At 65.5% G+C, this 50243-nt stretch carries 51 protein-coding genes and 3 tRNA genes; 35 read left to right on the plus strand and 19 right to left on the minus strand.

Annotation, left to right across the window (positions count from 1 at the left end):
- On the plus strand, positions 1–2201 hold a 2201-nt coding region (locus ACOQFS_RS01495), incomplete at its 5' end, for a RelA/SpoT family protein (RefSeq protein ID WP_421561220.1).
- A gap of 43 nt (positions 2202–2244) precedes the next feature.
- Here ACOQFS_RS01495 and greB read toward each other — a convergent pair.
- On the minus strand, positions 2245–2817 hold the full coding sequence (gene greB, locus ACOQFS_RS01500; protein WP_421561221.1) for a transcription elongation factor GreB: 573 nt from the start codon (positions 2815–2817) through the stop codon (positions 2245–2247).
- Between the two features lie 86 nt (positions 2818–2903).
- Positions 2904–2980 (minus strand) — tRNA-Arg (locus ACOQFS_RS01505).
- Positions 2981–3358: 378 nt separating this feature from the next.
- Between ACOQFS_RS01505 and ACOQFS_RS01510 the strand changes: the two genes are divergently transcribed.
- The 9 genes from ACOQFS_RS01510 to ACOQFS_RS01550 all read left to right on the plus strand — a co-directional run bounded on the left by ACOQFS_RS01510 (position 3359) and on the right by ACOQFS_RS01550 (position 9421).
- Complete coding sequence (locus ACOQFS_RS01510) at positions 3359–3916, plus strand: helix-turn-helix domain-containing protein (protein WP_421561222.1); 558 nt, start codon at positions 3359–3361, stop codon at positions 3914–3916.
- 86 nt (positions 3917–4002) lie between these two features.
- Positions 4003–4653, plus strand: a complete 651-nt coding sequence (locus tag ACOQFS_RS01515; protein WP_421561223.1) for a helix-turn-helix domain-containing protein — start codon at positions 4003–4005, stop codon at positions 4651–4653.
- Positions 4650–4796, plus strand: coding sequence for a hypothetical protein (locus ACOQFS_RS01520; protein ID WP_421561224.1), 147 nt, complete (start codon positions 4650–4652; stop codon positions 4794–4796). Before ACOQFS_RS01515 ends, ACOQFS_RS01520 begins: the two co-directional genes overlap by 4 nt.
- Positions 4797–5151: 355 nt before the next feature.
- Positions 5152–5397 (plus strand): hypothetical protein, encoded by a 246-nt coding sequence (locus ACOQFS_RS01525; protein ID WP_421561225.1) that lies wholly within the window; start codon positions 5152–5154, stop codon positions 5395–5397.
- Between the two features lie 259 nt (positions 5398–5656).
- Entirely contained in the window at positions 5657–5818 is a 162-nt protein-coding gene (locus ACOQFS_RS01530; protein WP_421561226.1) for a hypothetical protein, read from the plus strand.
- 204 nt (positions 5819–6022) lie between these two features.
- Positions 6023–7255 carry a phage/plasmid replication protein, II/X family gene (locus ACOQFS_RS01535; protein WP_421561227.1) on the plus strand — a complete coding sequence of 411 codons (1233 nt, stop codon included), beginning with the start codon at positions 6023–6025 and terminating at the stop codon, positions 7253–7255.
- Between the two features lie 25 nt (positions 7256–7280).
- Entirely contained in the window at positions 7281–7589 is a 309-nt protein-coding gene (locus ACOQFS_RS01540) for a hypothetical protein (RefSeq protein WP_056165032.1), read from the plus strand.
- 630 nt (positions 7590–8219) lie between these two features.
- Entirely contained in the window at positions 8220–8444 is a 225-nt protein-coding gene (locus ACOQFS_RS01545; RefSeq protein ID WP_421561228.1) for a DUF4224 domain-containing protein, read from the plus strand.
- Positions 8444–9421, plus strand: a complete 978-nt coding sequence (locus ACOQFS_RS01550) for a tyrosine-type recombinase/integrase (protein WP_421561229.1) — start codon at positions 8444–8446, stop codon at positions 9419–9421. Before ACOQFS_RS01545 ends, ACOQFS_RS01550 begins: the two co-directional genes overlap by 1 nt.
- Here the strand turns inward: ACOQFS_RS01550 and ACOQFS_RS01555 are convergent.
- From ACOQFS_RS01555 to hrcA, 3 genes are all read right to left on the minus strand, one after another.
- Positions 9418–10050 carry a DUF4145 domain-containing protein gene (locus ACOQFS_RS01555; protein ID WP_421561230.1) on the minus strand — a complete coding sequence of 211 codons (633 nt, stop codon included), beginning with the start codon at positions 10048–10050 and terminating at the stop codon, positions 9418–9420. The genes ACOQFS_RS01550 and ACOQFS_RS01555 overlap by 4 nt on opposite strands.
- A 112-nt stretch (positions 10051–10162) precedes the next feature.
- Positions 10163–10239, minus strand: a tRNA-Ile gene (locus ACOQFS_RS01560).
- A gap of 55 nt (positions 10240–10294) precedes the next feature.
- Complete coding sequence (gene hrcA, locus ACOQFS_RS01565; RefSeq protein ID WP_421561231.1) at positions 10295–11299, minus strand: heat-inducible transcriptional repressor HrcA; 1005 nt, start codon at positions 11297–11299, stop codon at positions 10295–10297.
- A gap of 28 nt (positions 11300–11327) precedes the next feature.
- Between hrcA and ACOQFS_RS01570 the strand changes: the two genes are divergently transcribed.
- The 3 genes from ACOQFS_RS01570 to rapZ are packed head-to-tail and all read left to right on the plus strand — an operon-like array spanning position 11328 to position 14757.
- Entirely contained in the window at positions 11328–12224 is an 897-nt protein-coding gene (locus tag ACOQFS_RS01570) for an NAD kinase (protein ID WP_421561232.1), read from the plus strand.
- A complete protein-coding gene (gene recN, locus ACOQFS_RS01575) occupies positions 12224–13894 on the plus strand; it encodes a DNA repair protein RecN (protein ID WP_421561233.1) in 1671 nt (556 codons plus the stop codon). The genes ACOQFS_RS01570 and recN overlap by 1 nt, the downstream gene beginning before the upstream one ends.
- Positions 13894–14757 (plus strand): RNase adapter RapZ, encoded by an 864-nt coding sequence (gene rapZ / locus ACOQFS_RS01580; RefSeq protein WP_421561234.1) that lies wholly within the window; start codon positions 13894–13896, stop codon positions 14755–14757. The genes recN and rapZ overlap by 1 nt, the downstream gene beginning before the upstream one ends.
- 183 nt (positions 14758–14940) lie before the next feature.
- Here rapZ and mutY read toward each other — a convergent pair whose 3' ends face one another.
- The 3 genes from mutY to mutM form a co-directional block, all read right to left on the minus strand.
- The gene (mutY, locus tag ACOQFS_RS01585) at positions 14941–16017 is read right to left on the minus strand and encodes an A/G-specific adenine glycosylase (protein ID WP_421561235.1); all 1077 of its coding nucleotides are present in this window, start codon (positions 16015–16017) and stop codon (positions 14941–14943) included.
- Positions 16014–17975, minus strand: coding sequence for a dynamin family protein (locus ACOQFS_RS01590; RefSeq protein WP_421561236.1), 1962 nt, complete (start codon positions 17973–17975; stop codon positions 16014–16016). Before ACOQFS_RS01590 ends, mutY begins: the two co-directional genes overlap by 4 nt.
- Positions 17976–18082: 107 nt before the next feature.
- A complete protein-coding gene (gene mutM, locus ACOQFS_RS01595) occupies positions 18083–18898 on the minus strand; it encodes a bifunctional DNA-formamidopyrimidine glycosylase/DNA-(apurinic or apyrimidinic site) lyase (RefSeq protein WP_421561237.1) in 816 nt (271 codons plus the stop codon).
- 29 nt (positions 18899–18927) lie between these two features.
- Here mutM and ACOQFS_RS01600 point away from each other — a divergent pair, with 29 nt between their 5' ends.
- The 7 genes from ACOQFS_RS01600 to pth all read left to right on the plus strand — a co-directional run bounded on the left by ACOQFS_RS01600 (position 18928) and on the right by pth (position 24865).
- A complete protein-coding gene (locus ACOQFS_RS01600) occupies positions 18928–20703 on the plus strand; it encodes a tetratricopeptide repeat protein (RefSeq protein WP_421561238.1) in 1776 nt (591 codons plus the stop codon).
- An 83-nt stretch (positions 20704–20786) separates the two neighbouring features.
- Complete coding sequence (locus ACOQFS_RS01605) at positions 20787–21245, plus strand: lipoprotein insertase outer membrane protein LolB (protein ID WP_421561239.1); 459 nt, start codon at positions 20787–20789, stop codon at positions 21243–21245.
- Between the two features lie 57 nt (positions 21246–21302).
- Positions 21303–22160, plus strand: coding sequence for a 4-(cytidine 5'-diphospho)-2-C-methyl-D-erythritol kinase (gene ispE, locus ACOQFS_RS01610; RefSeq protein WP_421561240.1), 858 nt, complete (start codon positions 21303–21305; stop codon positions 22158–22160).
- A gap of 30 nt (positions 22161–22190) precedes the next feature.
- A tRNA-Gln gene (locus tag ACOQFS_RS01615) sits at positions 22191–22267 on the plus strand.
- A gap of 47 nt (positions 22268–22314) precedes the next feature.
- The gene (locus tag ACOQFS_RS01620) at positions 22315–23274 is read left to right on the plus strand and encodes a ribose-phosphate pyrophosphokinase (protein WP_421561241.1); all 960 of its coding nucleotides are present in this window, start codon (positions 22315–22317) and stop codon (positions 23272–23274) included.
- A gap of 182 nt (positions 23275–23456) precedes the next feature.
- The gene (locus tag ACOQFS_RS01625; RefSeq protein ID WP_421561242.1) at positions 23457–24089 is read left to right on the plus strand and encodes a 50S ribosomal protein L25/general stress protein Ctc; all 633 of its coding nucleotides are present in this window, start codon (positions 23457–23459) and stop codon (positions 24087–24089) included.
- A 167-nt stretch (positions 24090–24256) separates the two neighbouring features.
- Positions 24257–24865 carry an aminoacyl-tRNA hydrolase gene (gene pth / locus ACOQFS_RS01630; RefSeq protein WP_421561243.1) on the plus strand — a complete coding sequence of 203 codons (609 nt, stop codon included), beginning with the start codon at positions 24257–24259 and terminating at the stop codon, positions 24863–24865.
- Between the two features lie 110 nt (positions 24866–24975).
- Here pth and ACOQFS_RS01635 read toward each other — a convergent pair whose 3' ends face one another.
- A complete protein-coding gene (locus ACOQFS_RS01635) occupies positions 24976–25233 on the minus strand; it encodes a YfhL family 4Fe-4S dicluster ferredoxin (RefSeq protein WP_421561244.1) in 258 nt (85 codons plus the stop codon).
- Between the two features lie 217 nt (positions 25234–25450).
- Here ACOQFS_RS01635 and ACOQFS_RS01640 point away from each other — a divergent pair, with 217 nt between their 5' ends.
- The 12 genes from ACOQFS_RS01640 to ACOQFS_RS01695 all read left to right on the plus strand — a co-directional run bounded on the left by ACOQFS_RS01640 (position 25451) and on the right by ACOQFS_RS01695 (position 38849).
- Positions 25451–26413 (plus strand): ABC transporter permease, encoded by a 963-nt coding sequence (locus tag ACOQFS_RS01640; RefSeq protein ID WP_421561245.1) that lies wholly within the window; start codon positions 25451–25453, stop codon positions 26411–26413.
- 5 nt (positions 26414–26418) lie between these two features.
- On the plus strand, positions 26419–27297 hold the full coding sequence (locus ACOQFS_RS01645) for an ABC transporter permease (protein WP_421561246.1): 879 nt from the start codon (positions 26419–26421) through the stop codon (positions 27295–27297).
- Between the two features lie 41 nt (positions 27298–27338).
- Positions 27339–28358: an ABC transporter ATP-binding protein gene (locus ACOQFS_RS01650; RefSeq protein WP_421561247.1), complete on the plus strand. Its 1020-nt coding sequence runs from the start codon at positions 27339–27341 to the stop codon at positions 28356–28358.
- A complete protein-coding gene (locus tag ACOQFS_RS01655) occupies positions 28355–29206 on the plus strand; it encodes an ATP-binding cassette domain-containing protein (protein ID WP_421561248.1) in 852 nt (283 codons plus the stop codon). Before ACOQFS_RS01650 ends, ACOQFS_RS01655 begins: the two co-directional genes overlap by 4 nt.
- 109 nt (positions 29207–29315) lie before the next feature.
- Positions 29316–30806 carry an ABC transporter substrate-binding protein gene (locus ACOQFS_RS01660; protein ID WP_421561249.1) on the plus strand — a complete coding sequence of 497 codons (1491 nt, stop codon included), beginning with the start codon at positions 29316–29318 and terminating at the stop codon, positions 30804–30806.
- Between the two features lie 272 nt (positions 30807–31078).
- Positions 31079–32482 carry an amidase gene (locus ACOQFS_RS01665; protein ID WP_421561250.1) on the plus strand — a complete coding sequence of 468 codons (1404 nt, stop codon included), beginning with the start codon at positions 31079–31081 and terminating at the stop codon, positions 32480–32482.
- A gap of 110 nt (positions 32483–32592) precedes the next feature.
- Positions 32593–33201 (plus strand): hypothetical protein, encoded by a 609-nt coding sequence (locus ACOQFS_RS01670; protein ID WP_421561251.1) that lies wholly within the window; start codon positions 32593–32595, stop codon positions 33199–33201.
- Between the two features lie 52 nt (positions 33202–33253).
- Positions 33254–34597 (plus strand): tetratricopeptide repeat protein, encoded by a 1344-nt coding sequence (locus ACOQFS_RS01675; RefSeq protein WP_421561252.1) that lies wholly within the window; start codon positions 33254–33256, stop codon positions 34595–34597.
- 125 nt (positions 34598–34722) lie between these two features.
- Positions 34723–35376 carry a biliverdin-producing heme oxygenase gene (locus tag ACOQFS_RS01680; RefSeq protein WP_421561253.1) on the plus strand — a complete coding sequence of 218 codons (654 nt, stop codon included), beginning with the start codon at positions 34723–34725 and terminating at the stop codon, positions 35374–35376.
- On the plus strand, positions 35373–37613 hold the full coding sequence (locus ACOQFS_RS01685) for an ATP-binding protein (RefSeq protein WP_421561254.1): 2241 nt from the start codon (positions 35373–35375) through the stop codon (positions 37611–37613). Before ACOQFS_RS01680 ends, ACOQFS_RS01685 begins: the two co-directional genes overlap by 4 nt.
- 94 nt (positions 37614–37707) lie before the next feature.
- The gene (locus tag ACOQFS_RS01690; protein ID WP_421561255.1) at positions 37708–38076 is read left to right on the plus strand and encodes a response regulator; all 369 of its coding nucleotides are present in this window, start codon (positions 37708–37710) and stop codon (positions 38074–38076) included.
- Between the two features lie 92 nt (positions 38077–38168).
- Positions 38169–38849, plus strand: coding sequence for a hypothetical protein (locus ACOQFS_RS01695; protein WP_421561256.1), 681 nt, complete (start codon positions 38169–38171; stop codon positions 38847–38849).
- A 99-nt stretch (positions 38850–38948) separates the two neighbouring features.
- On the opposite strand, the gene ACOQFS_RS01700 is transcribed toward ACOQFS_RS01695, so the two are convergent.
- Complete coding sequence (locus ACOQFS_RS01700) at positions 38949–39863, minus strand: AraC family transcriptional regulator (RefSeq protein ID WP_421561257.1); 915 nt, start codon at positions 39861–39863, stop codon at positions 38949–38951.
- 104 nt (positions 39864–39967) lie between these two features.
- Between ACOQFS_RS01700 and ACOQFS_RS01705 the strand changes: the two genes are divergently transcribed.
- Positions 39968–40516, plus strand: a complete 549-nt coding sequence (locus tag ACOQFS_RS01705) for a carboxymuconolactone decarboxylase family protein (RefSeq protein WP_421561258.1) — start codon at positions 39968–39970, stop codon at positions 40514–40516.
- A 97-nt stretch (positions 40517–40613) separates the two neighbouring features.
- Positions 40614–41315: an MOSC domain-containing protein gene (locus ACOQFS_RS01710; protein ID WP_421561259.1), complete on the plus strand. Its 702-nt coding sequence runs from the start codon at positions 40614–40616 to the stop codon at positions 41313–41315.
- Between the two features lie 32 nt (positions 41316–41347).
- Here the strand turns inward: ACOQFS_RS01710 and ACOQFS_RS01715 are convergent, their stop codons facing one another.
- The 8 genes from ACOQFS_RS01715 to ACOQFS_RS01750 form a co-directional block, all read right to left on the minus strand.
- Positions 41348–42019 carry a histidine phosphatase family protein gene (locus ACOQFS_RS01715; protein WP_421561260.1) on the minus strand — a complete coding sequence of 224 codons (672 nt, stop codon included), beginning with the start codon at positions 42017–42019 and terminating at the stop codon, positions 41348–41350.
- Positions 42020–42219: 200 nt separating this feature from the next.
- Positions 42220–42462, minus strand: a complete 243-nt coding sequence (locus ACOQFS_RS01720) for a hypothetical protein (protein WP_421561269.1) — start codon at positions 42460–42462, stop codon at positions 42220–42222.
- 46 nt (positions 42463–42508) lie between these two features.
- Positions 42509–43402 carry a DUF429 domain-containing protein gene (locus ACOQFS_RS01725; protein ID WP_421561261.1) on the minus strand — a complete coding sequence of 298 codons (894 nt, stop codon included), beginning with the start codon at positions 43400–43402 and terminating at the stop codon, positions 42509–42511.
- Positions 43399–44280 (minus strand): EamA family transporter, encoded by an 882-nt coding sequence (locus ACOQFS_RS01730; protein ID WP_421561262.1) that lies wholly within the window; start codon positions 44278–44280, stop codon positions 43399–43401. Before ACOQFS_RS01730 ends, ACOQFS_RS01725 begins: the two co-directional genes overlap by 4 nt.
- 80 nt (positions 44281–44360) lie before the next feature.
- Positions 44361–44783: a BLUF domain-containing protein gene (locus ACOQFS_RS01735; RefSeq protein ID WP_421561263.1), complete on the minus strand. Its 423-nt coding sequence runs from the start codon at positions 44781–44783 to the stop codon at positions 44361–44363.
- Between the two features lie 22 nt (positions 44784–44805).
- Positions 44806–45534: a GTP cyclohydrolase I gene (gene folE / locus ACOQFS_RS01740; protein WP_421561264.1), complete on the minus strand. Its 729-nt coding sequence runs from the start codon at positions 45532–45534 to the stop codon at positions 44806–44808.
- 133 nt (positions 45535–45667) lie between these two features.
- Positions 45668–46918, minus strand: coding sequence for a cardiolipin synthase ClsB (clsB, locus tag ACOQFS_RS01745; RefSeq protein ID WP_421561265.1), 1251 nt, complete (start codon positions 46916–46918; stop codon positions 45668–45670).
- A 4-nt stretch (positions 46919–46922) separates the two neighbouring features.
- Positions 46923–47660, minus strand: a complete 738-nt coding sequence (locus tag ACOQFS_RS01750; protein WP_421561266.1) for an endonuclease/exonuclease/phosphatase family protein — start codon at positions 47658–47660, stop codon at positions 46923–46925.
- A 170-nt stretch (positions 47661–47830) separates the two neighbouring features.
- On the opposite strand from ACOQFS_RS01750, the gene ACOQFS_RS01755 reads away from it, so the two are divergent.
- Positions 47831–49594 (plus strand): tetratricopeptide repeat protein, encoded by a 1764-nt coding sequence (locus tag ACOQFS_RS01755; RefSeq protein ID WP_421561267.1) that lies wholly within the window; start codon positions 47831–47833, stop codon positions 49592–49594.
- A gap of 22 nt (positions 49595–49616) precedes the next feature.
- On the opposite strand, the gene nudB is transcribed toward ACOQFS_RS01755, so the two are convergent.
- On the minus strand, positions 49617–50105 hold the full coding sequence (nudB, locus tag ACOQFS_RS01760) for a dihydroneopterin triphosphate diphosphatase (protein WP_421561268.1): 489 nt from the start codon (positions 50103–50105) through the stop codon (positions 49617–49619).
- Positions 50106–50243: the final 138 nt, after the last annotated feature.

Genomic DNA, 50243 nt, shown 5'->3' on the forward strand with positions numbered 1-50243 from the left:
CCGCCGCAGCGGCCAACGCTGCGGCGGCCAGTTTTGCCGCGCTGACCGACAGCCTGGACTATCTGGACGCTGCGAGCATCGAGCAGGTGCGCCAGGCCTACCGCTTCGCCGACGAGGCCCACCTGGGGCAACTTCGCAACAGCGGCGAGCCCTACATCACCCACCCGATCGCCGTGGCAGCCCAGTGCGCCACCTGGAAGCTCGACGCACAGGCCCTGATGGCCGCGTTGCTGCATGACGCGATGGAAGATTGCGGCGTTACCAAGGCCGACCTGATCGACCGTTTTGGCGCGCCCGTGGCCGAGCTGGTCGATGGCCTCACGAAGCTGGACAAGCTGCAGTTCAATACCCGGGAGGAAAACCAGGCCGAGTCTTTCCGCAAGATGCTGTTGGCGATGGCGCGGGACGTCCGCGTCATTCTCATCAAGCTGGCGGACCGCACGCACAACATGCGCACGCTGTCCGACATGCCGCGCAGCAAGTGGGGCCGCATCTCCTCCGAGACCCTCGAAATTTACGCGCCCATCGCGCACCGGCTGGGCCTGAACCAGACCTATCGCGAGCTGCAGGATCTTGCCTTCCGGCATCTGCACCCCTGGCGGTATGCGACCTTGTCCAAGGCCGTCAACAAGTCCCGTAATCGGCGGCGCGATATCGTTCAGCGTGTGCAGGCAGAGGTGGATGCCGCCTTCTCGAAGATCGGCATGCAAGTGCGACTCGCCGGCCGCGAGAAGACGCTCTACGCCATCTACCAGAAGATGGACCTCAAGCACCTGAGCTTCGCGCAGGTCACTGACATTTACGGCTTTCGGGTCATTGTGCCCACGGTGACGGACTGTTACACCGCCCTGGGCGTGCTGCACCAGATGTACAAGCCCGTGCCCGGCAAGTTCAAGGACCACATCGCGATTGCCAAGCTCAATGGATACCAGTCGCTGCACACCACACTGGTCGGTCCGTCGGGGGTGAACATCGAGTTCCAGATGCGCACGGACGAAATGCACGTGATAGCGGAAGCAGGCGTGGCAGCGCACTGGCTGTACAAGGCACAGGACGGCGATGGCACCTCGGCCGAGCGCCTGGGCACGAAGTGGCTGCAGTCGTTGCTCGACATCCAGAATGAGACACGCGACGCCGCTGAATTCTGGGACCACGTCAAGGTGGACCTGTTCCCCGACGCGGTCTACGTCTTCACCCCGAAGAGCCAGATCATGGCACTGCCACGCGGAGCCACTGTGGTGGACTTCGCCTATGCAATCCACAGCAATGTGGGCGACCGAACAACGGCAGCGAAGATCAACAACGAACAGGTGCCGCTTCGCACCGAGCTGAAGAATGGCGATGTGGTGGAGATCATCACCGCCCCCGTCTCAACACCCAATCCTGCGTGGCTGGGCTTTGTGCGCACGGGCCGTGCACGCTCGAAGATCAGGCATTATTTGAAGACCCTCGCCCATGCAGAGTCGGAGAGCCTGGGCGAAAAGCTTCTCACGCAGGCGATCCGCGCCGAAGGCCTCCAGCAATTGCCCCCGGTGGATGCGACGACCCAGCCCCTGTGGGACAAACTGCTGCGATTTACCGGCAACCGGACCCGCAGCGAGCTGATGACGGACCTTGGATTGGGCAAGCGCATTGCCAGTATCGTCGCAAAGCGTCTGATGGTTTTGATGTCCGAGCATGGCCATCGCCCTGATGCGCTGCTGATGACCCGAGAGCGCTATACCTCGCACGAAACCCTTTCGCAGGGCGCCGTGACACTGGACGGCAGTGAGAATGCATCCGTCCAATACGCAGCATGTTGCCGCCCCGTGCCAGGTGACAGCATCGTCGGCTACCTGGGGCGTGGCGAAGGTTTGGTGGTGCACAACGTGCACTGTGGCGTGGCCAAGCGTCTTCAGCACAAGGACAGCGAACGGTTCATTGCCGTGGACTGGGCCGACGAGCCGACACGCATGTTTGAAACCGGCGTCGTGGTCACCGTCTCCAACGGCAAAGGTGTGCTGGCGCGTGTGGCCGCCGAACTCGCCAATTCCGAAGCGGATATCACCCATGTCGACATGGATGACGAGGCGGCGCTGGACACCACCGACTTGCGATTCATCGTGGCGGTGCGCGACCAGGCGCACCTGGAATTGGCGCTGCGCAACTTGCGCCGCACCCAGGCCGTCATCCGCGCTGCCCGTATCACCCCCCAAGCCTGACGAAGACCCGCCGACCAGACGCCGGAAGAAACTTGAAAGGGAACTATCCCGCAAGCTTTTGCGCAGGAGGCGGATACTTAACGTCCACCACCTCCAGAGTGCGCAAGCCGCCCGGCGTGGGCAACTGCACCTCATCGCCCACGCGGGCGCGCAGCAATGCTCTGGCCACCGGCGATACCCAGCTGACCTGGGAATCGCGGCTGTCCGTCTCATCGATTCCCATGATGGTGACAGTACGCTCAGCGCCCTGATCGTCCAGGTAAGTCACTCGCGCCCCAAAAAAGATCTGATCGCTGCCCGCATGCAGGCTCGGGTCGACCACCTCGGCAATCTCCAGACGCTTGGTCAGGAAACGAATTCGCCGGTCAATCTCTCGCAGCCGCTTCTTGCCATAAAGATAGTCACCGTTCTCCGAACGATCACCATTGCTGGCAGCCCAATGCACCACATCCACAATCCTCGGGCGTTCGTTGTCGATCAAGTCCAGCAGCTCGTCGCGCAAGCGCGCATAACCGGCGGGCGTGATGTAGTTTTTGGCGCCTGCTGGCAGTGACGGCAAGCTGGGTGCGTCGTCATCGTCCGCACCTTCGGACTCTTTGGAAAACGCCTTGCTCATCGTTTGATCCCCAAAGCAAACTCCCTTGAGAATGGACCAGACAAAGGAAAAAGCCCTGATACCTTTCGATATCAGGGCTTACCTGTTGGTGCGGCTGGCAGGAATCGAACCCACGACCCCTTGGTTCGTAGCCAAGTACTCTATCCAGCTGAGCTACAGCCGCTAAGCCTCGAATTATAGCATGATTTTTTGGTCACCCTCAAAATCATTTGATTTGCTTGCCGCGACATACAAACCAAAATTCAACGCAAGCCAGAATTGTAATGCAGTTATCCACGCTTCCGACCGAACAGACGCCTGTTCAACAGAAAAAGAGGCTTCGTTGCCGGACTCCCCCCACACGGCGGCGGATGGTAGGGCGTGTTGGACTTGAACCAACGACCAAAGGATTATGAGTCTGACCCGCCCTTGAGCTTTGATGCGCACTTACGTGTACGTCGCTTCTACAAAAGACGTTCCATGTGCGGCCCGGCAAGCCGCGTGTATCCTCGATCCTCATGCAATTTGTAGACTACGCGACGAACCAAACCGAGGCATGCCAGTGAACGACGCCGACGACCTTATCAATCCGGACAAGAAAGCCTTGGGAGCTCGCCTCAAGAAGTTGCGTGAGGGCTTTTCTTGGACATTGGGAGAGCTGAGTGAAGCGACAAAGCACTTGGACCCGACCGGTGATGGCATCTCGAAAGTGTCAATCTCTCGCTATGAGAACGGCGACTCCTATCCCGGGTATCGAGAACTCAAGCTCATTGCACAGGTCTTTGCTGTGCCCGTCAGCTCGTTGTTCTATGGGGACATTCCGGACCCTTACGCAGGCTGGGAGATGTCTCTAGACGACTACCTGAGGAGCGTTATCAAAAGTGTGTTGATTGAGGAAGGCGTGATCGAAGGGGAGTCGCGGGCCTCTCGGGAGCAGAAGCAAGTGCTTGCCCTGCGGGCTATCCAGGCACGCCGCCGCCCCATCTCACTCGAAACGCTAGACGACGAAGACAAGGCAGAGCACGCACGCCTTAAAAAGGATGGATGGAAAAAGATCGAGCAGTTGGCGAAAGAAGTAGACGCTGCTTCGCAGCGCAAGGGCAACAATACTCAAAAGTGAGAAATATCTCGAAAAAGATTTGACATCTTCAAAACGCGGAACCACAATCAAATTCGAGAATTTTCTCGTTTTTGAAAGGTTTCGCTATGAGCATCCAAAAGAAGGGCGTCACGCCCGAACAGCTGCGCCAGGCAGCCAAAGACCTCAACCTGACGGTTGCGGCAATTGCAGAGGGGACCGGCCTGTCCAAGGCCTACATCAGCGAGTTCCGCAACGAAACTCGCAATCTCTCTGCCTCTCAGCAGACTCAACTGCGCACCTACCTCGAAGCTCAATACGAGGAACAGGGCCAGGACTTCCCCGAAGCACAGGACACCAGCGACCAAGAGCTGCTGCAGGGCCTGGGCGGCATGGTCAAGCGCATCACGCGCCCCGCCATCCTGCTGTCTGAGGATGTGCCCGCGGCCCAGGCGGAAAAACTCGCTGACCTGATTGAGGCCAACCGCCTCAAGGTGGGCGACATCCTGAACACCGAGTTCGCCACGGGCGGCTTCTTCGGTGGCGAATTCTCGGAAGCGACCGAGAACGCGATCCGCGAAATCTTCGCCCTGCTGGCCTTGAACTACGTGGCCATCCTGATGCTGCAGGGCCGCAACATTGCACGCAAGCTGCCAGAAGGTGCCCAGCACAAGACCATGGGGGACTGGCTGTCGGGCTACCTGGCGGCATCGCCACTGGCCGATCTGCTGCCCGAGGCTGACCCTGCCGATGCCGATGCCGAAGCGGAGGCAGCATGAACACCTTCACCACGCCTATCTCGATGGTGGCCGGCTCGGGCAAGGGCGCAGCCCTGGCCGCCGGTGTGATCGGACTGCTTTTGATGCTGGCGCTTGCGTCCAGGAGCGATCCGACAGCGCGCAATCAGACCACCGGACGGTGATTTTGATGCGGTCAGAACCGTCAAAACCCAGTTCTGATGCGGGTTTCGGGCCTGTTGCGTCTGCGGCGGGCGCGCAGACAGCAGCGGGCACCTACTGGCCTATGCGCAACGACTGCGACCGACACGCGCACGGCAGCCAGGCGGCCCCCTTCAATGCCAAACAGGGTGCCTTCGCATCCCCCCGCCCTGCCCAGACGTGGCGCCACAAGGCGCCGACCGGGGCACCCGCTTGCACGCCAGTGCATGCGGGGGGGGGAGGGAACCACGTCCGCCAGTGCGGTTGCGACCCGCACTACCAGCGCCACAGCTGGCGCCTGCCCGTTCTCCACCCTCCGCACGTCCATGGAGGCCTGACATGCCGCTGCTCACTGTTTCCCAAGATCAGCTCTACGAGTTGAATGATGCCGCCAATGAGGTTCTGGAGCGCATGTTGCGCGATGGCCAGGACGCCGCCGAAATCAAGCTGGGTGCGCTGCCCAACCTCTGGGCTGCATTGAAGGCCGTTCGCCTCGCTCTGCTGGGCACCCTGGACACGCCGGGCATGAATGAGCTGGAGCCCCGCGTCTTGGCGGCCATCGCCAACCCCAAGCGGAAGGCCTGAGGCATGCGCACTACCGCGATACCCCCTTCTCCCTTCATTGCGACGGCCACCCTGCCCAGCGGGGTCTGCAAGCGCTTCCGCGAACTGCAGTGCTTCGATGGCTATGTGGCCGTTTGGCGCGCTGCCGGTTTTCTCCTGACCTGGCAGGACCCCCGCACGGTTTTCATCACGCGCGGTGGGCTGGAGGCCGGGCCACAACGCCCCGCTGCAGACCCGGCCCAGGTCACCCCATCAACACACCACACAGAGGCTCTGAATCATGGTCAAGCTCGATTTGGGCATTGCCAAGCTCGATTGGTACGTGCTTTCCAACCCCTCGGCCAACACCGGCCCTTTCTCGTTCTCCATCGACTACGAGGGCATCTTCCTGTTCATCAAACCCGTTCAGCTCGCACTGCTGTGGCCCTGGGTGAAGGTATGAGCCAGACACCCGCACAGCCCGCCTTCGCATGGTGGGCCACCCCCACCACTCGCGCATTGCACCGCGCGCCCACACAGCCCGCCACGGGCGTGCATCGCCGTCCCTTTTCTGGCGCAAAGGCTGCGCCACCACGCCCTCTGGAGGCTCCCCGTGCAACGGCGCAAATTTTCCCCTTCACGGGCAGTAACACCCCGTATGAGTCTCATGAGTGAGACAGCAGCCAGCGAAGCTCAGCAGCTCATGGGACTCGATACGGTACGGATCAAAAGCCCTTACATGGCCCGCAACATCGTGGACAAAGTCAAAGCCCAGGGGCAGAGCTACTGCCAGGTGCTCAACGAAACCGGGGAGCTGCTGTGGGAGGTCACCCGCACCAACCTCAAGGGCTCCTACGACTCGCGGATCATGGTCAAACCCATGTACGAGGACTGCCAGAAGTCCAAAAGCGGCAAACCCGAATGGCACCCGAGCCCGCCTTACCTGATCGTGGAGTGCTCAGTCCCCAAGGCCATGCACGGCCAGAACGTCTATGGGGTGATCGAGGACATGCAGACGGCCTGCGAGAACGTGCGCACGCTGCTGCAGCAGCTCATGGGCATTGAACTGCCCCACACCGCCAACTGGACGGTGCAACGCGTGGACTGGGCCGAATCCTTCCAGTTGCCCTATCAGGCGGTGCAAGAGTTCTTCGAGGGCATTTACCACGTGGCCTTCCCGCGCCGAAAGATGCAGAAATACGGCAACGAATCCATTTTCGTGCCGGGCACCACCACAACGATCAAGCTGTACCACAAGGGCCCTGAGTTCCAGAAGAACGACCGCAAGCGCCTGGCCTGGGTGCTGCGCAACTTCTTCCACGAGAACAGGCCACGTGACGCCGCGCCCGAATGGGCCCAACAGCAGGCCTATCGCAAGGTGGCGGCCATCCAGCGCCTGGCAAACAACCGCCTACGCGCCGAGGTGGAAGTGCATGCGGAAAAGCTGGACTACGACTTCGGCCACAAACCCAAGGTGCGCGAGGTCACCACCGACTACCTGCAGGCCGTCTTCGACAAGGAAATTGCCCGCCTGCTGCGCGAGGGAAGCGAAGGCGTGAACGTGGTGCGCTCCAGCCTGGCAGTGCGTGATCGCCTGGAAGCCCGTTTCTCGCCCGAGCTGGCCGGCCTGCTGCATGGCTTCTGGCTGGGCCTTGCCACCCACGGCGAAGACGACATGAAGACACGCAGCACACGCGCCACCTTCTACCGGCGCCGCAAACAGCTTGTCGATGCTGGTGTGTCCTGGCTCGCCACCGACATGCAACTCATTGAGCGTCAGGGGCAAATGCTGCCCGCTGACTTCTCCCCCGTTCGTGCAAACGCCAGGCGCTGTACCAGTCTGGTGCGCGAAAGACCCGCCTTCGACTACCGAAGCGGACTACTCCAACTGGCCGCGTAAGGCCACCATCCCAAAGGAAATCATCATGAGCGAAACCGTTCTCGTACTGCGTGCCGACCGGTACGAATTCACCAGTGAAAAAACCGGCGAAATCATCAAGGGTGCCAACGTCTATTTCATCAGCGACACCCAGGTCGAAACACCGAACGCGGTAGGCGACAAGCCGATGAAGGTTGCAATCAGCGACGAGGTGTTCAACGACATCAAGCACTACGGCGCCCCGGCCATCTACGACATCACGACCAAGACCAGGCCGGGAAAGGATGGCACCGCCACCGTGACGCTGGTGAAGGCCAAGTTCCAGCAGCCATTCAAGCTACCCGAGTCGGAATGAAAAAAGCGCTCACGTGCAGCAACACATGAGCGCCCACCGAGCCACAAAACCCTATCCGTGATCGGCCCTGGCAGCTTACCCCATGTAGGCCGCCAGCGGCCAAGAAACGAGGCTTCACATGTTCTTCCACGCACCCAAAGACATCTACGGGCCCGAGCTGCTGCGCATGTTCATCGATGAGCTTGGCGGCCCCAAGAGGGTTCATAAGTACCTGGGCGTTTCAGAGCGCACGGTGTGGCACTGGCTATCCGCCGGCCGCGCCCCTCGTGCTGCAGTCTTGGCTCTCTTCTGGGAATCGCGGTGGGGGCGTTCCCAGATATTCACTGAACAGGTGAACGAAATCCGCCTGCTGTACCGGCAAGTCTGCATCCTGCAAGACCAGTACCAGAAGGCCAAAGACATCATCACGGGGTTGCGTGCCATGCATGCGGGCTCAGCCAATGAACCACTCTTTGAAGAGCTTCCAGACCTGGCCTACCGCCAGGCCCCATCGTTCGATGCTGACGCTCCGCTGCCGGGGACTCTCGAAGCCTCGGCACCGATTCAAGATGCGCTGTTTCATCTCGCGCTACCCAAGCCATGCAAGCCCTGGAACGCACGCGCGCTGCTGCCCGCCGTTGAATGGTCACCATGGAATCGCCCATCTTCCTCACCGCAGATGAACTCAGCACGCTCACGGGCTTCAAGACGCCCGCCCGCCAGGTCGAATGGCTGCGCACCAAGGGCTGGCGCTTTGAGGTCAACGGAAATCGTCGGGCCATCGTGGCTCGCAAATACGCCGAGAAGATGCTGGGTTGCGGTGTGCCCGAGGAACAGGGCTACCAGCCCAATTTCAGGGCGCTGCAGGGGGCGTGATGGGTCGGCGTAGGCAGTCCAATTTCGATGATCCCCCGCGCTTCCATCGCAAGGGCAACGTCTGGTATCACGTCAGCGGCACCCTGCCCCGCGTGTGGACCAAGCTCTCCAACGACCGCGCCGAAGCTCTGCGCCTGTGGGCACAGCGTGAAGGGGTGCGCGAGGATGAATCCACCCGGCTTTTCTCGGTGGTGGCCAGGCGGTACGTGCGCGAGGTGTTCCCCACCAAGAGCGTGCAGACCCGGCGCGACAACGACAAGGAACTCGCCAACCTGCTGCGCGTGTTCGGGCATATGCCCATCGAGGCCATCGCGCCGATGCACATCCGCCAGTACATGGACCTGCGCGGCCAAGTGGCAAAGGTGCGCGCCAACCGCGAAAAAGCCCTGTTCTCGCACATCTTCAACAAGGCCAGGGAGTGGGGTTTCACCACCGCACAGAACCCTTGCCAGGGCGTGAAGCGCTTCAAGGAAACGGGGCGCTCACGCTATGTCACCGACGAGGAATTCGACCGCGTGCGGGCCAACGCACATTGCACGGTGGTGGACGCCATGGACATTGCCTTGCTCACCGGCCAGCGGCCCGCCGATGTGCTCAAGATCAAGCGCACCGACATTCGGGACGGCGCCTTGTGGATCGTGCAGAACAAGACCGGGGCACGCCTGGGCATCGAGATCACGGGCGAGCTGGCGGCGGTCATCGACAGGATCAACCAACGCCCCAGGAAGGCCATCAGCACGTTTCTGATTCAGGACGAGAACGGCCAGCCGCTCAGCCAGGGGGCGCTGCGCTCACGCTTCGACAAGGCCCGCGAGCTGGCGAAGGTGGATTTTCAGTTCCGGGACATCCGCGCGAAGGCTGCGACCGATACGGGCGACCTTGCCCACTCACAGAAGCTGCTGGCGCACAAGAACAGGGGAATGACAGAGCACTACGTAAAGGCTCGCATTGGCGACCGCGTGCGCCCCTTGCGTTAGTTCTGAGGAGCACTCTTCAAAAGAGGCTTGCCAACTGCGGCAAGTTTTGCATTCAGAGCTGCCCTACGTACTGCATCCCTTGCAGGTTGCACGTAGTAAAAATCAAACAGCCCCTCGAGCACGTCGAGATTCCATTCGCCCTCGCGTTCCTCTACTTCCACTATCTCGCCAGTGTTCGTGTTTTTGACAGGGTGAGCCGCGAAGTTTCCGATAATTCGGACAGCATCTAAGCTCTCGGCGAGCCAACTTGGAAGAGCCCCGCTTTTCAAAACCGCCTCGATAGCGTTGACAAGGTCGCGTTGCTCGAAACCTTGGACCCGCAAGAGCGCTTGCAAACACCGTCGACTAAGAGCCGCTGAGGCTTTGGGGCTGTCCGCCAACACCAAGCCCGCCTCGTTGTAGTCCTTAGCCAATTCGTCTGGAACCTCTGGCGCAGCCAATGGACGGACCGAATGTCTTGGGAAAACCATCCCATAGTCGATCTTCTCCGGGCCGTCTTGAAGGAGCTTCAGGATCGGGGTATCGCACGCAGGACAGGCCATGAAAGCGACCTGGAGACTGTAGTTTGTGCGGTCTCTCTTCGTTAGCGTTCCAAGGCCGTACGCGACAAAGGCTTCATGAATCTCCACCGTACAGCTCGGACATTTCACTCAACACCCCCTCCGCCTCGGAATTGTAGAAAAGGCGATTCGAATGTAGAAACGCCCCAGGGCCTTTTCGGGCCAAGAGGCGCATAAATACTGGTAGGGCGTGTTGGACTTGAACCAACGACCAAAGGATTATGAGTCCTCTGCTCTGACCAACTGAGCTAACGCCCCGAACGATGGATGCTCCTGCGCTTTACAACGGGGCAAGCGTCGTATTGTAGGGCGTTTACTTGCGGTAGCTCAGCGCGTTCGTGACGAGCTTGGAGGTGATGTCCACGATCTGGATCATGCGGTCGTACGGCATGCGCGTAGGGCCGATCACGCCCAGGGTTCCAACGACCTTGCCATCCACCTCGTAGGGCGCACTGACAACCGAAAGCTCTTCGAACGGTACCACCTGGCTCTCGCCGCCAATGTAGATGCGCACACCCTCTGCCTGACTGGAAATGTCGAGAAGTCTGAGAATCTGGGTCTTCTGCTCAAACAGGTCGAACGCACGCCTGAGGTTGCCCATGTCGTTGGAGAAATCGCTCACGGCCAGCAGATTGCGCTCGCCGGAGATGACCACTTCGTCCTGCGCTTCACTCAGGGCCTCGGTGCCCACATTGACAGCCGCCTGCATGAGCGAGGCGATCTCTCCGCGCAGCACGTCCACCTCGCATTTCAGGCGCTCCCGCACCTGCTCCATGGCCAAGCCGGCGTAGTTGGCGTTCAGAAAATTGGAGGCTTCAACGAGCTGCGACTGGGAGTAGTCGGCGTCGGTGAAGATGACGCGATTCTGCACATCGCCTTCAGGAGACACGATGATGACCAGAAACCGTCGCTCAGACAGCCTCAGGAACTCTATGTGCCGAAACACTGAAGTTCTCCGAGGCGCCATCACAACGCCCACAAACTGGGAAAGGTTGGACAGCAGCTGCGCCGCGTTGGCAATCACTTTCTGGGGTTGCTCGGGCATCAGCTGCGCGTGCGTGAGCGGGTCCCGTTGCACTGTCAGCATCGTGTCGACGAACAGGCGATAGCCGCGGGCGGTGGGGATACGTCCGGCAGACGTGTGCGGACTGACGATGAGCCCCAGCTCTTCAAGGTCCGCCATCACGTTTCGAATCGTCGCAGGCGACAGGTCCAGTCCCGATGCGCGAGACAAGGTTCTGGAGCCCACCGGTTGCCCGTCAGCGATGTAGCGCTCGACCAGGGCTTTGAGCAACAACTTGGCGCGGTCATCGAGCATGGAATGATTTTAATGATGTAATTTCGTGATGATGTCCAATTTCCGCCACGTCGCGCTCATCGGTAAATACCAGACTTCGTCGGTAGGCGCTTCGGGTGACACCTCAAGGCATGCCCTGGACGAGATCGCCCACTTTCTTGAGCGCCAAGGTTGCGACGTTGCGCTGGAAGCCGAAACCGCCAGCAATACCGGCCTTTCGCAATACCCTGCGTTCAGCGTCGAAGACATTGGCACGCGGTGCGACCTGGGCCTTGTGGTGGGGGGTGACGGGACCATGCTGGGCATCGGGAGACGCTTGGCCAGATTCGGCACCCCCCTGATTGGCATCAACCAGGGAAGGCTCGGGTTCATCACCGACATCCCTCTGGACACATATCAAAGCACCCTGCCACCGATGCTCCGAGGCGAATATGAGGAGGATGTGCGTCCGCTGATGCACGCGACTGTGGTGCGCGACGAGCGGGTCGTGTTCGAGGCACTTGCGATGAATGACGTGGTTGTGAACCGGGGAGCGACCTCCGGAATGGTGGAGTTGCGCGTGGAGGTGGGTGGACGCCTGGTCGCAAACCAGCGCGCCGATGGCCTCATCATTGCGTCCCCCACGGGTTCCACAGCCTATTCGCTGTCCGCGGGCGGTCCCATGCTGCACCCGTCCATCCCGGGATGGGTGCTTGTCCCGATTGCGCCGCACACCTTGTCCAACCGCCCCATCGTGCTTTCGGACGCTACGGAGGTAGCGGTTGAAGTGGTGAGTGGCCGCGACGTCAGCGCGAATTTTGACATGCAGTCTCTGGCCTCCCTGCTTCACGGCGATCGCATTCTTGTCAAACGATCAGAGCACTCGGTGCGCTTTCTTCATCCACTGGGCTGGAATTACTTCGCAACCTTGCGCAAGAAGTTGCGATGGAACGAGGGGGGGTCCTGATGGCACTCAGACGGATCTCGCTGCGCGACTTCGTCATAGTCCAGGAGATGGAGCTCGAACTCCACACCGGCTTCACTGCACTGACGGGCGAAACAGGCGCAGGCAAATCCATCCTGGTGGATGCGCTCCAACTGGCGCTGGGAGCGCGAGCGGATGCTGGCTTGGTGCGTGAAGGCGCAAGCCGGGCCGATGTCTGCGCCGAGTTCGACTGCCCGCCCCACGCGCGAGCCTGGCTGGAGGAGGCGGGCTTTGATGCCGACGATCAGTTGCTGCTGCGCCGCGCTGTGGACCTCCAAGGCAAGAGCCGAGCATGGATCAATGGCATATCCGCCACGGCCACTCAGCTTCGAGCGTTGGGCGACATGCTGCTCGACATCCACGGCCAGCACGCGTGGCAAAGCCTGGCGCGCGCCGAATCTGTGCGAAGCCTGCTTGACGCATTTGCTGGAACCAGTGCATCCGAGACGTCGGCCTGTTGGGCGCAATGGCGGTCTGCACAGCGGGACCTTCAGCAAGCGCTCCAGGCACAGGCCACTCAGCAGCAAGAGCGCGAGCGCCTGCAATGGCAGATCGCCGAAGTGGACAAACTGGGGCCAGCAGAAGGAGAGTGGGCGGAGCTGGAAACCCAACATAAAAGGCTGTCGCACGCGCAAGCCTTGTTGGATGCCGCAGGCGCTGCATTGCACGCGCTGGATGGCGACGAGAGCGGTGTCCTGTCGGGACTGACGCATGCCCATGGCCGACTCCAGGGCGAGGAGCACATCGAGCCTGATTTCGCGCCGCTGACCGACATACTTTCTTCCTGCCTCGCCCAGGCCGGCGACGTCGTACATTCTCTGCAGTCGTATCTCAGGCATGCGGACGTGGACCCGGGGCGCCTCGGAGAGTTGGACGCGCGCCTGGCGCTTTGGATGAGTCTGGCGCGCAGGTACAAGCGCTCGCCGGAAGATTTACCCCAGGCGCTCCAAGGATGGAAGACGGAACTGCGCCAATTGGACGAATCCGCCGACCTCCATGCGTTGAGAGCCGCAGAGGCCACGGCGTCGACGGCCTTCCACGCAGCCGCTCGAGCCTTGTCGACGGCCCGCGCAAGCGCGGCGCCCAGGCTTTCCAGTGCCATCACACAGGCCATGCAGGGGCTGGGCATGGAAGGTGGCCGTTTTGAAGTCTCCGTGCAAAAGGCCGCGGAGCCGGGCCCGGGCGGAATGGATGACGTTGCGTTCCTGGTGGCCGGCCACCCAGGCATGACGCCAAAACCAGTCGCGAAGGTGGCTTCTGGTGGCGAGTTGTCCCGAATATCCCTGGCCATTTCCGTCACGACCAGCAAGCTCGGCCTGGCTCCCACGCTGGTCTTTGACGAAGTCGATTCCGGCGTGGGCGGTGCCGTGGCGGAGACCGTGGGCCGCCTGATGCAACAACTGGGAATCGACCGGCAGGTGCTCGCAGTCACCCACCTCCCGCAGGTCGCGGCCTGTGCAGACCATCACCTGAAGGTCGCCAAGAACAAAAGCGAACGCGGAACCACGAGCGCAGTGAGCCCGGTGATCGGAGAAGACAGGGTGGCGGAAGTGGCGCGCATGCTCGGGGGAGAACGTTCCACTGAAACCACGCGTGCGCATGCAAGGGAGATGCTGGGTGTGGTCGGCCCCGCTTTGGAAAAGCAAAACTGATGGCGCTCGAAATTGTCCTTATCACCGGCATGTCGGGCTCAGGGAAGTCCGTTGCACTGCACGCATTGGAGGACGCCGGGTACTACTGTGTTGACAACCTTCCGCCAGAGCTGCTTCCCGCCTTTGTAGCCCTCGAACACCGCCATCACGGCAACCGTGTTGCCATCGCCATGGATGTGCGCAGCGCTACCTCGTTGCACCAGGTCCCCCTGGAGCTGAATCGGCTTCGGAGCGCTGGCGTATCGGTGCAGTCGGTGTTTTTGGACGCCACCATCGACACGCTCGTGCGCCGGTTTTCGGAAACACGTCGACGACACCCTTTGTCACACGATGAGTTGCAACAAGGCCGGCGGGCTTTGGTGCAAATCATCGAGCTGGAACGGGAACTGCTGGCGGAGTTGCGCGAACAGTCGCATGTGATCGACACCAGCAGCATCCGTGCCTCTCAGCTTCAAAGCTATGTGAAGAGCCTGATACCGGCAGACACAGGCCAGTTGACGTTGGTATTTCAATCCTTCGCGTTCAAGCGCGGGGTTCCCGTGGACGCCGATTACGTGTTCGATGTGCGGATGCTTCCCAACCCTCACTACGAGCCGGCATTGAGGGATCTGACGGGGCTGGATGGACCGGTCGCCGACTTCTTGCGCCAGCAGCCCGAGGTCGCCGCCATGCGAACACATATTGCGCAGTTTCTGGCCCACTGGCTGGACCTGCTGGACCGCAATCACCGAAGCTACGTCACGGTCGCCATCGGCTGCACAGGCGGGCAGCACCGGTCTGTGTATCTTGTGGAAAGACTGGCGGAGGATTTCGGCAGCCGATGGACCGCCCTGAGAAGACACAGGGAACTGGACGGCCGATAAGGTTCGCCGGCTGCGAGGGCAGAAGTACGGAAGCGAAACACACAAAATCGGAAACCGCGTGGTGTCGTCGAAGTCCCAGGGTGGATAAGTGTCTGCAATAGCTGGTGATGCGTGAGGCCGATTCTCCGCACGGTATAGCCAATGCTCGTTGCGCCGCCCACGCTCCCGGGTCTCCTCTCGCGCCTACCAAAGCGTAGATTGCGTCGTTTCCAGCAGCTTGCGAATGGGTGCCGCCAGCCCAATCTCGCTCCATTGCTCGGGAGCAACCCACTCTCCCCCTTGCGTCGGCAAGGATCTGAAGTGGCCCGAGACCGCAACAGTATGCAAATGCAGATCACGGTGCGTGAGCACATGCACAAACGGCGGCAATTCCGAAATCTGCAGCGATGGACCAGCATCCAGGCCGTTGACGCAGGCATGGAGCGCTTCCATCTCCTCGAACACAGGAACACAGTGCAAGCCCGCCCAGATGCCGCTGGCGGGGCGACGCTCCAGCCATATCCGCCCCTGGGAATCGCGCAAAACCAGAAGCTGCCACGACTCCGAGCGACGCGATAGTTTTCGCGTCCTGACCGGATACTGCGCCTGTGCGCCTTCGCGGCGGGCTACGCAGTCCTGAGCGAGGGGACATTCGCCGCAACGCGGCGTCCGTGGCGTGCATAGGGTGGCACCCAGATCCATCATGCCTTGCGTGTAACGAGGCATCGCATCCACCAGATCTTCGTGGGGCAGCAGCTCACAGGCGCGGTCCCAAAGCTGCCGTTCATTGGCCGCAGATGCCAGGTCGTGCTTGAATCCCATCCACCGGGTCAATACGCGGCGAACGTTGGCGTCCAGAATGGGAGCACGCTCGGAAAAGCAAAACGCCGCAATGGCTCCCGCCGTAGACTTGCCGATGCCGGGGAGGGTCGCCAGCGCCGCAGCGGAAGGTGGAAATTGCCCACCATGGTCACTGACAACCTGCTGCGCACAACGGTGCAGGTTGCGCGCCCTGCTGTAATACCCCAGGCCGCTCCACATCCCCATCACTTCGTCCTGCGAGGCCTGAGATAACGCGATGACGTCCGGAAACCGGGCGAGAAACCGGCTGTAGTAGTCCAGCACTGTCGCCACCTGCGTCTGCTGCAGCATGATTTCCGACAGCCACACCCGATAAGGATCACGGGTTTGCTGCCAGGGAAGGTGATTTCGCCCATGCCGCTGCTGCCACGCCACGACACGCCCGGAGACCGTGGAGGCTCCCGTCGAAGCGCCGGTCATGCTGGCGCTAGCTGTTCGTCGGCAGGCGTCGTGTGGAGTCCGGGCACCGCAATGAGTTGAGCGGTCAGTTCCTGGAGCTTGTGCTCCAGCTGAGACAGTTCGCCTTCTCCCGCTTCGATCTCTGAAATCCGCTCCACCAACCCGCTGGCGGCCTGCTGGATGCGATCTACGGCTTCGATGCGCCGTGCAAAGCTGCGGCGGCGCTCTCGCAGCTGGGCATCCAGCTGCGCTGTGGCCGACTTGCTCCACAACTCCAGGTCATTGGCAGCTGACTCGTACACCGTGCGTAGGCGCATCGCCAGCGCGCGCACCAGGCGCTCTGCAAATTCGGGCTGTGCAAGCTTGAGCGCGTTGCTCACCCCCAGGTACTGCAGATGACTTTGCTCGATCTGGTTGAGGTCGTGCGTGAAATGCTCGAGCTGAGGCGGCGCTGGCACCTGGAGCGAAAAGCCAAACTCCGCATTGAGCTGCCGGAACGTTCCACCCAACATGGCCTGGATCTCCGTGCCGGATGCCTGGGCCTTGTCCAGCGTGCCGCGCAGTTTGTCGAAGGTTTCGATATAGATCTTCTTGATCCCCAGCTTCAGGCCCTTTTGCTGCAGGGTCTGGGCGAGCGCGGACAGCTCGGCTTTCAGCGCCTTGGCGCCGAGTTGCTGAAACACATCGCGCAGCAACTTCAGGTGCACCGCCCGAACGGCCTGAATCTTGGCGGCGCTCATATCGAACTCGCGCTGCTCCTGCTCAATACGGTGCCGCATCGATTCGATCACGGACGCGTTCTTGCCGCGCAAGCTCCGCAGCTCCGCCATCTGGTCGTCCAGGTCACGCCGGCGGATGTTGATGACACGGGATGTTTCAGCGCGCAGGCTCGCCACGCCTGAAGCCACAGCGGCCCGCAGAATGGACTGCCTGCGTCCCATGATCCCCCGGGCCAAAGAGTCCTCCAGCACCGGCAACCCGCTCGTCTCCAGCAGCACATCGTCTGCCGTGATTTTTGCGACGAGCCCCTTCTGGGCCGACACCGGAACGACCCTCTCCAGCGGCACGCCCAGCATCTCGGCCGACGTGCTGCGCTGGCGCTCCAGCTGCGCCTCCACCTGCTGGGCAGAATTGAGCGTGTCCCACAAAGTGTCGATCTTGTTGAGCACCACCAGCCGCGCGTCCATGCCATCGCTGGAAATCGCGAGATGGTCGCGCCAGATGGAAAGGTCGGAACGCGTCACACCCGTGTCCGCACTCAAGATGAAAACCACTGCGTGCGCTTGCGGAATCAGGTTCACGGTCAGTTCCGGCTCGGCACCGACCGCGTTGAGCCCCGGCGTATCCAGAATGACCAGCCCCTGCTTCAACAACGGGTGCGGAATATTGATGATGGCATGCCGCCACATGGGCACCTCCACCAAACCCTGCGCGTCCGGAACCGGATTTTCATCCGTGAGGTCGTCGTGCCAAAACCCCAGCGCCCGCGCGTTGTCCAGGCTCACCTTTCGGACCTCAGCCACCTTCTCCAGCGCCTTGGCGATCTGGTCAGGATTGCTGACATCCAGCGGGATCTCCTGCCACCGCTCGGGCCGCAGGCGCCACTCTGCGAGGCTCTGCAGCTGCAAGCGCGTATCGATGGGCAACAGGCGCAGGCTCGGGTTGAATTCGGGGTCGTAGCCCAGCTCGGTCGGGCACATGGTGGTCCGCCCCGCACTGGCGGGCATGATGCGCCGCCCGTAATCGGCAAAGAATATGGCGTTGATCAGTTCGGATTTGCCGCGAGAGAACTCTGCAACAAACGCCACCATCACCTTGTCACTGCGTACCTGCTCCTCCAGGCGCTGAAGCCGCTCCTGCACGGCGGCGTCCATGAGTTCGTGCGACGACATCCACTCGGCCAGACGCTTGAGCTGTTGGGCGAACTCGCGCCGCCAGGCGCCATGCTGGTCGAACTGTTCGTTGAATGAAGGTCCCAACTTTGCTCCCGGATATCTAAGACTGGCCTACGAGGCATGCATACACAAAATATAGCATCGACCGCCCGCAGGCGGCCACGTCCACGCCGTCCGTCGGCCAAAGCACCTCATGCTCGCTGGCACTGCGGGCAGAAGTAAGTGCTTCGCTGCCCTTGTCTCAAAAGGCGTATGGGCGTGCCGCAAACGTAGCAGGGCAATCCCCCCCGCCCGTACACCCGGGTCTGCGTCTGAAAATGCCCCGCAGCCCCGTCAGCACTGGAAAAGTCCCGCAGTGTCGTCCCGCCCAGCTCCACCGCCTGTGCGAGCACGCCCTGAATGGCCTCGTACAGTTTGCGCACCCTTACGGGCCCGATGCGCGACGCTGGCGCCGTAGGCCGTATGCCCGCCAGGAACAACACCTCGGATGCGTAAATGTTGCCGACCCCCACGACCAGCCGACCAGCCAGCAGGAGTTGCTTGACCGGCATGCGGCTGCGCTTCATCCCGGCAGCGAAATCAGCCAGCACGAACGCCTCCGACAAAGGCTCCATGCCAAGACCCCCCAGGAGCTTGACCGCGACCGGATCATGTTCGCTGTGCGCATGGACGACGGCACCAAACCTGCGTGGATCATGCAGTCGCAACGTGCCCCGGCTGGTGACGAGTTCAAAGTGGTCGTGTGCACCTGAGGGCGCGAGGTCGGTGGCGAAACGCAAACTCCCCGACATTCCAAGGTGCAGCAGCAAAAGGCCAGGCGTCAGGTCAATCAGCAGGTATTTGCCCCGTCGCCGAATGCCGAGCACCTTGCGGCCCACGAGATCTTCAGGATCGCAACCCAGTGGCCAACGCAAGGGTTTGCCCATCAGGACGGACTGCACCTGCGCGCCCTGGATGGCCTGCGCAAAGCTGCGCCGCGTCACTTCCACTTCGGGCAACTCAGGCATGGAAAGGGGCGGGCTGCAGGTTGGCGGGCATGGATTATTATGGCCCGATGGTGCTAAACCTCCGCTTTCGAAACGTTGCTCTGAGTGCTGCCATCACGGCATCCGCCCTGACAGTCTGGGCCCAGCCCGGCGCTCAGCAGCCTGCGCCCGGGTCGGCATCGCCCATGGCCTCCAACCCGGCACTCGACGCCGAGCTGTTCTACGAGATTTTTTTGGGCGAGTTGAGCGCGCGCATGGGGGATCCTGGCGCCGGGTATGCGCTGCTTCTGGAAGCGGCGCGCCGGTCTGGCGATGGTCAGCTGTACCAGCGTGCCGCCGACATCGCGCTGCAGTCCCGCTCGGGCGACTATGCCCTTGCAGCGGCTATGGCCTGGAAAGCGGCGCAGCCCGAATCCCGCGAAGCGAACCGCTACGTTCTGCAGATCCTGATTGCGCTGAACAGGATCGGAGAAACCCCCGCGCTGCTGCGCCAGGAACTCGCACAGGCGCCTGCCCGCGCCAAGGCCAGCACGCTCGCAGCGCTACCGCAGCTTTATGGCAGGGCCAGCGACAAGGCGCTCGCCGCCAAAGTCGTGGGCGAAGCGTTGACAGATGAGTTGACACACCCCGCGACCGGGCCCATTGCCTGGGTCTCCCTGGGCCGTCTGCGACTGGCAGCGGGCGACAAGGCAGGCGCGCTTGAAGCGGCACGCAGCGCCCAGCACCTGGACAACGCCAATGAAGGTGCGGCACGCCTTGGGCTTGAATTGATGGAAGACAACGTCCCGCAGGCAGAGCCGCTGGTGATGCAGACACTGGCGGGCCAGCCTGTCCCAGAGCTGCGCATGGCCTATGCCCGCGTACTGCTGGGCCTTCAACGTCTTCCAGACGCCGCCCGCCAGCTGGAGGCCGTGACCCGGAGCAAGCCCGAGATGGCGGAGCCCTGGCTGGTGCTCGCCTCACTGCAATACCAGGACAATCGTCTGCCGGAAGCGGAAAAATCCCTGCAGCGCTACATCGAGATGGCCTCTGCGGGCGGCTCTGACCCATCGCGCGAACGGGGTCTTACCCAGGCCTACTTGCTCTACGCGCAAATCGCTGAAAAGAAGAAAGACTACACAGCGGCTGAAGGCTGGCTGCGGCGGATCGACAATGTGGAAGAGGTCTTCAGTGCCCAGAGCCGCCGCGCTTCACTGCTTGCGCGGCAAGGCAAGCTGGCTGAAGCGCGCGCGCTCTTGCGCGGCCTTCCCGGCACATCTCCCGACGACAGGAGAATGAAGCTCGCAGCCGAAGTGCAGTTGCTGCGCGACTTGAAGATGTATCGGCAAGCGTATGAAGTTCAGGTGGAACTGGTGGCGCTCGCCCCCGAGGATGCCGATCTGGTCTATGACCAGGCCATGCTGGCGGAAAAGGCGGGACAGCTCGACACCATGGAGCAATTGCTCAGGCAGCTCATCGCTCGGCAGCCGCAGCACCACCACGCATACAACGCGCTGGGATACTCCTTTGCGGAGCGCGGGGTGAAGCTGGATGAAGCCAAACAGCTGATCCTGAAGGCACTGGAACTGGCTCCAGGCGACCCCTTCATCACGGACAGCCTCGGGTGGGTGGAGTTTCGGCTGGGCAATGCCGCCGAGGCTCGGCGGCACCTGGAAGCGGCCTACCGCACGCGGCCGGATGTGGAAATCGGCGCGCATCTGGGCGAAGTGCTCTGGAGCCTGGGCGACCGCGATGCCGCGCGCAAGATCTGGCGCGAGGCCCAGCGCGTGAACCCAGACAATGAAACGCTCAAGGAAACGTTGGCGCGGCTAGGGGTCGCTCTTTGATGCAGTGTCCGCAAGCCTCGTTGATCGTACGAACATCCGGGTCCATCGCGGGTGCGTGCACGGCGTTCTGGCGCACAGCTCTCATGCTGGCGCTCTGCGGCCTGCTCGGCTGCGCCCAGCCTTTGCAACGTAGCAACGCGAATGACAATTTCTGGAGTGGCCGGCTCGCCCTTCAGGTGGAAGGCCACGCAGCGCAATCTTTTTCGGCATCGTTCGAGCTGCGCGGCAACCCGCAAAATGGCGCGCTGGTGCTGATCAGCCCGCTGGGCAACCGGCTGGCCCAACTGGAATGGAGCGACGGCCATGCGCAGCTCATGACCAGCGGCCAGGACGTTCGCTCCTCCAACTCCCTTGACAGTCTGATTCAGGACGTCACCGGCACCCGCCTGCCCGTGCCCGCACTGTTCCAGTGGCTGCGTGGTGTGGACGCTCAGGAGCCCGGATGGCAGGCCGATCTGTCCGCGCTGGAGAGTGGCCGCCTTCTGGCGCGCCGCGTGGAGCCCGCACCGCAAGCCACGCTGCGCATTGCCCTGACGCCTTGATCCGACTCCGCCCTCCCGGAGTCAGAGCGCGTATCGACCTCGCTGCCCATTTTCATCATGCATGCCCTGTATGACGTGCCGGCTCCGGCCAAGCTCAATCTGTTTCTCCACATCACGGGGCGGCGCGCAGACGGCTACCACTTGCTGCAGTCGGCCTTCATGCTGATCGACTGGTGCGACACATTACATTTCGAACGGTGCGAGAGCCCCGGCGTCACGCGCGAGGATCTGGGCGCAGCGCTGCCTGAAGATGACCTGACGCTGCGCGCTGCGCGCGCATTGCAAAGCGCCACCGGCTGCACGCAGGGTGCGCACATCGGCGTGCTGAAGACAGTGCCCGCGCAAGCCGGCATGGGCGGCGGCTCTTCGGATGCTGCAAGCACCCTGCTTGCACTGAATCGCTTGTGGGGACTGCACCTCCCGCGCCATGCACTCGAAACCATCGGCCTGCGCCTCGGAGCAGACGTGCCCTTTTTTTTAAGGGGCCGCAATGCCTGGGTGGAGGGAATTGGTGAGACAATCACGCCGCTCGAGAATGCTCAGCAACTACCGCAAGCGCGCTTCGCCGTTGTGAAGCCCGCAGCCGGCCTGGAGACAAAAGCAATTTTTTCATCTCCAAGTCTGAAACGCGATTCAGATAGTGCTACAATCTTAGGCTTTGCTGCAGCACACTTTGACTTTGGTCGAAATGACTTGCAGCCCGTTGCCCAGGCACTATGCCCCGACGTGACTGACGCCATCGATTGGCTCAAGGATCGCGGGTTGCAAGGCCGGATGACAGGCTCTGGAAGTGCGGTGTTTGCGCATATGTCACATGCGATTGACTTGAGCGGAGCCCCGCAGGGCTGGCAAGTCAGGGAGTGTGAAAATCTGATGATCCATCCTCTGGCAGGGTGGGCAACAGACGAGAATTGAGGTTTGCTGCCTTCGGCAGTAGACCTGTGTAGGGGAGTCGCCAAGCTGGTTAAGGCACCGGATTTTGATTCCGGCATGCGAAGGTTCGAATCCTTCTTCCCCTGCCAAATTTCCTTTCGCGTACGGGCATTTTTTTCAGACCGCTGGGACGCTCATGCAAGCCTACCACCCCGACTTCATGGTTTTCACCGGCAATGCCAACCCTGGCATGGCAGCTGAAATTGCCCAACACCTCGGCACCAACCTCGGCTCCGCCGATGTCGGCCGCTTCTCGGACGGTGAAGTCACCGTCGAGATCAAGCAAAACGTCCGTGCCCGCGATGTGTTCGTGGTGCAGTCCACCTGCGCGCCCACGAACGAAAACCTCATGGAACTGCTGATCATGGTCGATGCGCTCAAGCGTGCGTCGGCCGAGCGCATCAGTGCCGTGATCCCCTATTTCGGCTATGCCCGCCAGGACCGCCGCCCGCGCTCCACCCGCGTGCCCATCACCGCCAAGGTGGTGGCCAACATGCTGCAGGCCGTGGGCGTGGCCCGCGTGCTGACCATGGACCTGCATGCCGACCAGATCCAGGGTTTCTTCGATATTCCGGTGGACAACATCTATGCATCCCCGGTGCTGCTGGGCGACCTGCGCCAGAAGAATTACGAAGACCTGATCGTGGTGTCGCCCGACGTGGGTGGCGTGGTGCGCGCACGGGCCCTGGCCAAGCAGCTCAATTGCGATCTGGCCATCATCGACAAGCGCCGCCCCAAGGCCAACGTGTCGGAAGTGATGCACGTGATCGGTGAAATCGAAGGCCGCAACTGCGTGATCATGGACGACATGATCGACACCGCCGGCACGCTGGTGAAGGCTGCCGAAGTGCTGAAGGAGCGCGGCGCCAAGAGCGTGTACGCCTATTGCACCCACCCCATTTTTTCGGGTCCCGCCATTGAACGCATCGCACAGGGCACGGCCCTCGATGAAGTGGTCGTGACCAATACCATTCCCCTGAGCGACAACGCCAAGGGATGCACCAAGATTCGCCAGCTCTCCGTGGCCCCGCTGATCGCCGAGACGATCCAGCGCATTGCCAAGGGTGAGTCGGTGATGAGCCTGTTCTCGGAATAACCCCACACGGTGTGGCGACGCGCCCTGCAGGCGCAGCGTCAACGCCCGGGTTTTGCATGCGGCCTCCTTCGGGAGGCTTGTGTGTTCGAGAACACCAAGCAGGCCTGCCGCCACTCCGGCCCAGCAGGTCTTTTTACAACAGGGCAGCACTGGTCGCGGTCTGCCCTTTTCTGGAGCCAACTATGAACTTCGTCGCTTTTGAGCGCGCCAAGCAGGGTACGGGTGCGAGCCGCCGTCTGCGCAACTCGGGCAAGGCCCCTGGCATCGTCTACGGTGGTGCCGCCGAACCCCAACTGATCGAGATCGACCACAACGCACTGTGGCACGCCCTCAAGAAGGAAGCTTTCCACTCCAGCGTGCTGGACATGGAAGTGGCCGGCAAGACCAGCAAGGTCGTGCTGCGTGACGTGCAATACCACCCGTTCAAGCAACAGGTGCTGCACATCGACTTCCAGCGCGTGGACAACAAGACCAAGCTGCACCTGAAGGTGCCACTGCACTACAGCGGCGCTGAAGAGTCCAACGCCGTGAAGGTGGACAAGTGCATGGTCAACCCCGTCGTGAACGAACTGGACGTGACCTGCATGCCTTCGGATCTGCCCGAATTCATCGCTGTGGACCTGTCCAAGCTCGAAAAGGGCGGCTCCCTGCATCTGAAGGACATCAAGCTGCCCCGCGGCGTGGCAGCCAAGATCCGTGGCGGCCAGAACAACAACCCCGCGCTGGTGTCTGTTGTGCCTCCCGCTGTGATCGTGGAAACCCCTGCCGAAGCCGCACCCGCTGCTGACGCCAAGGGCAAGAAGGGCAAGAAGTAATCTTCTGCCTTGGGCTGGTCTTGGGCTGATGTTCAGCCCATCGCCCATCACGATAGACGGGGCAATCACCTGCCCCACCAGCCCCCCCGTCTCGGCGGGTACGGCTGTACGACGACGGCCCACCTCGGTGGGCCGTTTGTTTTTTTCACGCACCGATAATCCCGCAGATGATCAAGCTGTTTGTAGGCCTGGGGAATCCCGGCCCCGACTACGAAGCCACGCGCCACAACGCCGGGTTCTGGTGGATCGATGCGCTGGCGCGGGAACTCAAGGCCACGCTCGTGCCCGAGCGCAGCTACCACGGGCTGGTGGCGCGCACCACGGTGCATGGCCAGAGCGTGTGGCTGCTGGAGCCGCAAACGTTCATGAACCTGTCGGGCAAGTCCGTCGCCTCGCTTGCGCGGTTCTTCAAGATTCAGCCCGACGAGATCCTGGTGGTGCACGATGAGCTGGACATCCCCCCCGGGCAGGTGAAGCTCAAGCGCGGCGGCAGCCACGCGGGGCACAACGGCCTGCGCGACATCCACGGCCAGCTGGGCTCGCCGGATTACTGGCGGCTGCGCATCGGCATCGGCCACCCGGGCGTGAAGAGCGAAGTGGCGAACTGGGTGCTGAAAAAGCCGTCACCCGATCAGCGCACGCTGATCGAAGACAGCATCACGCACTCGCTCAAGGCCTGCCCGGCTCTGCTGGCGGGCGAGATGGACAAGGCCACCTTGCTGATCCACACCACCAAGCCGCCCCGCCCCAAACCAGCGCGGCCCGTGGAAGACTGAGAGAGCGACCAGCTAAAACTGGAAGCCGGAGAGTGGAAACCGGTGAGCTATTGTTTTTATAGCTGTTAGCGCTTACTGGATAAGCGCTAAAGCCCAAAAACATCTGAAATCTACCCTGCCGCAGGCACCTGCAGGCGCTGAAACTTCTGCCACAGCGTCTCGCGCGTTTCCACATGCTGCGGGTTCACGGGGATGCAGGCCACAGGGCAGACCTGCACGCACTGGGGCTCGTCGAAGTGGCCCACGCACTCGGTGCATTTGTTCGGGTCGATCTCGTAGATTTCCTGCCCGAGGTAGATGGCCTGGTTGGGGCACTCGGGCTCGCACACATCGCAGTTGATGCACTCGTCCGTGATCATCAGCGCCATACGGCCTCCTGGGGGTGCATGCCCGAAGCAATGATGACGGAGGGGTGCTCGGCGCGGTTCATGCTCCGTATTATCCCGCGACGGTGGCCTGTGCCTTGCGTGCCACACTGCAACCCACCACCGCTGGCGGGGATGTTTTTGCCGTTATGCTGTGTATACACATTAATTGTGACGCCAGAGCGTCTCGCCCCCTTCCCCACGCACCCCCACGCCACCCATGGGCCTGTTCTTTCTCAAGCGGTTTGTCACCCTTCTGGCCACGCTGATCGGCGCTTCCATCGTCGTGTTCCTGGTGCTGGAAATCCTTCCGGGCAATGCCGCGCAGATGCTCATGGGGCCCGACGCCTCGCCCGACGCGGTGGCTGCGCTCGCCAGCAAGCTGGGGCTGGACCAGCCGGCCAGCCTGCGCTACTGGCAGTGGGTGAGCGGCCTGGTGGTGGGCAACATGGGCGACAGCTACGCCTACAGCTCGCCGGTGCTCGATCTGGTGCTGGAGCGCCTGGCCCTTACGGTGCCGCTGGCCTTGATGGCCATGGTCATCACCACGGTGCTGGCGCTGGCCGCCGGTGTCTACGCCGCCGCCCGGCACAACAAGCTGGGTGATGTGGGCGTGATGGGCCTGGCGCAGATCGGCATTGCCATTCCCAACTTCTGGTTCGCCATCCTGCTGATCCTGCTCTTTTCGGTGAAGCTGCAGTGGTTCTCGGCCGGCGGCTTTCCGGGATGGACGGAAGACGCCGGCGGCAGCCCGCTGGAAGCCCTCAAGGCCCTGCTGCTGCCCGCGATTGCGCTGGCCGTGGTGCAGGCCGCCATCCTGGCGCGGATCACGCGCTCGGCGGTGCTCGAAGTGCTGCGTGAAGATTTTGTGCGCACCGCGCGCGCCAAGGGACTTTCGCAGCGCGCAGCACTGTGGGGCCATGTGCTGCGCAACGCCATGATCCCGGTGGTCACGGTGATGGGGCTGCAGTTTGCCTCGCTGCTGGCGGGCACCATCGTGGTGGAAAACGTGTTCTACCTGCCCGGCCTGGGCCGGCTCATCTTCCAGTCCATCTCCAACCGCGACCTGATCGTGGTGCGCAACTGCGTGATGCTGCTGGCCGCCATGGTCATCATCGTGAACTTCGTGGTCGACGTGCTGTATGCCGTGATCGACCCGCGCGTGAAGGCTTCCGACATCTGATCCCCATGAGCGCCGCACTTTCTCCCTCCTCTCCCACCGCAGCCGCCGCCCCGGGCTGGACGCACCGCGCGCTGCGCCACCGCAGCTTCGTCGTCGGTGCGGTGCTCTCGCTGCTGCTGGTGCTGGCCGCCGCGCTGTCGCTGGTCTGGACGCCCTGGTCGCCCTACGAAATGGACATGGCCAACAAGCTGGCCGGGCCATCCGCCAAGCACTGGCTGGGCACCGATGCCTTCGGGCGCGATGTCGCCTCGCTGCTGATGGTGGGCGCGCGCAATTCCATCCTGGTCGGCGTGATCGCGGTGGGCATCGGCCTGTCCATTGGCACGGCGCTGGGCCTGCTGGCTGCGGCCAAGCGCGGCTGGGTCGAAGAAATCATCATGCGGCTGGCCGACTTCACCTTTGCCTTCCCGGCGCTGCTGCTGGCCATCATGATGACGGCGGTGTTTGGCGCGGGCATCGTCAACTCCATCATCGCCATCGGCATCTTCTACATCCCCACGTTTGCGCGGGTCACGCGCGCCTCGGCCAACGCCGTGTGGGCGCGCGAATACATCCTGGCCGCGCGTGCCTGCGGCAAGGGCAGCTGGCGCATCACGCTGGAGCATGTGCTGCCCAATATCCTGTCGGTGCTGATCGTGCAGACCACCATCCAGTTCGCGCTGGCCATCCTGGCCGAGGCGGCGCTGTCGTACCTGGGCCTGGGCACGCAGCCACCCCAGCCCTCGTGGGGCCGCATGCTCAGCGAGGCGCAAACCTTGATGTTCCAGGCGCCGCTGCTGGCCGTGTGGCCCGGCGTGGCCATTGCGCTGGCCGTGCTGGGCCTGAACCTGCTGGGGGACGGGCTGCGCGACCTGCTGGACCCACGTTTGTCCCGAAAACGCTGATGCCACGCGAAGAACAAGAAAAGCCCGCGACGAGCCCCACCATGCCCCTGCTAGAAGTCTCCAATCTCCGCATCCGGCTGCAGACGCACCGAGGCCCGGCCGACGCGGTTCGGGGCGTGAACTTTTCCCTGGAACGCGGCGAAACCCTGGGCCTGATCGGCGAATCGGGCTGCGGCAAGTCCATCACCGCCATGTCCCTCATGGGTTTGCTGCCCGACAGCGCGCAGGTCACCGGCAGCATCCGCTTTGACGGCGAAGAACTGGTGGGCCGCACCGATGCGCAGATGTGCAGGATGCGCGGCAACCGCATCGGCATGGTGTTCCAGGAGCCGATGACGGCGCTGAACCCCGTGCACACCATCGGCCGCCAGGTGGCCGAGCCGCTGCGCCTGCACCGGGGCATGGATGCGGGCAGCGCGCGTAAGGAGGCGATTGCGCTGCTGGACCGCGTGGGCATTCCCAACGCGGCGCAGCGCATCGACGCCTATCCGCACCAGTTCTCGGGCGGCCAGCGCCAGCGCATCACCATTGCCATGGCGCTGGCCTGCGGGCCCGACCTGCTGATTGCCGACGAGCCCACCACGGCGCTCGACGTGACCATCCAGCAGCAGATCCTGGACCTCATCAGCGACCTGGTGGCCGAGCGCAACATGGCCATGATCCTGATCTCGCACGACCTGGGCGTGATCTCGCAGAACGTGGACCGCATGATGGTGATGTACGGCGGCACCGTGGTGGAGAGCGGCTCCACCGCGTCCGTCTTCTCGGCCATGGCCCACCCCTACACACGGGGCCTGTTTGCCGCGCGCCCGCACCTGGGCGCCGTGCACGCACCCGGGCAGCGCCCGCGCCTGTCCACCATCCCCGGCACGGTGCCCGAGCTGGTGGACCTGCCCAAAGGCTGCCCGTTTGCGGGCCGCTGCAGCTACACCATCGACGCCTGCCACCACGACGCGCCACCCGTGACCCGCGTGGCGCACGACGCCGATGGTGACCACACCGTGCGCTGCCTGCGCCCGGAGGCGATTGCGCACGCTCAGGGCGCGGAGGTGGCCGCATGAACGCCCCGGCCTCTCCCCTGCTGCAGGTGCGCGATCTGGTGCGCGAATACACGCTGCCGCGCGAACACCTGTTCCGCCCACCCGGAACGGTGCAAGCCCTCAACGGCGTGAGCTTCTCCATTGCGGCCGGGCGCAGCCTGGGTGTGGTGGGCGAATCGGGTTCGGGCAAGTCCACCCTGGCCCGGCTGGTGATGGCGCTGGATACGCCCACCGCCGGCACGGTGGAGCTGATGGGCCGCAACCTGCATGCGCTGCCCGCCGAGCAGCTGAGGCAGGCGCGCAGCGACTTTCAGATGGTGTTCCAGGACCCGTACGGATCGCTGGACCCGCGCCAGACGGTAGAACGCATCATCACCGAGCCCCTGCAGGCCCAGGGCCGCACGACCCGGGCCGAGCAGCGCGAGCAGGCCGGCCAGGTGCTCGCGCAGGTGGGCCTGCGCCCCACCGATCTGGGCAAGTACCCCCATGAGTTTTCCGGCGGCCAGCGCCAGCGCATCGCCATTGCGCGCGCCCTCATCACGCGACCCCGCCTCATCGTGGCGGACGAGCCCGTGAGCGCGCTCGACGTGTCGGTGCAGGCCCAGGTGCTCAACCTGATGCAGGACCTGCAGCAGCAGTTCGGCATCACCTACATGCTCATCAGCCACGACCTCGCGGTGGTCAACCACCTGTGCGACGAAGTGGTGGTGCTGTACCAGGGGCGCATCGTGGAGCGCGGCTCGCCAGGCGAGCTGTTTCGCAACGCGCAGCACCCCTACACGCAGTCGCTGGTGGGCGCGGTGCCCCAGGTCCAGCCGGGCCGTGCGCGGGCACGCCGTGCGGCGGCCGCCGCAGCAAAAATCGCGTAACCGCTGGCAGGTGTGATGGTGTAAAAAGCTTTTCTGCGCCCCGGTAACAAATTGCACCGGGGTTTTTCTGGTCGTTGTTTGTCTGGTTTTTTGTCTGGAGAGTCCGAACATGCTGAACCGCCGTACCGTCCTTGCCACTGGCGCGATTGCCGCCGTGCCCCTGTCCACCCCGCTTGGCGCCCTGGCGCAGGGCCGCAAAGATGCGGTGACGCTGGCGATGACGCTGGAGCCCCCAGGCCTGGACCCCACGGCCGGTGCCGCCTCGGCCATTGCCGAGATCGTGCAGTACAACATCTTCGAGACGCTCACCAAGATCAATGCCGACGGCAGCGTGTCGCCCCTGCTGGCTGAAAGCTGGGAGGTCTCGCCCGACCTCAAGACCTACACCTTCAAGCTGCGCCGTGGCGTGAAGTTCCAGAACGGCGAGCCCTTCAACGCCGCCGCGGTCAAGTTCTCGTACGACCGTGCGGGCGGCGAAAAAAGCACCAACAAGGACAAGCGCACCTTCGCGGGCCTGACCACCCAGGTGGTGGACGACTACACCGTGGTGCTGCTCAACAAGGAGATCGACCCCGACCTGCTGTTCGTGCTGGGCCAGGCCACCTCCATCATCGTGGAGCCCAAGAGCGCCGACACCAACGCGAACAAGCCCGTGGGCACCGGCCCCTACCAGTTGCAGGCGTGGAACAAGGGCTCGTCCGTGGTGCTCACGGCCTGGGCCGATTACCGCGACGCCAAGGCCATCAAGATCAAGCGCGCCACCTTCCGCTTCATCTCCGACCCGGCCGCCCAGGTGGCCGCCCTGCTGGCGGGCGACGTGGACGCCTTCCCGCGCGTCACGCCGCGCAGCGTGGCGCAGTTCAAGGGCAATGCCAGGTACCAGGTCATCGTGGCTGGCTCGCGTGCCAAGACCATTTTGGCCATCAACAACGCCAAGAAGCCGCTGGACGACGTGCGCGTGCGCCGCGCCATCGCTGCCGCCGTGGACCGCAAGGCCGTGATCGAGGGCGCGGGCGACGGCTACGGCGCGCCCATCGGCAGCCACTATGTGCCCAGCGCCTTTGGCTATGTGGACACCACGGGCGTGAACCCCTACGACCCCGAAAAGGCCAAGCGCCTGCTGGCCGAGGCCGGCATCAAGACCCCGCTGGAGCTGACCCTGACCCTGCCGCCACCGCCCTACGCGCGCCAAGGCGGCGAGGTGATTGCCGCCCAGCTGGCCAAGGTCGGCATCATCGCCAAGATCCAGAACGTGGAATGGGCGCAGTGGCTGAGCGGCACCTACGGCAACAAGAACTACGACCTGACCATCATCAGCCACGTGGAGCCTTTCGATCTGGGCAACTTCGCCAAGCCCGACTACTACTGGGGCTACCAGTCGGCCAAGTTCAACGACCTGTTCAACCAGATCAAGAACGCCGCCCGCCCCGCCGACCGCACGCGCCTGCTGGGCGACGCGCAGCGCCTGCTGGCCGAGGACTCGGTGCACGCGTTTCTGTATTCCAACCAGTGGATCACGGTGGCCAACAAGAACCTCAAGGGCCTGTGGAAGGACATGCCGGTGTTTGTGAACGACATCTCCGCGCTGTCCTGGGGTTGAGAAATAGGACACCCCCCTGAGCGGCTGCGCCGCTTCCCCCCGCTCTCACATCGCTGCGCGATGTGGGCAGGGGGACGCAGCCCTCGCGGCGGGGCGGCCCTTGCTCGGCTGCCCTGGTATTGGGCCGCGCCAGTTGCATGGGCCGGGGGGCATGCGGCGCATTTGATGACTGAAATGCCTGGAAGCCGATAGCTCCTAAAAATATAGCTGCCAGCGCTTAACCAGTAAGCGCTGGAGGCACTTTTTCCTTATAGAAACTTTCTAGACGCTCCATGACCGCCTTGCACGACCTGCCCGCCCACGAACTCCTGGCTGCCTACCGCCAGCGCACGCTGTCCCCGGTGGAGGTCACGCAGGCCGTGCTGGCGCACATCGAGCGCTGGGAGCCCCACATCCAGGCCACCTATCTGCTGCGGCCCGAGGCGGCGCTGCAGCAGGCGCGCGCGTCCGAGGCGCGCTGGCTGCGGGGCGAACCGCAGGGGCTGCTTGACGGCGTGCCGAGCACTATCAAGGAGAACATCGCCACCGAGGGCGATCCCACGCCGCTGGGCACGGCGGCGGTGGAGCTGGCGCCCGCTGCGGCCGACGCGCCCCCCGCCGCCCGCATGCGCGAATCGGGCGCCGTCATCGTCGCCAAGACCACCATGCCCGACTACGGCATGCTGTCGTCCGGCCTGTCCACCTTCCACCCGCTGTCGCGCAACCCGTGGGACGTGAGCAAAGGGCCCGGCGGCTCCAGCGCGGGCGGCGGCGCGGCGGCGGCGGCGGGCTATGGCCCGCTGCACATCGGCACCGACATCGGGGGCTCGCTGCGCCTGCCCGCCAGCTGGTGCGGCATCTTCAGCCTCAAGCCCAGCCTGGGCCGCATCCCCATCGATCCGCCCTACACCGGCCGCGCCGCCGGCCCCATGACACGTACCGTGGCCGACGCTGCGCTGATGATGCAGGTGCTGAGCCAGCCCGATGCGCGCGACAGCATGAGCCTGCCTGCGCAAGACATCGCCTGGAGCCAGTTCAACAAGGGCGCCGAGCGCCTGCGCGGCCTGCGCATTGGCCTGCTGCTCGACGCCGGCTGCGGCCTGAGCGTGGACCCCGAAGTGAGCGCCGCTGTGCAGCACGCGGCCCGGCTGATGGAAAGCGCGGGCGCCGTCATCGTGCCCATGCAGCCCTTCATGACGCAGGCCATGCTCGACGGCATGGACCACTTCTGGCGCATGCGCTCGCACACCGACCTGCAGGCCCTGCCCGCTGTTCAGCGCGACAAGGTACTGCCCTACATCCGCACCTGGGCCGAGAGCGCTGCCGGGCTGAGCGGCACCGAGGTGTTCCACGCCAGCCAGCAGTTCCACCTCACGCGCGTGGCCGCCGCCCGGGCCTGCAGCGCGTTCGACTACGTGATCTCGCCCGTGGCGCCCAACGTCGCCTTCCAGGCCGAGCTGCCCTCGCCCACCAACGACCCGCTGCGCCCGCTTGAACACATCGGCTTCACCGTGCCGTTCAACATGTCGGAGCAGCCTGCGGCCTCCGTCAACTGCGGCTACACCCGCGCCGGGCTGCCCATCGGCCTGCAGATTGCAGGCGCGCGCTTTGACGACCTGGGCGTGCTGCAGGTGTCGCACGCGTTCGAGCTGATCCGCGACCCCCAGAAGCCCTGGCCGCAGCCGCCCGCGCGCTGACCGTGCCGCGTTGTTGGTAACCTTGGGGGCTTCACCCGCACCGGTTCCGCGCACAGCGCCTCGCGGGCCGCGCCCACCCCCAACGACTTGATTTGCAAGCACATCCCTGCATGGACATCCTCATCCTGGCGATCTTCCTGGCCACCGGCACCTACCTGCTCAATGCCAAGGAGCAGCGCAAGCGCATTGCCCTTCTGGGCAGCCATCTGGCCAACTACCAGATCGAGAAGCTGATGGAAGCGCTGACGGAAGGCTACCTGCGTGCGCTGGGCGAGAGCACGGACGAGCGCCGCGCACAGGTGTGGAGCCTGCTGAGCACCACCGAGTCGCAGCTGGCAGAGCAGTTCGGCCGTTTCGCAAGCGAATTCGCCCGCGTTCCAGAGCCCGACGCCCGCACCAGCCGCCTGGCCATCGCTTTCCCCTTCGTCGAAAAGCTGGCGCCCGCCCTCACCTTCGACATGCGCCGCGCGCTGGCCGTGCACGCGCGCGGCATTGCGCACGTGGTGCAGAACACAGGGCACCTGTCGCCCCGTGACCGGGCCTACATGATGACGGCCGAGCTGTTCCTCATGCAGCACACCTGCCACTGGTACTGCAAGTCCCGCACCATCGCCTCGGCGCGCATGCTCGCGCGGCACCAGACGCCGCATGAGCAGCTCGTGGCCTCGGTGTCCGCCGAGACGCGCAATGCCTATCTGGCGCTGATCCAGGGCCGGTAGCGCCCCGCCAGCGCCCACCGCCTTCGCCAGCACCACCACAAGCACCCTCGCCATGCCTGCGCCGCACACCGACAGCCTCGGCAACGCCGTCGCGCTGCACGACGCCGCCAGCCTGGGCCCCCTGAACGACTTTGTCGGAGGCTTCATCGCCTGCGAAGCCCGGGCCGTGAACGTGCTGCAGGCGGCGGGCGACGCCAGCGCCATCGTGCAGGCCTGCTGCGCGGCGCTGCACATGTTTGCCGAATCTGCCGACGCCCCCCGCAACGCGCGGCCTTTCATCGACCAGGCGCTGGCCAGCGCGCCCCGGGCCAGCGAGCGCGAGCAGCGCTTTGTGGCGGCCGTCGCCGCCTGGGTTCAGGGGGACCTGCCCCGCGCGATAGCGCTGCACGAGGAACAGGCACGCCTGCACCCGCGCGACCTGGCCTCGGTCAAGCTGGGGCAATACCACCTGTTCAACCGGGGCGACTCGCCCGGCATGCTGCGCCTGGCGCTGCAGGCGCTGCCTGCCGCAGGCGACGTGCCCTACCTGCACGGCATGCTGGCCTTTGGCTGGGAGCAGTGCCACCGGCTCGCACAGGCCGAATCTGCCGCGCGCCACGCCATGGCCCTGTGCCGCAAGGAGCCCTGGGCGCACCACGCCCTGGCGCACGTCATGCTCACCCAGGGGCGCATCGACGAGGGCGCCGCATTCATGGCCAGCGTGCAAGACACCTGGACGGGCCTGAACTCTTTCATGGTCACGCACAACTGGTGGCACCAGGCACTGTTCCTGCTGGAGCAGGACCGGCACGACGAGGTGCTGGCGCTGTACGACGCGCAGGTGTGGGGCGTGGTCAAGGAGTATTCACAAGACCAGATCAACGCCGTCTCGCTGCTCGTTCGGCTGGAGCTGGCCGGAGCCCGCGTGGGCGCCGCCCGCTGGGCGGACCTGGCCGACCACCTGGAGCGGCAGCGGCTGGCCGACCATGTGCTGCCGTTTCTCGACCTGCAGTACCTGTATGGCCTGGCGCGAGCGGGCCGCACACAGGCGGCCCGCACGCTGCTGCACAACATCGGCGCACATGCCGCCACCCGCACCGAGCCCCACGAGCGCGCCGTGTGGCAGCAGGTGTGCGTGCCCGCCGCCCACGGGCTGCTGGCGCATGCCGAAGGCGACGGGGCCACGGCGGCGCAGCACCTGGGCACGGCGCTGCCGCGCCTCACCGAGATCGGCGGCAGCCACGCCCAGCGCGACCTGTTCCACCAGATCTGGCTGGACGCGCTGCAGCGCCACGGCCGGTGGGCCACCGTGCAGAACCTGCTGCAACCGCTGGCCAACGCGCAGCCCGAGTCGCGGCGGCTGGCGCGGCAGCTGCGCGCCGTGAACGAGGCCCTGGCACTGCCGCCGGGCGCGTAGTGCTGCGCACCGCGCGCGCGGGGATTCCAGCACTCTTTTTCCCCGGGGGCGCACCGCCGGCTTCTCGGTAGAATGACCCGCAGCGCGCTACAACGGGGCGCACCCTCATCCGATGGATTCCGCCCGTGGCCCTCAGCGACACAGTCCCTCCCCCTCTCACCGCCTTCGCAGACCCGCTGCAGGCCTTGCGCCAGGCCACGGCGGCCACCCATGCGATGCTCGACGCCCGCCTGGCCATTGCACAACCCACGGCGACGCTGATGGACTATGCCGCCCACGCGCGCGGGCTGGCCGCATGGCTGCAGGCCCTGTCGCCGCCCTTGGCGGCGCTGCAGGCCGACATGCCGCACTTCGAATTCATGCCCGCACACCGCCTGGCCCACCTGCAGCAGGATCTGCAGGACATTGCCGCGCCCGCCCCGGCCTGCTGGCCCGCGCCGAGCACCCCCACCCGCCTGCGCGCGGAGGCCGCGCTGCAAAAGGCACGCGGCGCAGGCCAGGCCCGCGCCGCGCGCTGGGGCATGGGCTACGTGGTCGAAGGCTCGCAGCTGGGCGGGCTGGTGCTGCACGCGCGCCTGGCAGGGGCGCTGGCGCCGCACCCGCTGCGCTACCTGCGGGGCAGCGCGGGCGACACGGCGGGCCGCTGGAAATGTTTTGTGGGCCAGCTGCGCGACCACCTGAACCACTCCGCCGCGGTGGCCGCCGCATGCGATGGCGCCCAGGCGGCCTTCGATGGCCTGGTCGATGAATTCACAGGCACCGGGGGGCTGCTGCCATGACCCAGCCCACCGGCGCCGGGCAGCCGCCCACCACGCTCGAGAACTGCGACCGCGAGCCCATCCACATTCCGGGCGCCATCCAGTCGCACGGCGCGCTGCTGGCGCTGGACATGCACGGCACCGTGCAGCACGCCAGCAGCAACCTTGCCGACCTGCTGGGCGACGCGGTGCCGCTTGCGCAAGACGTGCAAACCAGCCCGCTGCTGGCCCGGCATGCAGAACTGCGTGCCCTGGTGCAAGAGGGCCTGGCAGCCCTGGTGGACCATGCCGACGTGCCCATGCCCGCCGAGTGGGCCGCCAACGGACGTGCCTTCGACGTGGTGATGCACCTCTCACACGGCCTGCTGGTGATCGAATTCGAGCTGCGCCATGCGTCCGAGGGCGAGCTTGCGAGCTTTGCCGTGCGTGCCCACCGTGCCATGGAAAAGCTGCGCCGCCCGCGCGCCAACATCAACGAACTGCTGCAGCTGGCCGCGCAAGAGCTGCGCGCGCTCACGGGTTTCGACCGCGTCATGGCCTACCGATTCCGCCACGACCACAGCGGCGAGGTGGTGGGCGAGGCACGCGCGGATTTTCTGGACGCCTACCTGGGCCGCCGCTATCCGGCGAGCGACATTCCTGCCCAGGCACGCGCGCTGTACGTGGCCAATACGCTGCGGCTGATTGCCGACGTGCAGTCGCCCACCGTGCCCCTGCGGCAGAACGGCGCGCAGCCGCCGCTGGACCTGAGCGCCAGCATCCTGCGCAGCGTGTCGCCCATCCACATCGAGTACCTCGGCAACATGGGCGTGGGGGCCTCGATGAGCGTGTCCATCGTCATCAACAACACGCTGTGGGGCCTCATCGCCTGCCACCACATGGCGCCGCGCCAGGTGCCCTACAGCGTGCGCATGGCGTGCGACGTCATCGCGCAGATATTGGGGTCGAGCATTCAGGCGGCGCTGTCGCGCAGCCTGGCCGAGCGGCAGTTGCAGGCGGCAGCGCTGCGCACCCGCGTGCTCGAAAGCGTGCTGCATTCCGACGACGAGTTTGCCGCGCTGTGCACCCACGCCGCCGCGCTGGGCCGCGAGCTGCGCGCTGGCGCCGTGGTGGTGGCCGAGCACGGCAAGCTGTGCGTGGAGGGCGAGCTGCCCGAGGCCGCAGCCCGCGCGCTCATCGAGTGGCTGAATGCCTCGCAGGGCGGCGATGCGGTGTATGCCACCCACTCGCTGCCCGGGGTGGCGCCCCACCTGGCCGATGCACTCATGCCCTGGTGCGGCGTGCTGGCCCTGCCGCTGTATGCCGGCCGCGGCGCCTGGCTGGTGTTCCTGCGCAAGGAGCAGCTCGAGACCATCCACTGGGGCGGCAAGCCCGAAAAAGACATCCGCCCCGGCCCGCTGGGCCCTCGGCTCACGCCGCGCGGATCGTTCGAGCTGTGGAAAGAAACCGTGCACCTGACCGCCGAGCACTGGAGCGCCGACGACGAGGCCATGGCCCGCGAGCTGCTCGACGAGCTGCGCCGCGCCCAGCACACACGCGATGCCGAGCTGCACACCGCCCGCAGCCAGCTCATGGCCATGCTGGGCCACGACCTGCGCGACCCGCTGCATTCCATCAGCATGGCCGCGCGCATGCTCGAAAAGAGTGCGCCGGACGACGGCAGCAACGCCAGCGCGCAGGCCGGCCGGCTGGGGCAGCGCATCCAGTCGTCGAGCGGGCGCATGCAGCGCCTGATCAGCCAGGTGATGGACATGTCGCGCCTGCAAAGCCGCCTGGGGCTCGACCTTGCGCTGCGCGATGTGGACCTGGTGCAACTGCTCAACGACCTGATGGACGAGGCCCGCACCGCGCACCCGCACACGCAGCTGGTCGGCGTGCTGCCCGCCGCGCAGGCCGTGCGCGCTGATCCGGACCGCATGGCCCAGGTCCTCACCAACCTCATCAGCAATGCGCGCCACCATGGCGAGACCGGCCACCCGGTCGAGATCCGGCTGCATGGCAGCGCGCACGAAGTGCGCATCGAAGTGCGCAATGTGTCGGCCCCGATCGCCGCCGACATTGCCGACCAGATGTTTTCGCCCTTCAAGTCCACCTCGCTGGGCAACACGCGCAACCGATCCGGCCTGGGCCTCGGCCTGTACATCGCCAGCGAAATCGTCAAAGGGCACGGCGGCACCATCGGCTACGCTTACGATGCGCCGCACGTGGTGTTCGAGGTGCGGCTGCACAACGGCGCCACCCCGGCCGGCCCCGGTTGACGTCTGCGGCGGCTCCTGACGTGTTTGTCCGAGGTCCTGCATCCACCCGCTGCCACCGCCCCTCGCCCTTCGCCCTGTTGATCTCTCACCTGCCATGCCCCTGCACATCCTCGTCGTCGACGACAACCAAGAAGCCACGGAACTGCTGCAGGAGCTGCTGAGCATGGAGGGCCATGTGGTGCGCACCGCCACCACCGGCAGCGAGGCGTGTGCGCTGCTGCGCGAACAGCCTGCAGAGGTGCTGATGCTGGACCACCATCTGCCCGACACCACGGGCGCCCAGCTGTTGCCGCAGCTGCAGGCCCTGCAGGCCAGCCAAGGCGTGCCCCCGGCCATCGCCGTGGCCGTCACAGGCGCCGTGGTCCACGCCCCGGGCGGCGGTGCGGGCTTCGACCATGTGCTGGTCAAGCCGATTGATTTCGACGCGCTGGACGCGCTCATCGCACGCTGGAGCAACCGCTAGTAACCGCTAGCAACCACTTGGAACAGCTGGCCTCCCCTGCCCCGCCAACCGCTCGACCTGATCTGCCCGCAAGCCCCTCGGCCACCGACCCCATGGAACCGCACCACAGCCCCCTTGTCACCCACGCCGGCCTGCAGCACGCCGTGCTGCTGCGCGCCATGCCCGTGCTGCGGCACGACTTGAGCAGCCCCCTGTCGGTGATGCGCATGGGCACCACCTTGCTCAAGCGCCATCTGCAGCGCGCCGACCTGAACCCGGCCGACGCCGTGGCCCGCGTGGAGCAGCTGGAGCAGCAGCTGACCGAGCTGTCGGCCCACATTCGCCGCCTGCGCCAGTGGGACCCTCAGGTGCGCGAGCGCCATTCACTAAAGGCGATTGCGTTGGAGGCCGCCGCCCTGGCGCGCCCCATGCTCATGGTGCAGGGCATGGAGGTGGCACCGCTGCAGGAAGACGCGCCGGGCTGGCAGGACGACAGCCAGGCCCCCCACACGCTGCTGTATGCCGTGCTGGCCGCCATCTATCACCTGGCCGAGCCGGGCGAGGGCGAGGCGGCCCCCGCCAGCATCGTGGTGGAACCGCTCAGCAGCCACGGCATCCAGATCAGCGCCCAAGGCGCCCGCAGCGTGCCGGACGCGCTGCAGATTGCCGCCCCGTCGCTGGACGGGCTCGCGCTCACCGCCGACGCCGTGGCCCAACTGGCCCGCAGCGCGCAGTTCGCAGCGAGCGTCTCCGGCCGCAGCACGGTGACCCTGACGCCGCTGCAGGGCCGCTGACGCCGCCGACGCCGGGTGGGGACGCGCCGCGCCCTGCGCGGCTCAAAAATGTGACTATTTTTTGCCCTCAGCGCTTATCCATAAAGGGCTTTCAGCTATCTATTCGATAGCATTCATCACCGCCAATTCGCCGCGCAGCCACCCCCTGGGAGACACCCCCACCGCCTGGGTGAAGGCGCGGCTGAAGGCCGCCGGGCTGGCATAGCCCAGGCTGTCGCTCACCGCCTTCACCGATGTGCCGCCGCGCAGCTGGGCCTGCGCAATCGACACGCGCCAGCGCAGCAGATAGTCGCCGGGCGATGTGCCCACCGCCGCCTTGAACTCGGCTGCGAACGCGCTGCGCGACATGCCGGCCTCGCGTGCCAGCGCCTGCAGCGACCAGTCGGCGCCCGGCTGTTCGTGCAGGCCGGTCAGCGCGCGCGCCAGCTTGGGGTGTGCCAGCCCCGCCAGCACCCCGGCCTGCACGCCGCCCTCGTCCGGGTGGTCCAGCAGCCAGCGCAGCATCTGCAGCAGCAGCACCTCCAACAGCCGGTCGGCCAGCAGGCGCTGGCCGCAGCGCACCTGCTCGGTCTCGGCAAACAGCAGCTGCAGCGTCTGCCCGATGCCCTGCACCCGCGCCACGGGCAGCGCCAGCACCGACGGCAGCGCCTGCACCAGCGGATGCCGCGCTCCGCCGTCGAAATCCAGCGTGGCGCACACGAAATCGCTGCCCTCCAGCGGCGCGTTGTGAAAGTCGTGGGCGAGCGGCCGGGGGTAGAACAGCAGCGTGGGCTCGGCCAGCCGCAGCGTGCGTGGTGCGCCGCTGTGGGGCTGGTGCGTGACCCGCATGTCGCCCCGGCGCAGCACATGCAAAAACGCCCGCCCCGGCTGCGCCGCGTAGTGCGTCACGCCGCACAGTGGCCCCGCGTGGAACAAATGGGCACGCACGCGAAACCGCTCCAGCAGGGCCGACAGGCGGTCGACGCCGCTGGTCTGCGCGTGGACGGGCGGCGGGGGGGTGATGTCGAGACGCATTGGACGAACTGCATTGTTTAATGGACTCAATGCATCTCATCATACAAATCCTGCGCACACACTGCAGGCCTCGACACTTTTTTGGACGCCAAGGAGATCTCCGCATGAGCCGCATTTCCCTCATCGACCCCGCCCACACCACGCCCGACCGCCAGGCCCTGCTCGGCCAGATCCACACGGCGCTGGGCACGACGCCCCACATGTTCCGCGCCGTGGCGCATTCGCCCGCCGCGCTGCACAGCATGTGGGCCGCGTTTGCAGCCCTGGGCACCCAAGGCACCCTGGGCGGCCAGCTGGGCGAGCAGATCGCCGTGGCCATCGCCAACCGCAATGCCTGCGAATACTGCCTGGCCGCCCACACGGCCCTGGGCCGCAAGGCAGGCGCCAGCGCCGAAGACATGGCCGCAGCACAACGCGGCCAGTCCAGCGACCCCGCCACCCAGGCCGCCCTGCGCTTTGCACTGCAGGTGGTGGAACAGCGCGGGCACATCGGCGCCGACGAGGTGCAGCGCCTGCGCGACGCCGGCTTCAGCGACGAGGGCGTGGTGGAGATCCTGGCGCATGTGGCGCTGAACCTGTTCACCAACTATGTGAACGTGGCGCTGGATGTGCCCGTGGACTTTCCGGCGGTGAAGCTGCGGCCTGCGGGGTGATGTGGCGGGTGCGTGGCCGGAAAAGCGCTACCGGCCGCGCGCCCCTCCACAATGCACGGCGCCATTCCTTTCACCTATGTCCAGCAACGCATTGCACATGCACTCTTTCCCCGCCCGCATCCTGCAGGTGCTGTCCGGCCCCGTGGCTCCGTTGGGCACCACAGGCGCAACCAGTGCCATCGACAAACGTCCGGTGGCGCAACCCGTCGCCATCGGGCCCCAAGGCCTGAGTGGCGATGCCCAGGCCGACCTGCGCGTTCACGGCGGGCCCGACAAGGCCGTCCACCTGTATGCCTGGGCGCACTATGCGCAGTGGCAACGCGAACTGGGCGGTGAAGCCGCCCTGCCACCTGGGTTGCTGCAAGCCCCCGGGGCCTTTTGCGAGAACCTGGCCGTGGCCGATGTGGATGAAGGCGGCGTGTGCATCGGTGACCACTGGCGCGCAGGCACGGCGGTGCTGCAGGTCACGCAGGGCCGGCAGCCCTGCTGGAAGCTGAACCTGCGATTCGGCGTGCCCGACATGGCCGCGCGCGTGCAGCAGACGCTGCGCGCCGGCTGGTACTGCCGCACGCTGCAGCCGGGCATCGTGCAAGCCGGTGATGCGCTGGAATTGCTGGAGCGGCCCCACCCGGGCTGGACCGTGGAGCGGCTTCTGGCCCTGATCCGCGACCGGGAATGCCAACCTTACCTGATGGGTCAGGTGCTGGAACTCCCCCTGCCCCCGTCTTGGCGCAAGCTTTTTGCGCGGCGGATGGAGCAGGGGCTTGCAGAAGATTGGCAGGCGCGGCTGCAGGGCTGATCTACCGAACCCCGAGAAACCGGCGAACCGCCCTACCGGACCACCAGCTTCTTCTGGTCATACACCGGCTGCGCTGGCAAATCCGCCAGGTGCCGCACGTCGGCCCAGTCCAGCACTTCCACCGTGTCGCCATCCACGCGTACGCGGTTCAGGCCGGCGTTGGGGATGTCGCTCTGGCGGGGGCCGTCGAGGCCCGTGCCGCGGGCGGTGCGCCAGATCATGTCGAGCACGCCGCCGTGGGTCACCACCATCACCTTTCGGCCCGCGTGCTGCTGTGCGATGCGGCGCACGGCGTCCATCACGCGGGTGTGGAACTGGCGGGTGGTCTCGCCGCCGGGCATGCCGTAGTCGGCCTCGAAGCGCAGCCAGCGTTCCCAGGCGTCGGCGTGGCCGGTCTTGACGTCGTCCACGCGCAGGCCGTCGACGACGCCGAAGTGCTGCTCGCGCAGGCTGGCGTCGGTGAGGGTGTCGACGGACAGCTGCGGAAAATACACCTGCAGGCTGGGCGCGGCGGTCTCGCGGGTGCGGATGAGGTCGCTGCAGATGAGGTGGTCGACCGGCGGGCGTTCTGCGGCCAGGCGCTCGGCCAGGCGGCGGGCCTGTTCGCGGCCGGTGGAGTTCAGGGGCACGTCGACGTGGCCCTGGAAGCGCAGTTCGCGGTTCCAGTCGGTTTCGCCGTGGCGGATCAGGATGAGTTCGGTCATGCGCGGTGGAGTCTGGTGAGTGCGTGGGGCAGCGGCAGTGTGCCCCCCATTATCGAATGCATGCACAGCATTGCAAGCAAAAACAGGCCCCAGCGCTTGTGTGACAAGCGCTGACAGCTATTATTTTTATATCAGCCGAGGGCCATGGCGTTGCTCGGCAGCGCCCGGTGCCCCCGGTTCATCCGCGGCGAACACCCCCGTCAGCGCATGGGCACGATCAGCACCTTGCGCCGGGGATGGCAACCCGGGCCGTCGTAGGGATCGCTGTCGCGCTCCCAGGCGGGGCCGGGCGAGGTCTGGGCGCAGACACGGGCGCCGTCGACCGCGCTGCGCCAGTAGTACCAGGGCGCCGGGCCCGCATAGGCCGCCGCCATGGCCGACACCGCCACTGCCACCGCCACCGCAATACCCAGCGCGCGCAAAGCGGCCGGGGCAGGACGCAAAGCCCGGAGGCGACGGGAATGCAAAGGGCGGCGCATGCCCAGCATGCTACGCAGATGGCGTGCGGGCAATCGCCGGAAAAGCCGGGGCATCGGCGCCCACGATCCAGCCCTCCAGCGGGTCCAGCCCCGGCGGCAGGCCATAGAGCGGGTCGTCGGCTTCGGTGTGGCGCTGCTCGGCCCAGGCGGCCTGCAGCAGGCAGAGCACGGCGTCCAGCCGGTCGCCACTCGCGTCCTGCACCAGGGCGTCGCGCTGGGCGTGGCTCAGGGCCAGGCGCAGGCCCAGGCGGTGTTGCCCCAGCTCCAGCGCGTTGACCAGGTCCTTGCGGGCGATGAGGCGCTCGGGCGTCTGCTTGGCGCGGTCGTCGCTCTTGTAGCTGCGGCGGCCCAGCACCTCGCGCGCGAGCAGGCCGGGGTAGGCCTCCAGCGCCACGCGGCGGGGGTCCCCCGCGTGCAAGCCGGGCAGGTGCACACCGGCATCCAACAGCAGCGGCACGCCGGCGTGCAGCATGTAGGCCACGGGCGGGTTCACCCATTTCATCGACGGGCTGGAGCCTGCCGGGTCATCGGTGGCGCGGTGCGCAAACTTGCCGCCCACAGGGCGCGCGGCACAAAAGGCGGCAAAGGCTTCGCGGATCTGCGCGCGGCTGCACTGGCGGTAGTGCTGCATGCAGGCCAGCCAGTCGGTGGGCCAGCCCAGGGCCTGCACCAGCTCGCGCGGCAGGCCGAAGGGCAGGTCGAACCCGCCCACCCAGTCGCCCGGCCGGGCCAGCCACTGGCCCAAGCCCGCGAGCGTTTCAAAGCTCTGCAGCGACGCCAGCTGCACACGCGCCCCCTGGCGCCGCCCGCGGGCCAGCACGATGGGCTTGCGCCGCGTGGGGCTGCTGGAAAAGTCGCAGCCCAGCAGCAGCGGCGGGGCCGCAGTGACGGCGGCGGTCGTCATCCCAAAGCCAGCGCGGTGACGCCTGCCGCGATGCACAGTGCGCCACAGATACGCGCCACCCGGTCGCCCTCGCCCAGCAGGTGCCCGCCGATGAGCGCGGCAAACAGCATGGACACCTCGCGCGCTGGCGCCACGTGCGACAAGGGCGCCTGCTGCATCGCGTACAGCACCAGCACATAGGCCACGGGGCTGACCACCGCCACCAAGAGCGCAAAGCGCCACTGCGCCAGCCACAGCGTGCGGGCCGTGCGCAGGTCGCGCAGCACCACCGGCGCGAGCAGCGCCACGCGCACGAAGTTGCCCATGTAGTCGACAAGGATGGGCGACATCAGCAAAAAGCGCACCGCATAGCCATCCACCACGGTGTAGCTGGCGATGAAGGCGCCGGTGAGCAGGCCATACGCAATGCCTTTGTGCACCCGTGCCCGCGCAGCAGGGTCGTGCGCGGCCCGCAGCAGGCTGGGGCCCCCGGCGATGAGGAACACGCCACCCACCACGCCCGCAATGCCGAGCGCCCCCAGGGCCGAGATGCGCTCACCCAGCAGCGTGATGGCCACCAGCGATGACAAGAGCGGCCCCGACCCGCGCGCGAGCGGGTACACCACCGTGAGGTCGGCCACGCGGTAGCCGCGCAGCAGGATGACGAAATAGCCCACGTGCAGCAGCCCGCTGGCCGCCACCAGGCCCCACTCGGCCGCGCCCCACAGCGGCACGGCGTCGCGCCCCAGCCACCAGCCGAGTGGCGCCCAGAACAGCATCAACAGCAGCGAGGTGAAGAACGCAAAACGCGAGTCCCCCCCAGCCTTCTTGGCCACGATGTTCCAGCACGCGTGGATCAGCCCGGCAAGGATGATGAGAGCGAAGGCGGTGAGGGTCACGGGAGATCGGGCAAAAAACACAAAGGCCGCAGCACCGGCATGGCTGCCGGCCTGCGGCCCGGAGGGGGCTGCCGCTGCGGTCAGGCCCGGCCGATGATCGACGCAGTAGCCATCAATTCCTCCAGCAGCGCAAACGACACCTTGCCCGACACGGCATACGGGTCCAGCTCGGGCTTTTCGGAGTATTTGAGCAGGATGGAGTGGTTGATCTTGCTGAGGTTGACCTGGCCCATGGTCCAGCCGCCAAAGCGGCGCTCGGAAATCTCTTCGTAGTGCAGCAGCTCCACGTTCTTGTGGCGGGCATCCTTCTGGATGTGGCCATACAGCTCGCTCACGGCCGAGCGGCCGCCCTCGATCGCCTGCAGGAACACACCACCGCCATAGCACAGCACGCCGGTGATGCCGCTGCCCGGGTTGTGCTGGCGCGACTGGGTCAAGATGGCTTCAATGGCCTCGGCCGAGGTGTCCACGGCGCGGCTGGCGTAAAGCAGGCGGACGAGCATGTTCGACTCCTTCAGGTTCGGTTCAGTTCTTGCCGGGGATGAGGGACAGGAATTCGCGGCGCAGTGCGCTGTCCTTCAGGAACACGCCACGCATCACGGAATTGATCATCTTGCTGTCCATCTCGCGCACGCCGCGCCACGACATGCAGAAGTGGCTGGCCTCCATCACGATGGCCAGGCCGTCGGGCTGGGTCTTTTCCATGATCAGGTCGGCCAGCTGCACCACCGCCTCTTCCTGGATCTGCGGGCGGCCCATCACCCAGTCCACCAGGCGGGCATATTTGGACAGGCCGATCACGTTGGTGTGCTCGTTGGGCATCACGCCGATCCAGATCTTGCCGATGACGGGGCAGAAGTGGTGGCTGCACGCGCTGCGCACGGTGATCGGGCCCACGATCATCAGCTCGTTCAGATGCTCGGCGTTCGGAAACTCCGTGATCGGGGGCTGCTGTGCATAGCGGCCCTTGAACACTTCGTTGATGTACATCTTGGCCACGCGCCGCGCGGTGTTCTGCGTGTTGTGGTCGCCGTCGGTGTTGATCACCAGGCTGTCGAGCACGCCCTGCATCTTGTGTTCCACCTCGTCCAGCAGCTTCTCCAGCTCGCCGGGCTCGATGAATTCGGCAATGTTGTCGTTGGCATGAAAACGCTTGCGGGCGGCGGCCAGGCGTTCGCGGATCTTGACGGAGACGGGTGTGCCTTCGTCCTCCGGCGGGGTGGGCGTCATATCGGCGGGGGTGTGGCGGGACATGGCCGGAATCGTAACAGCGAATGCCTGGGCACAGATTTCAAAGGTTTTTGGCGCCCAGCGCTTATCCATATTCACCTGACAGCTATAAAACATATAGCATCAGGCTGCACCCCGGGTGGGCTGCGCCGCTTCGTCAGTACCGCTTGCCGGTGACCCACAGCGCGAGGCGCATGAGCGCAAACGCCATGCGGTCGAGCACGCGCTGGCGCAGGGGGCGGCCGGCATAGCGCAGCGGGTCCATGCGGCGGCCCGCGCTGTGCATGGCCCGCACCAGGCGCTCGCGCAGGTCGAGCGCAAAGTCGGCGTCTTCGACCACCACGTTGGCCTCGCGCGCCAGCAGCAGGCTCAGCGGGTCGAGGTTGGACGAGCCCACCGTGGCCCAGGGCCGCTCGCCCTCCGCGTCGATCACGGCCACCTTGGCGTGCAGGAAGCTGGGGGCGTACTCGTGGATCTCCACCCCCGCGTCCAGCAGCGCGCCATACACGGGCCGGGCTGCGTGGTACTGCATGAAATATTCGTACCGCCCCTGCAGCAGCAGCCGCACGCGCACGCCCCGGCGCGCCGCCATCACCAGCGCGCGGCGCAGCTTGCCGCCGGGCATGAAGTAGGCGTTGGCGATGATGACCTCGTGCCGCGCCAGGCCGATGGCCCGCAGGTAGGCCTTTTCGATGCGCGCGCGGTGGCGCACGTTGTCGCGCAGCACCAGCGCGGCGCGCATGGAGGGGCCGGCCTGGGCGCGCTCGGCCGCGTGTTTGGCGGCGCTGGCCGCGCGCAGCGCCTGCAGCGCCTCGGGCAGGCGCCGCTGGCGCGCGTCGCGCACGGCCTGCATGCGCCACCACAGCTGCTCCATCGTTTCGCTGGCGGCCTGCACCAGGCTGCCCGTGGCCTGCACCGCAAAGTCGAACCGCGGTGAGTCCAGCGCGCCGTGGTTGGGGTCATGAAAGTCGTCCAGCACGTTGATGCCGCCGCAAAACAGCAGGCACCCGTCCACCACGCAGAGCTTGCGGTGCAGCCGGCGCCAGCGCTGGGGCAGCAGCAGCCCCAGGGCGCCCAGCGGCGAATACACGCGGTAGTGCACGCCGGCGGCCTTCAGGCGCGCGGCCCAGGCGCCGGGCAGCGCGCCGGTGCCCACGCCGTCCACCACCAGCTGGGTGCGCACGCCGCGGCCGGCCGCGCGCATCAGCGCCTCGGCCACCGACGCGCCTGCGCCGGTGAAGTCAAAGATGTAGGTCTCGAACTGGATGTCCGACATCGCTGCGTCCATGGCGGCGATGAGCGCCGGAAACAGCTCTTCGGCCCCCTGCAGCAGCCGCAGCCGGTGGTCGTCGGCAAACTCGAACCCGCGCTGCGGGGACGCGCGCTTTCTTCTCTTGAGCCCTTTCATGGCGTCACAGCCTGAACTCGGCGATCAGCGGCAGATGGTCGGACATGCGCCACCAGATGCGCCCGCGCGGCACGTGCAGGGACAGCGGCACCAGGCCGCGCACGTACACGTGGTCGAGCTGCGCCAGCGGCAGCCGAGCGGGGTAGGTGAAGTTGCGCGGCGCATCGAATTCGTACAGCAGAAAGCCCGCGAGCATGCGCTTGATCTGCTGGCCCCAGTCATTGAAATCGCCCGCCACCACCAGCGGTGCGTCCGGCGGCACTTCGCGCTCGATGAAGCGCTGCAACTGGGCGATCTGCCGCACCCGGCTGCCCGGGATGAGCCCCAGGTGCACGACGATCACATGAATGCGCCGGCCATGGGCGTCCACCTCCACGTGCAGCAGCCCGCGCTGCTCGAAGCGGTGGTCGGAGATGTCCTCATGCTGGTGGCCGATGACCGGCCAGCGCGACAGCAGCGCATTGCCGTGCTCGCCGTGCTTGGTGATGGCATTGGTGCGGTACACGGCCTCGTAGCCCTCGGGCGCCAGGAACTCGGCCTGCGGCAATTCGGGCCAGCCGCGAAAGTAGGTCTGCTCGCGCCGGTGGAGCTTGCGCACCTCCTGCAAGCACACGATGTCGGCATCGAGCTGCTCCACGGCGAGCCCGAGGTTGTGGATCTCGAGCCGGCGCGCCGGACCGATGCCTTGCACTCCCTTGTGGATGTTGTAGGTGGCCACCCGCAGAATGTCGTCGTGTTCCATGGCCGGATTGTGTCGCACGGCAGCGACCAGGCGGCTGCCCCGGCTGCAACCCTGGCGCAACGCCCGTCCCAGGCGGGTTTGCCCGGTTTCCGCGCGTGGTTGCAAGCCGTTACACTGGCCTGCTGCCCCGGCCGCGCACCCTTGCGGCGAGGAGCAAACCACACCCCTTGATGGCCTCCGAGAAAGAACCCCCTGCCCCGCCCCCGGTCCTGGCCCTGGTGGTGGACAGCAACGCCACCTCGCGCAGCATTCTCGTGAGCCAGCTGCGCGAATACGGGGTCACCCGCATCGTGCAGTGCACCCGTGTGCAGGACGCGCGCAGCCGGCTGGAGCACACGGTGTTCGACTACGTGCTGTGCGAGCAGTCCTTCGGCGAAGGCGGCTACTCGGGCCAGACCCTGCTGGACGACCTGCGCCGCGCCCAGCTGCTGCCCTTCTCCACCGTGTTCTTCATGGTCACGTCCGAGGCGTCATACGCCGCGGTGGCAGAGGCCGCCGAGTCGGCCCTGGACGGCTACCTGCTCAAGCCCTTCACGCCCAGCGCGCTGTTCGAGCGGCTGGGCCTGGCGCGCCTGCGCAAGGTGCATCTGAAGCCCATTTTCGATGCCATGGAGGCCCAGGATTTCGAGGGCGCGGCGCGCCTGTGCGTGGAGCGCTTCGAATCGCGCAAGCCTTACTGGCTGTATGCCGCGCGCATCGGCTCGGAGCTGCTGCTGCGGCTGGGCCGCCATGACGAGGCGCGCACCCTGTTCGAAGCCGTGATCGAAGCGCGCGCCCTGCCCTGGGCCAAGCTGGGCGTGGCCCGCGCGCAGATCGAATCCGGCCAGGCGGTGCGCGCCGTCACCACCTTGCAGGAGTTGATCGGCGAGGACGCAACGTTTGCCGACGCCTACGACGTGCTGGGCCGCGCGCAGGTGGAGCTGGGCAACTTCAGCCAGGCCATCGAGACCTACCGCACCGCCAGTACGCTCACGCCGGACTCGGTGGTGCGGCTGCAGAAGCTGGGAATGATGTCGTACTACATGGGCGACCGCGAGGCAGCGACCAAGACCCTCTCACGGGCCGCCGTGCTGGGCATCGACTCCAAGCTGTTCGACTTCCAGTCGCTCGTGCTACTGACCTTTGCCTACTTTGCCGAGAACGACCGCAAGGGCATCGAGCGCTGCATGGCCGACTTTGCACGCATCCTGGAGCGCCACCACGGCAGCGCCCGGGTGCAGCGGTTCGCCGAGGTGGCGCGCGCGCTGCAGCTGATCCAGCAGCGCCAGTTTTCGCAGGCGGTGGATGCCGTGCGTGCCATGGCCCGCGAGATCGGCACCAGCCACTTCGACTTTGAAGCCGCGTGCAACCTGGGCAGCCTGCTGGCGGTGCTGGCGGCCACGTCGATCGACCTGCCCGAGGGCGAGGGTTGGGTCCGCGCTCTGGGCCTGCGCTATGCCAACACGCGGGGCCTGACGGAACTGATGGCCAACGCCTGCAACCTGCACGAGCCCTACGCAGCCATGGTGCGCGACTGCCTGCAGCACATCAACAAGACCGCCGAGGCGGCCATGGCCCGGAGCCTGGCCGGCGACCCGGCAGGCGCCGTGCAGGCCTTGCTGGGCGAGGCGGAGCGCACCCTCAACTCCAAGCTGGTGGACATGTCGCAGCAGGTGCTGCTGCGCCACCAGGCGCGCATGGCCCAGCCCGCTTTGCTGCAGGACGCGATCGACGCCCTGCGCCCCCGCGTGGGCAGCGCTCCGGCCCGCGCCATCCTGGGCCAGGACAGCGAGCGCCAGGCCGGCGGCGTGGTGCTGCGCACGCGCAGCACCGCTGGCGAGGGCCCCGCCCAGATAGCGCCGCCGCCGCGCGACAGCCTCGCAGCTCATACGCCCCCACCTGCCGACGAAACCCCAGACCTGGCTGCGCAACTGCGCCTGCGCCCGGCCTTTTGAATCGGCGTGGCTGATCCGCCTGTCAGGAACGGCCCGCCATCCCGCCCGCAAAGCGGGGCAGCAACAGGCAGGCCTCAGCATTGGACGCCGAGAAGCAGGTGTCGGCAGCGCACTGCCAGGGCAGCCACTGAAACGCATCGTGCTCGCGCGGGCTAAGCACCACCGGCGTGCCCGCGGGCACGCGCAGGCCAAACACGCGTTCGCGGTTGCGCACCACGCCCGGCGCATAGCGGTGCAGCCACTGGGGCCAGATGTCGTAGTGGTTCTCCAGGCACCAGTCCGTCAGCACGCAGCCGGGCGCGTGGGCGTCGATGCCGGTTTCTTCCAGCACCTCGCGCACGGCGGTGAGCGCAAAGGGCTCCTGCACGCTGTCCTTGCTGCCGGTGACGGACTGCCAGTGGCCTTCACCGCCGGTGCGGCGTATCAGCAACACATCCAGCGCCGGGGTATGGATGACCACGAGCACCGACTCGGGGATCTTGTGCGGCCGCGCGGCGAGGGGCTGGGTCATGGCATCGGGGCGTCAACGCGCCAGGAGCCTGCGCGCTGGAAGGCATCGAAGCGAAACGCGCGAAAACCGAGGATCGCGGGGTGCTACCGACAAGCCCAGGGTGGCCCCCTGGGCGCAGGCGGTAGTGCCGCGCGAGAC

This window comes from Paracidovorax sp. MALMAid1276 (assembly GCF_049198005.1).
Classification (GTDB): Bacteria; Pseudomonadota; Gammaproteobacteria; order Burkholderiales; family Burkholderiaceae_C; genus Acidovorax.

Excerpts from the sequence above, each read along its gene's own strand:
- greB (WP_421561221.1), bottom strand. The coding sequence starts at position 2,817 with ATGAGCAAGGCGTTTTCCAAAGAGTCCGAAGGTGCGGACGATGACGAC.
- ACOQFS_RS01515 (WP_421561223.1), top strand. The coding sequence starts at position 4,003 with ATGAGCATCCAAAAGAAGGGCGTCACGCCCGAACAGCTGCGCCAGGCA.
- ACOQFS_RS01520 (WP_421561224.1), top strand. The coding sequence starts at position 4,650 with ATGAACACCTTCACCACGCCTATCTCGATGGTGGCCGGCTCGGGCAAG.
- ACOQFS_RS01525 (WP_421561225.1), top strand. The coding sequence starts at position 5,152 with ATGCCGCTGCTCACTGTTTCCCAAGATCAGCTCTACGAGTTGAATGAT.
- ACOQFS_RS01530 (WP_421561226.1), top strand. The coding sequence starts at position 5,657 with ATGGTCAAGCTCGATTTGGGCATTGCCAAGCTCGATTGGTACGTGCTT.
- ACOQFS_RS01535 (WP_421561227.1), top strand. The coding sequence starts at position 6,023 with ATGAGTGAGACAGCAGCCAGCGAAGCTCAGCAGCTCATGGGACTCGAT.
- ACOQFS_RS01540 (WP_056165032.1), top strand. The coding sequence starts at position 7,281 with ATGAGCGAAACCGTTCTCGTACTGCGTGCCGACCGGTACGAATTCACC.
- ACOQFS_RS01545 (WP_421561228.1), top strand. The coding sequence starts at position 8,220 with ATGGAATCGCCCATCTTCCTCACCGCAGATGAACTCAGCACGCTCACG.
- ACOQFS_RS01550 (WP_421561229.1), top strand. The coding sequence starts at position 8,444 with ATGGGTCGGCGTAGGCAGTCCAATTTCGATGATCCCCCGCGCTTCCAT.
- hrcA (WP_421561231.1), bottom strand. The coding sequence starts at position 11,299 with ATGCTCGATGACCGCGCCAAGTTGTTGCTCAAAGCCCTGGTCGAGCGC.
- ACOQFS_RS01570 (WP_421561232.1), top strand. The coding sequence starts at position 11,328 with ATGATGTCCAATTTCCGCCACGTCGCGCTCATCGGTAAATACCAGACT.
- recN (WP_421561233.1), top strand. The coding sequence starts at position 12,224 with ATGGCACTCAGACGGATCTCGCTGCGCGACTTCGTCATAGTCCAGGAG.
- rapZ (WP_421561234.1), top strand. The coding sequence starts at position 13,894 with ATGGCGCTCGAAATTGTCCTTATCACCGGCATGTCGGGCTCAGGGAAG.
- mutY (WP_421561235.1), bottom strand. The coding sequence starts at position 16,017 with ATGACCGGCGCTTCGACGGGAGCCTCCACGGTCTCCGGGCGTGTCGTG.
- mutM (WP_421561237.1), bottom strand. The coding sequence starts at position 18,898 with ATGCCTGAGTTGCCCGAAGTGGAAGTGACGCGGCGCAGCTTTGCGCAG.
- ACOQFS_RS01600 (WP_421561238.1), top strand. The coding sequence starts at position 18,928 with ATGGATTATTATGGCCCGATGGTGCTAAACCTCCGCTTTCGAAACGTT.
- ACOQFS_RS01605 (WP_421561239.1), top strand. The coding sequence starts at position 20,787 with ATGCTGGCGCTCTGCGGCCTGCTCGGCTGCGCCCAGCCTTTGCAACGT.
- ispE (WP_421561240.1), top strand. The coding sequence starts at position 21,303 with ATGCATGCCCTGTATGACGTGCCGGCTCCGGCCAAGCTCAATCTGTTT.
- ACOQFS_RS01620 (WP_421561241.1), top strand. The coding sequence starts at position 22,315 with ATGCAAGCCTACCACCCCGACTTCATGGTTTTCACCGGCAATGCCAAC.
- ACOQFS_RS01625 (WP_421561242.1), top strand. The coding sequence starts at position 23,457 with ATGAACTTCGTCGCTTTTGAGCGCGCCAAGCAGGGTACGGGTGCGAGC.
- pth (WP_421561243.1), top strand. The coding sequence starts at position 24,257 with ATGATCAAGCTGTTTGTAGGCCTGGGGAATCCCGGCCCCGACTACGAA.
- ACOQFS_RS01635 (WP_421561244.1), bottom strand. The coding sequence starts at position 25,233 with ATGGCGCTGATGATCACGGACGAGTGCATCAACTGCGATGTGTGCGAG.
- ACOQFS_RS01640 (WP_421561245.1), top strand. The coding sequence starts at position 25,451 with ATGGGCCTGTTCTTTCTCAAGCGGTTTGTCACCCTTCTGGCCACGCTG.
- ACOQFS_RS01645 (WP_421561246.1), top strand. The coding sequence starts at position 26,419 with ATGAGCGCCGCACTTTCTCCCTCCTCTCCCACCGCAGCCGCCGCCCCG.
- ACOQFS_RS01650 (WP_421561247.1), top strand. The coding sequence starts at position 27,339 with ATGCCCCTGCTAGAAGTCTCCAATCTCCGCATCCGGCTGCAGACGCAC.
- ACOQFS_RS01655 (WP_421561248.1), top strand. The coding sequence starts at position 28,355 with ATGAACGCCCCGGCCTCTCCCCTGCTGCAGGTGCGCGATCTGGTGCGC.
- ACOQFS_RS01660 (WP_421561249.1), top strand. The coding sequence starts at position 29,316 with ATGCTGAACCGCCGTACCGTCCTTGCCACTGGCGCGATTGCCGCCGTG.
- ACOQFS_RS01665 (WP_421561250.1), top strand. The coding sequence starts at position 31,079 with ATGACCGCCTTGCACGACCTGCCCGCCCACGAACTCCTGGCTGCCTAC.
- ACOQFS_RS01670 (WP_421561251.1), top strand. The coding sequence starts at position 32,593 with ATGGACATCCTCATCCTGGCGATCTTCCTGGCCACCGGCACCTACCTG.
- ACOQFS_RS01675 (WP_421561252.1), top strand. The coding sequence starts at position 33,254 with ATGCCTGCGCCGCACACCGACAGCCTCGGCAACGCCGTCGCGCTGCAC.
- ACOQFS_RS01685 (WP_421561254.1), top strand. The coding sequence starts at position 35,373 with ATGACCCAGCCCACCGGCGCCGGGCAGCCGCCCACCACGCTCGAGAAC.
- ACOQFS_RS01690 (WP_421561255.1), top strand. The coding sequence starts at position 37,708 with ATGCCCCTGCACATCCTCGTCGTCGACGACAACCAAGAAGCCACGGAA.
- ACOQFS_RS01695 (WP_421561256.1), top strand. The coding sequence starts at position 38,169 with ATGGAACCGCACCACAGCCCCCTTGTCACCCACGCCGGCCTGCAGCAC.
- ACOQFS_RS01700 (WP_421561257.1), bottom strand. The coding sequence starts at position 39,863 with ATGCGTCTCGACATCACCCCCCCGCCGCCCGTCCACGCGCAGACCAGC.
- ACOQFS_RS01705 (WP_421561258.1), top strand. The coding sequence starts at position 39,968 with ATGAGCCGCATTTCCCTCATCGACCCCGCCCACACCACGCCCGACCGC.
- ACOQFS_RS01710 (WP_421561259.1), top strand. The coding sequence starts at position 40,614 with ATGCACTCTTTCCCCGCCCGCATCCTGCAGGTGCTGTCCGGCCCCGTG.
- ACOQFS_RS01715 (WP_421561260.1), bottom strand. The coding sequence starts at position 42,019 with ATGACCGAACTCATCCTGATCCGCCACGGCGAAACCGACTGGAACCGC.
- ACOQFS_RS01725 (WP_421561261.1), bottom strand. The coding sequence starts at position 43,402 with ATGACGACCGCCGCCGTCACTGCGGCCCCGCCGCTGCTGCTGGGCTGC.
- ACOQFS_RS01735 (WP_421561263.1), bottom strand. The coding sequence starts at position 44,783 with ATGCTCGTCCGCCTGCTTTACGCCAGCCGCGCCGTGGACACCTCGGCC.
- folE (WP_421561264.1), bottom strand. The coding sequence starts at position 45,534 with ATGTCCCGCCACACCCCCGCCGATATGACGCCCACCCCGCCGGAGGAC.
- clsB (WP_421561265.1), bottom strand. The coding sequence starts at position 46,918 with ATGAAAGGGCTCAAGAGAAGAAAGCGCGCGTCCCCGCAGCGCGGGTTC.
- ACOQFS_RS01750 (WP_421561266.1), bottom strand. The coding sequence starts at position 47,660 with ATGGAACACGACGACATTCTGCGGGTGGCCACCTACAACATCCACAAG.
- ACOQFS_RS01755 (WP_421561267.1), top strand. The coding sequence starts at position 47,831 with ATGGCCTCCGAGAAAGAACCCCCTGCCCCGCCCCCGGTCCTGGCCCTG.
- nudB (WP_421561268.1), bottom strand. The coding sequence starts at position 50,105 with ATGACCCAGCCCCTCGCCGCGCGGCCGCACAAGATCCCCGAGTCGGTG.